Annotated in this window: 44 protein-coding genes, 1 other RNA gene and 2 pseudogenes (1 of these 47 running past the window's edge); 28 read left to right on the top strand and 19 right to left on the bottom strand. The window is 53.6% G+C overall.

Features of this window, described 5'->3' with window-relative positions; translation table 11 throughout:
* The 3 genes from RTU33_RS12815 to RTU33_RS12805 form a co-directional block, all read left to right on the top strand.
* On the top strand, nucleotides 1–61 hold the 3' end of the coding sequence (locus tag RTU33_RS12815; protein ID WP_312627843.1) for a hypothetical protein. It extends 920 nt beyond the left edge of the window; 61 of the gene's 981 nt are visible here — the last part of the coding sequence; its start codon lies beyond the left edge, outside the window; it ends in the stop codon at nucleotides 59–61.
* 1,359 nt (nucleotides 62–1,420) lie between these two features.
* The gene (locus RTU33_RS12810) at nucleotides 1,421–3,616 is read left to right on the top strand and encodes an AAA family ATPase (protein WP_312627841.1); all 2,196 of its coding nucleotides are present in this window, start codon (nucleotides 1,421–1,423) and stop codon (nucleotides 3,614–3,616) included.
* A 425-nt stretch (nucleotides 3,617–4,041) separates the two neighbouring features.
* On the top strand, nucleotides 4,042–4,578 hold the full coding sequence (locus RTU33_RS12805) for a hypothetical protein (protein ID WP_124791568.1): 537 nt from the start codon (nucleotides 4,042–4,044) through the stop codon (nucleotides 4,576–4,578).
* Between the two features lie 561 nt (nucleotides 4,579–5,139).
* Here the strand turns inward: RTU33_RS12805 and RTU33_RS12800 are convergent.
* Complete coding sequence (locus RTU33_RS12800) at nucleotides 5,140–6,369, bottom strand: integrase domain-containing protein (RefSeq protein ID WP_312627840.1); 1,230 nt, start codon at nucleotides 6,367–6,369, stop codon at nucleotides 5,140–5,142.
* Nucleotides 6,370–6,639: 270 nt separating this feature from the next.
* A pseudogene (locus RTU33_RS12795) lies at nucleotides 6,640–6,951 on the bottom strand (tyrosine-type recombinase/integrase); the annotation flags it as partial.
* Between RTU33_RS12795 and RTU33_RS12790 the strand changes: the two are divergent.
* From RTU33_RS12790 to RTU33_RS12740, 11 genes and pseudogenes are all read left to right on the top strand, one after another.
* Nucleotides 6,925–7,224: pseudogene (locus RTU33_RS12790) on the top strand (phage tail protein); the annotation flags it as partial. The pseudogenes RTU33_RS12795 and RTU33_RS12790 overlap by 27 nt on opposite strands.
* 54 nt (nucleotides 7,225–7,278) lie before the next feature.
* Nucleotides 7,279–7,680, top strand: coding sequence for a phage tail assembly chaperone (locus tag RTU33_RS12785; protein ID WP_312627839.1), 402 nt, complete (start codon nucleotides 7,279–7,281; stop codon nucleotides 7,678–7,680).
* A 23-nt stretch (nucleotides 7,681–7,703) separates the two neighbouring features.
* Complete coding sequence (locus tag RTU33_RS12780; protein ID WP_312627837.1) at nucleotides 7,704–7,967, top strand: DUF4035 domain-containing protein; 264 nt, start codon at nucleotides 7,704–7,706, stop codon at nucleotides 7,965–7,967.
* 74 nt (nucleotides 7,968–8,041) lie between these two features.
* Nucleotides 8,042–8,383, top strand: coding sequence for a zinc ribbon domain-containing protein (locus tag RTU33_RS12775; RefSeq protein WP_312627835.1), 342 nt, complete (start codon nucleotides 8,042–8,044; stop codon nucleotides 8,381–8,383).
* Nucleotides 8,384–8,437: 54 nt separating this feature from the next.
* Entirely contained in the window at nucleotides 8,438–11,695 is a 3,258-nt protein-coding gene (locus RTU33_RS12770; protein ID WP_312627833.1) for a phage tail tape measure protein, read from the top strand.
* A 13-nt stretch (nucleotides 11,696–11,708) separates the two neighbouring features.
* Complete coding sequence (locus tag RTU33_RS12765; protein WP_312627831.1) at nucleotides 11,709–12,302, top strand: hypothetical protein; 594 nt, start codon at nucleotides 11,709–11,711, stop codon at nucleotides 12,300–12,302.
* A complete protein-coding gene (locus RTU33_RS12760; RefSeq protein WP_312627829.1) occupies nucleotides 12,302–12,886 on the top strand; it encodes a hypothetical protein in 585 nt (194 codons plus the stop codon). The genes RTU33_RS12765 and RTU33_RS12760 overlap by 1 nt, the downstream gene beginning before the upstream one ends.
* Nucleotides 12,887–12,894: 8 nt before the next feature.
* Nucleotides 12,895–13,293: a DUF6950 family protein gene (locus RTU33_RS12755; protein ID WP_312627828.1), complete on the top strand. Its 399-nt coding sequence runs from the start codon at nucleotides 12,895–12,897 to the stop codon at nucleotides 13,291–13,293.
* On the top strand, nucleotides 13,293–15,965 hold the full coding sequence (locus RTU33_RS12750) for a DUF1983 domain-containing protein (protein ID WP_312627827.1): 2,673 nt from the start codon (nucleotides 13,293–13,295) through the stop codon (nucleotides 15,963–15,965). Before RTU33_RS12755 ends, RTU33_RS12750 begins: the two co-directional genes overlap by 1 nt.
* Entirely contained in the window at nucleotides 15,962–16,981 is a 1,020-nt protein-coding gene (locus RTU33_RS12745) for a DUF6453 family protein (RefSeq protein WP_312627825.1), read from the top strand. Before RTU33_RS12750 ends, RTU33_RS12745 begins: the two co-directional genes overlap by 4 nt.
* Nucleotides 16,982–16,992: 11 nt before the next feature.
* On the top strand, nucleotides 16,993–18,366 hold the full coding sequence (locus RTU33_RS12740; RefSeq protein ID WP_312627823.1) for a pyocin knob domain-containing protein: 1,374 nt from the start codon (nucleotides 16,993–16,995) through the stop codon (nucleotides 18,364–18,366).
* A 57-nt stretch (nucleotides 18,367–18,423) separates the two neighbouring features.
* Here the strand turns inward: RTU33_RS12740 and RTU33_RS12735 are convergent, their stop codons facing one another.
* The 7 genes from RTU33_RS12735 to smpB all read right to left on the bottom strand — a co-directional run bounded on the left by RTU33_RS12735 (nucleotide 18,424) and on the right by smpB (nucleotide 36,906).
* A complete protein-coding gene (locus tag RTU33_RS12735) occupies nucleotides 18,424–18,669 on the bottom strand; it encodes a DinI-like family protein (protein ID WP_312627821.1) in 246 nt (81 codons plus the stop codon).
* A gap of 232 nt (nucleotides 18,670–18,901) precedes the next feature.
* Nucleotides 18,902–19,265, bottom strand: a transfer-messenger RNA (tmRNA) gene (ssrA, locus tag RTU33_RS12730).
* A gap of 70 nt (nucleotides 19,266–19,335) precedes the next feature.
* Entirely contained in the window at nucleotides 19,336–20,499 is a 1,164-nt protein-coding gene (locus RTU33_RS12725; RefSeq protein WP_312627915.1) for an HlyD family type I secretion periplasmic adaptor subunit, read from the bottom strand.
* A gap of 7 nt (nucleotides 20,500–20,506) precedes the next feature.
* Nucleotides 20,507–22,699 carry a type I secretion system permease/ATPase gene (locus tag RTU33_RS12720; RefSeq protein ID WP_312627820.1) on the bottom strand — a complete coding sequence of 731 codons (2,193 nt, stop codon included), beginning with the start codon at nucleotides 22,697–22,699 and terminating at the stop codon, nucleotides 20,507–20,509.
* A complete protein-coding gene (locus RTU33_RS12715; RefSeq protein ID WP_312627819.1) occupies nucleotides 22,696–24,105 on the bottom strand; it encodes a TolC family outer membrane protein in 1,410 nt (469 codons plus the stop codon). Before RTU33_RS12715 ends, RTU33_RS12720 begins: the two co-directional genes overlap by 4 nt.
* Before the next feature lie 74 nt (nucleotides 24,106–24,179).
* On the bottom strand, nucleotides 24,180–35,666 hold the full coding sequence (locus RTU33_RS12710; protein WP_312627818.1) for a BapA/Bap/LapF family large adhesin: 11,487 nt from the start codon (nucleotides 35,664–35,666) through the stop codon (nucleotides 24,180–24,182).
* A 757-nt stretch (nucleotides 35,667–36,423) separates the two neighbouring features.
* A complete protein-coding gene (gene smpB / locus RTU33_RS12705) occupies nucleotides 36,424–36,906 on the bottom strand; it encodes an SsrA-binding protein SmpB (protein ID WP_312627817.1) in 483 nt (160 codons plus the stop codon).
* A 146-nt stretch (nucleotides 36,907–37,052) separates the two neighbouring features.
* Here smpB and RTU33_RS12700 point away from each other — a divergent pair, with 146 nt between their 5' ends.
* Nucleotides 37,053–37,490, top strand: a complete 438-nt coding sequence (locus RTU33_RS12700; protein WP_312627816.1) for a type II toxin-antitoxin system RatA family toxin — start codon at nucleotides 37,053–37,055, stop codon at nucleotides 37,488–37,490.
* Complete coding sequence (locus RTU33_RS12695; RefSeq protein ID WP_312627814.1) at nucleotides 37,480–37,767, top strand: RnfH family protein; 288 nt, start codon at nucleotides 37,480–37,482, stop codon at nucleotides 37,765–37,767. Before RTU33_RS12700 ends, RTU33_RS12695 begins: the two co-directional genes overlap by 11 nt.
* A gap of 112 nt (nucleotides 37,768–37,879) precedes the next feature.
* On the opposite strand, the gene bamE is transcribed toward RTU33_RS12695, so the two are convergent.
* The 3 genes from bamE to nadK form a co-directional block, all read right to left on the bottom strand.
* Nucleotides 37,880–38,218 carry an outer membrane protein assembly factor BamE gene (gene bamE, locus RTU33_RS12690; protein WP_097164679.1) on the bottom strand — a complete coding sequence of 113 codons (339 nt, stop codon included), beginning with the start codon at nucleotides 38,216–38,218 and terminating at the stop codon, nucleotides 37,880–37,882.
* A gap of 147 nt (nucleotides 38,219–38,365) precedes the next feature.
* Nucleotides 38,366–40,027 (bottom strand): DNA repair protein RecN, encoded by a 1,662-nt coding sequence (gene recN / locus RTU33_RS12685; protein WP_312627812.1) that lies wholly within the window; start codon nucleotides 40,025–40,027, stop codon nucleotides 38,366–38,368.
* 85 nt (nucleotides 40,028–40,112) lie between these two features.
* Nucleotides 40,113–40,991: an NAD(+) kinase gene (gene nadK, locus RTU33_RS12680; RefSeq protein WP_312627811.1), complete on the bottom strand. Its 879-nt coding sequence runs from the start codon at nucleotides 40,989–40,991 to the stop codon at nucleotides 40,113–40,115.
* A 122-nt stretch (nucleotides 40,992–41,113) separates the two neighbouring features.
* Here nadK and grpE point away from each other — a divergent pair, with 122 nt between their 5' ends.
* Nucleotides 41,114–41,707 (top strand): nucleotide exchange factor GrpE, encoded by a 594-nt coding sequence (gene grpE / locus RTU33_RS12675; protein WP_312627810.1) that lies wholly within the window; start codon nucleotides 41,114–41,116, stop codon nucleotides 41,705–41,707.
* Between the two features lie 64 nt (nucleotides 41,708–41,771).
* Here the strand turns inward: grpE and RTU33_RS12670 are convergent, their stop codons facing one another.
* Entirely contained in the window at nucleotides 41,772–43,058 is a 1,287-nt protein-coding gene (locus tag RTU33_RS12670; protein WP_312627809.1) for an HlyC/CorC family transporter, read from the bottom strand.
* A gap of 18 nt (nucleotides 43,059–43,076) precedes the next feature.
* Nucleotides 43,077–43,868 (bottom strand): inner membrane protein YpjD, encoded by a 792-nt coding sequence (locus RTU33_RS12665; protein WP_312627808.1) that lies wholly within the window; start codon nucleotides 43,866–43,868, stop codon nucleotides 43,077–43,079.
* Between the two features lie 166 nt (nucleotides 43,869–44,034).
* Here RTU33_RS12665 and ffh point away from each other — a divergent pair, with 166 nt between their 5' ends.
* The 8 genes from ffh to RTU33_RS12625 all read left to right on the top strand — a co-directional run bounded on the left by ffh (nucleotide 44,035) and on the right by RTU33_RS12625 (nucleotide 50,317).
* A complete protein-coding gene (gene ffh / locus RTU33_RS12660; RefSeq protein WP_312627806.1) occupies nucleotides 44,035–45,396 on the top strand; it encodes a signal recognition particle protein in 1,362 nt (453 codons plus the stop codon).
* 115 nt (nucleotides 45,397–45,511) lie between these two features.
* Entirely contained in the window at nucleotides 45,512–45,760 is a 249-nt protein-coding gene (gene rpsP, locus RTU33_RS12655) for a 30S ribosomal protein S16 (protein WP_312627804.1), read from the top strand.
* Nucleotides 45,761–45,778: 18 nt separating this feature from the next.
* Entirely contained in the window at nucleotides 45,779–46,327 is a 549-nt protein-coding gene (rimM, locus tag RTU33_RS12650; RefSeq protein WP_312627913.1) for a ribosome maturation factor RimM, read from the top strand.
* A gap of 44 nt (nucleotides 46,328–46,371) precedes the next feature.
* Nucleotides 46,372–47,139, top strand: a complete 768-nt coding sequence (gene trmD, locus RTU33_RS12645) for a tRNA (guanosine(37)-N1)-methyltransferase TrmD (protein ID WP_312585589.1) — start codon at nucleotides 46,372–46,374, stop codon at nucleotides 47,137–47,139.
* A 40-nt stretch (nucleotides 47,140–47,179) separates the two neighbouring features.
* The gene (gene rplS, locus RTU33_RS12640) at nucleotides 47,180–47,527 is read left to right on the top strand and encodes a 50S ribosomal protein L19 (RefSeq protein ID WP_006178051.1); all 348 of its coding nucleotides are present in this window, start codon (nucleotides 47,180–47,182) and stop codon (nucleotides 47,525–47,527) included.
* Between the two features lie 214 nt (nucleotides 47,528–47,741).
* The gene (locus RTU33_RS12635; RefSeq protein ID WP_312627803.1) at nucleotides 47,742–48,398 is read left to right on the top strand and encodes a class I SAM-dependent methyltransferase; all 657 of its coding nucleotides are present in this window, start codon (nucleotides 47,742–47,744) and stop codon (nucleotides 48,396–48,398) included.
* An 89-nt stretch (nucleotides 48,399–48,487) separates the two neighbouring features.
* Nucleotides 48,488–48,895, top strand: coding sequence for a DUF2946 domain-containing protein (locus RTU33_RS12630; RefSeq protein ID WP_312627802.1), 408 nt, complete (start codon nucleotides 48,488–48,490; stop codon nucleotides 48,893–48,895).
* A 60-nt stretch (nucleotides 48,896–48,955) separates the two neighbouring features.
* The gene (locus tag RTU33_RS12625) at nucleotides 48,956–50,317 is read left to right on the top strand and encodes a PepSY-associated TM helix domain-containing protein (RefSeq protein ID WP_312627801.1); all 1,362 of its coding nucleotides are present in this window, start codon (nucleotides 48,956–48,958) and stop codon (nucleotides 50,315–50,317) included.
* A gap of 6 nt (nucleotides 50,318–50,323) precedes the next feature.
* Here RTU33_RS12625 and RTU33_RS12620 read toward each other — a convergent pair whose 3' ends face one another.
* The 4 genes from RTU33_RS12620 to RTU33_RS12605 all read right to left on the bottom strand — a co-directional run bounded on the left by RTU33_RS12620 (nucleotide 50,324) and on the right by RTU33_RS12605 (nucleotide 53,083).
* Nucleotides 50,324–50,806, bottom strand: coding sequence for an OmpA family protein (locus RTU33_RS12620; RefSeq protein WP_312627912.1), 483 nt, complete (start codon nucleotides 50,804–50,806; stop codon nucleotides 50,324–50,326).
* A 14-nt stretch (nucleotides 50,807–50,820) separates the two neighbouring features.
* Nucleotides 50,821–52,044, bottom strand: coding sequence for a diguanylate cyclase DgcN (dgcN, locus tag RTU33_RS12615; protein ID WP_312627800.1), 1,224 nt, complete (start codon nucleotides 52,042–52,044; stop codon nucleotides 50,821–50,823).
* Nucleotides 52,037–52,531 carry a YfiR family protein gene (locus RTU33_RS12610; RefSeq protein WP_312627911.1) on the bottom strand — a complete coding sequence of 165 codons (495 nt, stop codon included), beginning with the start codon at nucleotides 52,529–52,531 and terminating at the stop codon, nucleotides 52,037–52,039. The genes dgcN and RTU33_RS12610 overlap by 8 nt, the downstream gene beginning before the upstream one ends.
* Nucleotides 52,532–52,711: 180 nt before the next feature.
* A complete protein-coding gene (locus RTU33_RS12605; RefSeq protein WP_312627798.1) occupies nucleotides 52,712–53,083 on the bottom strand; it encodes a DUF2799 domain-containing protein in 372 nt (123 codons plus the stop codon).
* 220 nt (nucleotides 53,084–53,303) lie between these two features.
* On the opposite strand from RTU33_RS12605, the gene aroF reads away from it, so the two are divergent.
* The 3 genes from aroF to RTU33_RS12590 all read left to right on the top strand — a co-directional run bounded on the left by aroF (nucleotide 53,304) and on the right by RTU33_RS12590 (nucleotide 56,444).
* Nucleotides 53,304–54,374 carry a 3-deoxy-7-phosphoheptulonate synthase AroF gene (gene aroF, locus RTU33_RS12600; protein WP_312627797.1) on the top strand — a complete coding sequence of 357 codons (1,071 nt, stop codon included), beginning with the start codon at nucleotides 53,304–53,306 and terminating at the stop codon, nucleotides 54,372–54,374.
* A 9-nt stretch (nucleotides 54,375–54,383) separates the two neighbouring features.
* Complete coding sequence (gene tyrA, locus RTU33_RS12595; protein WP_312627796.1) at nucleotides 54,384–55,505, top strand: bifunctional chorismate mutase/prephenate dehydrogenase; 1,122 nt, start codon at nucleotides 54,384–54,386, stop codon at nucleotides 55,503–55,505.
* Nucleotides 55,506–55,571: 66 nt separating this feature from the next.
* Nucleotides 55,572–56,444, top strand: coding sequence for an SMP-30/gluconolactonase/LRE family protein (locus RTU33_RS12590; RefSeq protein ID WP_312627795.1), 873 nt, complete (start codon nucleotides 55,572–55,574; stop codon nucleotides 56,442–56,444).
* Here the strand turns inward: RTU33_RS12590 and pheA are convergent.
* Nucleotides 56,441–57,601 carry a bifunctional chorismate mutase/prephenate dehydratase gene (gene pheA / locus RTU33_RS12585; RefSeq protein WP_312627794.1) on the bottom strand — a complete coding sequence of 387 codons (1,161 nt, stop codon included), beginning with the start codon at nucleotides 57,599–57,601 and terminating at the stop codon, nucleotides 56,441–56,443. The two genes, RTU33_RS12590 and pheA, sit on opposite strands and share 4 nt — an antisense overlap.
* Nucleotides 57,602–57,671: the final 70 nt, after the last annotated feature.

The following is a 57,671-nucleotide window of genomic DNA, read 5'->3' as shown; positions in this document are numbered from 1 at the left end:
TGGATATATACGCTATGGTGAAACCGATGGCAACGGGGCATTTAGCTCTTATAATGTCTAAAAATTTTCGTAAGTAAAAATGCTTTTCAACGACATTTCAGAACCTTGATAGCTAAAGTAATTTTAATCTTCAAATTTCTGATGAGTATATAGTCAACGACAAAAGGTCTAATATTTACTCATCTCTCATAACAGAGCAGTACTCACAATGTATTACTTGACCGGGTCTACTCCGTGTGTGCATGAAGATTAGGCAGAGAATTTTTCTTTTTCAATCATAGAGCAGAAAAAGCAAGGCAACTCAGAGAAGCGGAGCTTCTCTGAGTTAGCCCTTGCTTTATTATTTTTGTGGGTTATTGAAATGAAACTATTGACATAATTATATGATGCGCTATTAAAGTACAAGGATGAATAGGAGAACATTTATGATTAGTGATGAAGTCTTGAAAGTTATATTTATTTCTGTCGGTGTTATTATGTCTTTAATATGGCCATTTTTGGTATATTATAAAGTAACGGAAAATAATGAAACTATTGATAAAGATTGTGAAAAATAATAAATCCAATTAAAGAGATAATAACGGCTATTCCTAGTTGGATTGATAATCTTGCAGCAAAGTTATTGTATTTCTTTCTGGATATTAGGTTGTCGTATACAATTGTCCCGGTATGTGCTCCACATACTAGGGTGAAAAGAAAAACTCCGAGCACTATAAGCCACCAAGAATATTTATGTGCTGCGATATTAGGGTACGCAATACAAGAAAAGGCAACAATTGAAGATAGAAATGTAATAGGATTCATTTTTTTAGAAGACATGTTTAGCACCTTTTAATATGATTCATATAAATGACTTACACACGTCCCACAAACTTTTCGTCCAATTTCAGCAATTTTTCCCCTCGCTTCCTGCTCAGTAGCACATGTGAAAAGGTTTCCTTTGCTTTCTGTATTATCCATTTTTTTGCATATGGATTTCAAAGAGGAATTACATTTACGAGGTGAAGAATCTTTAGTCATGCTTCCCTCGAAAAGGTGAAGCTCTCCTGAGTCCTTATGTTCTTTTAAAGTGTAAGCTTGCATCTGTATCCCCTTTTAAACGCAATACTGCCTTTCCTTTTGTATCGCATAAAAGATGCCAAAACGCAAGAGTTGTTGTATTATTAGTCAATGAGATAAATCTGTTTTATTGAAAATTATTTCAATGATCATTATTGCTGAAGGATATTATGTTGAGAGACAAGCTTTTACAAGACCAAAAGTTTTCCTCTAAAATGGCATGGTCCCAGCATCCCCATATTATATATGATATATCCCATGCCTCGGTAATTACATAACAACATAGTATTTTTTTTTGTTTTTTGGGAGAGGAATAATAATTACTAATTTTTATTCTTACTAAATTCTTAGAGGTCATTTTATGAGCGTTCTGAAAATAAGGTCAGTAAAAAGTTATAGTGACGAGAAAAATATTGAAATAGATCTAACGAAAAGAATAAACTTAGTATATGGACAGAATGGTTCGGGTAAATCAACAATATCAGGATATTTTTATAAACCTGAGGATGAAGCATATGGTAGTTGCTCTTTTAGTGATACAGATAAATACAGGTATATTGTCTACAATAGCCAGTTCGTAGAGGATTCATTCTATAACAAATCAGAACAACCTGGAATATTCACTTTAAGTCAAGAAAATAAAGAGGTAATGGAGGCTCTAGCTCTTAATGAAAAAGAATTGTCTAAACTAAAAAAAGATATTATCCGTATCGATAGTGATCTCGAAAAAAAAGATAAGATGATACAAAAAGTTGTAAGCGAATACCAAACGAAAGTATGGGATAAAACTTCACATATCAGAAAGAAAGACGGTGGGTTAGGAGATTTAATGGCTGGCTACTTGCAAAAAACAAGCCTCTTCCAGCGTCTTAGTCAACAGGTAGAAATGGAAGAAATAGATACCGCAAATTTAATTTCTGATTATATAAAATTAAAATCAAATAAAAATGTATCTTATCAATCATTGATCATTCCAGCACTTCCATATTTTTCAGATGATCAAGTGGGTATGTTATCTACATCATTGATACCTTCAGGAAATAGTTATCTGTCAATGGTCATTGATAGGCTTGGAAATTCAGATTGGATAAGGACTGGATTATCATATATAGATGATGACCAATGCCCGTTTTGTCAAAAAAATACTATTGATGATTCATTCAGGGAAGAAGTGAGAAAAATATTTGATGATGCTTATGACAAAATGATCTTAAGATTAAAAGAATTGCAATCTTCTTATAAAAAAATGATTGATGAGTTTACTGGTGGCATACAATCTACTGTAATGTCGTCCAGTTATATCACCGATAAGGATGAGTTCAACGAGGGACTTGAACAGGCTAATCTTATCTTTGAGGCTAACTTAAGATTTATACAAGAAAAAATAGATAAGCCATCTTTGAATGTCGAGGTTATAAATGATAATCCGAGTGCTAATATTCTTGTTGAAAAAATGAAGCAATATAATGATGAGATTAATACCATAAACACAAAGGTAGAGAATTATGATAATAGTATAGATGAACTTAAGTCCTGTGTTTGGAAATCTCTACGAAATATCTGTAATGACCTCATTGACTCTCAAAACAAACAAATTAAAGAGCTAAGTTTAGAGAGAGAAGATATTATCTCAAGGAAAGATAAAATCCAAAATGAAATAGAAGTGTTAAATGCATCATCGATAGATCTAAAAAAACAAACTTCCAATATAGATGAAACTGTTGAGAAAATTAATCATACGTTAACTTCGCTCGGAATCTCGCATTTCAAAATTAAAAAAAATGCAGATACAAATTTTTTCCAAATATGTAGGGATAATGGGGTTGTCAGTAATATTTATAGAACTCTTAGTGAAGGTGAGAAAACATTAATTACATTTTTGTATTTTCTTGAGTTATGTGATGGACGGTTAGATGACGATAATGAAAGTAATAAAGAAAAATTAATTGTCATTGATGATCCTATTTCAAGCTTATCGCATGATTATATATATGAAATATCTTCACTCATTCATCATCGTATAGTTAGAAAAATTGAAAATAATAAGTTAGTTGTTCTTACTCATAATTTATTTTTCTTCCAAGAACTAATTAAAGTTGCTCCAAGTAAGAAAGAACACTTTGAAAAAAAATACCAGCTATATAGGGTGATTAAAGATCAGTATAGCGATGTATTAACAATTGGTCGTGATGATATAAAGAATGAATATGAAGCGCTTTGGATGATCTTGAAAGATGTTAAACAAGGTAAAATTAGTTCAGTTGTTTTGCCGAACATCATGAGAAACATCCTTGAATATTATTTCTCATTCTCTTGTAAAATGGAAAAACTTAGCGAAGAACTTGATAAATTAGTTAGTTCTGAAAAAGACATTAATTATAAAACGTTCTATCGTTACATTAACAGGGGATCACATTCAGATTCCATTAATATAAGTTACTTAGGGCAAATATCTGCCAATAAATATTTAGAGATGTTTGAAGGGATATTTAAGAAGACTAAGGATGAACAACATTTCAATAAGATGTTAGGTATTGAGATAGACGAAGTAGCTTAGTTACCACTGAGGCAGCTCTGAATTAGCTGCGGGGTAGGGAGCGCAGATGTTGACACACTGTCTCCCATTGCCCATTGCGGAAGCGGTCGTATTGGCGAACCAACACTACTTTTTCACGTAACATGGCCTTTACTCCATCTCTTCTCAGTAAACTACTGATAGCCTTCACACCCCATGTGCAAAGCAAGCATACTATGGGAGTCTGTCAGCAGGAAAGAGTGCCTCAGTGGCAGGGACATATTAAAGGGTTTTCTTGTAAAATCAATCAACAATTTTTTGATCGCTATTACTTATTTAGCTGAAAATATATTAGAGAAAGCCTCACTTAAAGGTTAAAAAAGTGATTTGGATCATAGTAAAAAAATTTTTATTGAGCTAAGTGTAGTTGTTTTATAACAAACAGATAAATCAATTTGGAGAAAGGTATGTCCCTGAATTTTTTAGATTTAGATGATAAGACAAGACTGCATATGACATTAGAAATTCAGTATGATAAGGAACATAACAATTTTTACTATAGTAATTATTTATCAGAATATGGTAAATCCTTATGGCCTGCATTGTTAGAAGAAGCAGTTAAATACGATGATGCATGGTTGGAGAATGAGATCCGAACCAGAGGACTGCTTGCACAATTTTATACAAAAAGGAAACCGAAAAGCACTGAGTTGATGCAGGCACGAGTGCCAATAACAGCAGCCCAAACCTTAGCTGAAGGAGAATTCAGCAGACTCTATGCAAGGGGATTATGTGCAGCCGTTGTTTCAGAAGGCGGTAGCATTGTGGAAGTATATCGGGCCAGAGCATCTACTAACCCTCGACCAGAATCGGTAGCTATCATTGGTAAGCAATTATCCGCTCAGGCAGTTTTGAATGATTTGCGTTCAAATCCTGGTGTAGATAGTGCCTTAGGTGTTCCTCCAGGTCCGAATTCAGGCATCTCTCTCAAAAGAGTTAAGTAAATAATAAATTAAGGGAGGGGGAAACCTTCCCTTTTTTAAAATTTGTATTATTTAATTAATTATTTTTTTGGGGAGGGGGAACTGCTAACCAATATTGATGGTTTTTTTATTTTTGTTTTAACCTCCTAAGTTTCATGCTTTCAAAAGAAAATAATAATAAAGTTGTGCTGTATATAAAGCCAGAATTTATTAATAATTTTAAATTTAATGCTTCGGGATTCCTACCCAGAAAATGCAAAGCATAAACTAAGTATACTGCTAATGCGGCCGTTCCAATTGTTGGAGCTATATCGCCTTGATCATACGGTTCCAGATTTGCGTTGAACTTAAAAATTAGCCATTCAAATCCCTAGGTTATGAATACTCCTATTGTCATTGCAGCCAGTAATGTTGCAATATTTTCAGCGGTGGGATTTTGTAATGCAGATTTATTTTGAAAAAAATCGCATAGCGATAATCCTAAAAATATAAAATAAAGTGGTCTGGAACTTATTCTTTCGAAAATCTTAAATAGTGTTTCCATATTTTTTACCTCCGTTATGACATAAATGGTGGGACGATTTAGGCGGCAATAGCTTTTAGCTTTTGAGCCTGAACATAGTCACTCCACCACTGCATGAGAACTACTCGTTCTGCGAGATACTCCGCGCGATTATATGCGGCAATTATTTCATCTTTCTTCGAGTGGGCAAGGGCGGCTTCTAAGACATCAGTCCTAAACTGTCCAGACTCCTCAGCAGCCGTTCTAGCGATGGATCGCATACCGTGGGCTACAAGCTCACCTCCGAAGCCCATACGGATTATGGCCGCATTAGCTGTTTGTTCATGCATATGGTTAAGAGGAGCCTTTATGCTTGGAAACACCCATTCACGATGCCCACTTATCGCTTTCATTGACTCCAGGACTCTCAAAGCTTCTTTGCTTAGTGGAACTTTGTGAGGCTTCTTCATTTTCATAAACTCAGCCGGGATGTTCCACATTGAGTTATCGATATCTATATCAGCCCATCTTGTGCGAACAGCTTCACCAGGACGTACCCAGGTCAGTAACTGCCATTCAATCAGCAATCGTGTCTCCAAACGAACAGAGGCATTGTTTAACACCAATAGGAAGCGGGGTAACTCGGAAGGGGGTAATGCAGGCATATTCTGCTTTTTAGGCTTACTGAACCGTTGCCCAAGGTTGTCAGCCGGATTGAATTCGATAAGTTCCTCAGTTGCTGCATAACGGAAAATTTCATTTAATCGGGAAATGATTCGCCGTAAAGTTTCGAGGACTCCTCGTTGCTCAATAGGGTCAAGATGTTGCTTTAAGAGTTTAGGTCGGATCTCATTGATAGGAACATTACCCAAGCCGGGAAAGATATTTCTCTCCAGGCTTCGCCAGATATCTTCTGCATGGTCTTGTGAGATACCTGATGTCTTTACCTTCTCATCTAACCATTTCCTTGCCACGGCTTGGAGAGTGTGTTCAGTAGCATTCTTTAAGGCATTAGCTTTATCGTTGTTATGGATTTGAGGATCAATGCCATTGGCAAGCAAGGAAAGGTATTCATCTCGTAAGGCTCTGGCTCTTGCCAGTGTAAGGTGAGGATATGTTCCTAAGCTCACCTTAGTTCGCTTTTTGGTCACCGGCACTGCATACCTGAAATACCAATTCTTCTTCCCTCCTTTCGAGAGGGGGGCGATTCGTAGGATCAAACCATCCCCGTCGAACAAGTTGATTTCTTTGGCGGCTGGCTTGGTGCTTTTGATTTCAGTGTCAGTGAGCTTCTTAGCGATTTTTGCCATTTTGGGACCCTCGATTTTAGGACCCTTCGTTGTGGGTCCCATTCAGGGTGCCATAAGTGATAGTTCTCAGCAATTCTCACTAGACTACAATAGACGTAAAAAAGCCCGCAAGGCTGGTTCCATGCGGGCTTAGTAGACTTTACTGAACTTCAGTACATCATTATTTGGTGGAGCTGGCGGGAGTTGAACCCGTGTCCGAAATTTTGTAACTAACTGATTTGTAATGGATAATAACTTGCCTTGATTTCTACGGCTCCTTTACGGCTCCTTTCAGTTCCTGCCACTGACCAGTTTTGGTTTTCTCTCCGTGTTGCCGTCATACTCCTTCAGATAGCGACCATAATGCCGGAAGAGCATCTCCGGTCCCTTATGGCCCATTTGCGCCGCCAGCCAGAAAAGGTTTACGCCGCGGCTGATCAAGCGTGTGGCGAACGTGTGCCGGGTCTGATAGGGATTGCGATACCTGATACCGGCTTTCCGAAGCGTTGGCACCCAGGCCTTTTTCCTGATGGCATCCGCGCTGGCCCATGGCTTGCTTGTCTTTGGATCCTCAAAGACACAACCGTCCTTCATGAAACTGAACAGGAGCAAACCAACGGCCTGGCAGCGCCGGCAGAGATGTCGATTACTCGTAACTGGGTTGGCGATGAAGCGGCACAGGAAGCACTCCAGACCGCTTACGAAAATGACGAACTGCGTGCGCTGCGCGTGATCTTCCCGTCCGGCAACGGCTTCTATGTGCTGGTGGAGGTACGCCAGAGTTCATGGTCTGCTGCAACCTCTTCCGTTGTTGGCGCGACCTATTCTCTGCGTGTACGCGGCAAACCTAAACGCATCTACGCGTCTGGTTCCTGAGCGGCTTCGGCCGCTTTTTTTATCCCTCCGACCATGTAACAAGAGAAAAATGAAATGGCGCAAAAAACATCACAGAATTCACTACGCAACGTGGCGCTTACTGCATCGAAAGCCTATCGCACCAAAGCCGGCATTACCGTCCCTGAATGGGATGACGTAAAGGTAACCCTGCGTGAACCGTCCGGCGATGCGTGGGTGAAATTCCGGGAAATCGTTAACCCGCAGCTAGCCGATGGCGAAGAGGCTCCGCAGCTCACAGAGGCGCAGAAGTTCCTGCGCAACAAAGAGGCTGACGTAGTTCTGTTTATTGACGTTCTCCTGGATGAAAACGGTGAGCGTGTATTCAGCGATGAAGATCAGGAGCAGGTATCTAAGATTTATGGACCTGTTCACGCGCGCCTGCTGGCTCAGGCTCTTGGTCTCGGAATGAGCCAGGAAGAAGCGGGAAAGCCGTAAAACAGCCGCTGACCTTCTTCCTGATGTCACTCGCGCTCCGTCTGGGGCGAACCTTGCAGGAGCTGCGTCAGACCATCACTGCCAGTGAGCTGAAGATGTGGATCGAGTACGACTGCATCAGCCCGTTAGGTGACTGGCGTGGCGACGTCCAGGCCGCACAGGTTTCAGTTGCGATGCTGAATTCTCAGGGCGGGAAATTCACCATTAACGATGTGATGCTGAAATGGGGTGAGCAGGAAGAAGACAGGGAGATCAGCGAGCTGGAGGAATGGATGTCTGCTTTATAATGCGTTATTAAATAGTGACATTATTCGTTCCAATTATTAGGATTGCCCTTGATACTTTAAATTTGGGGGCAGTCATGGAATTTTTGCTGGTAGCTATAGTAATTGGTGTCATCCCTGCGTTAATAGCACAAAGTAAAGGGCGGTCATTTTTTGCTTGGTGGGTATACGGAGCATTGTTATTTATTATTGCGCTGGTGCATTCAATTCTTATAAAGAAAGATCCGCACTTTGAAGAAAAAACCATGCTGGATGACGGCATGAAAAAATGCCCGTTTTGCGCAGAGCTAATCAAGAATGAGGCAGTGAAATGTAAACACTGTAGCAGTGATCTCACATCTTCTTCAGAAGGCAGTCATTCGGTGAAAACCGAAGAAGAATATCTTGAAGAAGCTAGAAAAAATGCTGGTCTGTCATAGATAAGTTTAATAAAGATAAACCTCGCTGTTGCGAGGTTTTTTTATGGGTGAAATATGGCAACGCTCCGTGAATTGATCATAAAAATTTCTGCCAATTCCTCTTCTTTCCAGACCGAGATCGCCCGTGCGTCTCGTATGGGAACAGATTACTACCGCACTATGGAACAGGGCGGGAAAAAAGCGGCGGCTGCCCAGCGTGAGACCCAGCGTTCATTGGCAGAACTGAATTCTCAGCTCGCAACAGTACGTTCTTCTGCTGCCGGACTTGCCGGGGCATGGGCTGGAGCATTTGCCACACATCAGCTGATCGCGTTCGCCGACACGTGGAACCAACTGAATGGACGTCTTCGCCTGGCGTCCTCTTCCAGCGAGGATTACGTGCAATCCCAGCATGTGCTGATGGAGATCAGCCAGCGCACCGGAACATCCCTCGAGGCAAACAGCAACCTTTATAGCCGAATTGCCCAGTCCCTGCGTGATGCAGGCTACGCTTCTGCAGACGTTGCAAAAGTTACCGAAACCGTTGCAACCTCACTGAAGTTGTCTGGCGCCAGTACCGAAGAGACGAGTTCTGTTATCACCCAGCTTAGCCAGGCGCTTGGCTCTGGCGTTTTGCGAGGTGAAGAATTCAACGCCATTATGGAGAACGGCGGCCGCCTGGCGAAACTGTTGGCTGATGGGTTGGGTACCACAGTTGGTGGACTGCGTAATATGGCCAACAACGGTGAGTTGACGACTAACAAAATTGTCCCGCTGCTGACCAACGTTGAGGTCCTGCGCAAAGAATTTGAACAACTACCCGCTTCAGTCAGCGGTTCAGCACAGAAAGTTCAGAACGCCTTTCTCGCCTGGGTCGGCGGTGCGGACGATGCCGTCGGCGCATCCTCCACACTTTCCGGCGTGCTGGATGGCCTGGCAAATAACATCGATGATGTTGCCAATGCGGCTGGACTGCTGGTTGGCGTCGGCCTGGCCCGTTATTTTGGCAATATGGTTGGCAGTGTTGCGCAATCTACCCGCGCAGTGTTGTCCAACACGGCCGCAGAGATTGAGCTGGCGCAGGCGCAGGTTCGTGGTGCACAGGTAAGTGTTGCTGCTGGTCGGCAAGCACTTTACAGGGCGCAGCAGGCCCGTGCAGCAGCAACCAGTATCGAGGCGCAGATTGTTGCCGAACGCAACTTGGCTGCCGCCCAGGCATCGCTGAATAATGCTCTTGCCGGAAGGGCTTCAGCTGTAAATAACCTTACCAATACGGCCTCGGTGATGTCCCGTCTTGGTAGCGGTGTGTTGGGTATTCTCGGTGGATGGCCCGGCGTTATTATCGGCGCTGGTGCCGCAATGTACGGCCTGTATCAGCATACCCAGCAGGTACATAAAGAAGCGGTTGGATTTGCCAATAATCTGGATGAGATAAACGGTAAGTTGCAGCAGATGTCGGTGCTTGGGCTGCGTTCCACTGCAGCTGATGCCCGTACATCGTTACAGGCTCAAAAGCAGGACCTGGCCGATCTCGATTCGCAAATAGCGAAAGTGAAGGATAGTCAAGCTGGACTGGCAATGATTCAGGAGAAATATAACAAATCTCCCAAGTTAACCTACCTGAACACTTTCATGGATCAGGCTGATATAACCGAGAAAAACATTGCTCTAACAGATCGGTTATCACAGCTTGAGTTTGAAAGAGAAAAGGTTGCTGCAAGAGTCGTCGCTACTCAAAAACTTGTAAATGATGCGAGCGATCTCGCTACTCAAAGAGCTATACAGCAAGCTGGCGCGATTTCCATACTGAATGGCGCATATAAACTTCTCAATCAAACTATGGCAGTTGTTCCTACAGCTGAACCAAAGTTTGTAAGTCCAGTTGTTCCAGTTTCGAATGCTACGCCTCAGCAGCAAACCGCTCTGGAGCGTTCACGCCGCGATAATGAACTGGCCAGCCTCAGCGGTTTAGAGAAACTCCATCAGCAGCATGTTTACGAAGCTGAAGACCTGAAGCTGACCGGGGCGCTTTACACCCAGTACATCTACAACAAGGACCAGGCGGCCAAAAAGGATGCAGCAGCAGCTGACGCAAAAAAAACCTCCACCGCCGCCTCTAAGGAACAAAGTAAGGCCGAACGTGAAGCGGCCAGCACAGCCGAGCAGTATTCCCGCAAAATTGCCGATCTCAGTGTGGCCATCGATGTTCAAAAAGTCCGTGCATCCGAAGGGGAGAAGGCCGCAGATCTGTATGCGGCGTCCCATCAGGCTGGCACAAAATGGACGGACGAGCAGCGTAAGTCGATTCAGGCTTCATCTGCTGAACTGGCAAAATGGACGCAACGAGCTGATGAAAATGTTCGTAAGCAGCGCGAGCAGGCTGATGCTCTCAAGGATCTGACTGAAGCGGCCAGAAAGTTTCGTGATGATGCGACCCTGACAACGCAAACGGCGGGGATGAGTGATCGGCAACGTCAGCGTTTTGAAGAAGAGCAGCAGATTAATCGCGTTTTCTCAAAAACTGACGGTGGTACTGAGGCTATGGCCCAGCGTGCAGCTGCACTGGATGCGCTGAATGAAAAGTACAAAGCCATGGCGGCTTCTGGTGCCGACTGGATTTCCGGGCTGTCGAGAGGGTTCAACAACTGGTTTGATACCGCTTCCGATTATGCATCCCAGTCAGCTGATTTGGTAAATAACTCCATGACAGGCCTGGTAAGCAATATCTCCGATGAGCTGGCGAGGAATAAGGTTGACTGGGAAGACTGGTCAAAATCAGTACTTGCTTCCATGCAAAAAATTATTCTCAACGCCATGCTGGTGGACTCGCTGAAATCAGCCGGTGGGGGTGGGCTATTTGGCTCTATTGGCAGCCTGATGGGCGCTGGCGCGACCGGTTCAGGAGGGAGTACACCCTCAGGTGCTTATACCGGTTCTGCTGCAGGCGTTAAGTTTGCTAAGGGTGGAATATTCGATTCCCCAAATCTTAGCCATTTCAGCAATTCGATAGTCTCCAGCCCGACGATGTTTAAGTTTGCCAAAGGCGATGGTTTGATGGGTGAAGCAGGACCAGAAGCGGTTATGCCCTTAACACGTACACCTAACGGAACGCTTGGCGTGCGGATGGTGGGCACCACAGCGCCATCAGGAGGAAATGGGGATATCAATATTACCCAACATTTCAATATTTCCGGGAACGGTGATGCAGCACTTAAACAGGCAATGCAGGAGGCGGCGCGACAGGGAGCTGCGGATGGTGCCAAAAAGGCCCGTCAGGACATGCTGAGTGATTTCCAGACCAACGGTCAGGGGCGGAGAATGTTGGGTGTTTAACTGAGGAGTAATTATGGCTGCGCTTGAATGGCCTGCTGATGTATGCCCGGCGTCGCTTACGTGGCGGCCGGAAAGTAATACCAAAACCTTTCGGTCGCCTTTTAACGGCGCGTCGCAAACTGTCAGATTCCCCGGCACTCGTTGGCTCTGCTCCCTGACCTTCAGCAACCTTTCCGATGAAAAATCCCGCCGAATTGATGCGCTGGTGGCGGAACTCGATGGTGAATACGGCAGGGTTAAGATTCGTGACTGGGGAAGGGCGGGCAGAGCACCAGCGGGTAATCCCGTGGTTTCCGATGCCAACCAAACCGGGGCTGAATTACACAGCAAGGGGTGGACGCCCGGAGCACTGGTGCTTCATACGGGGGATTATCTTACGGTGAATGACGAGCTGAAGATGGTTACCGCGGATGTCACCGCCGCCCCAAACGGAACAGCCATTATCCCAATAGCCCCGATCCTGCGTAGTTCGCCAGCGGCCAATGCGAAAATTGAGGTGGCGAAGCCCTACGGCATTTTCAAACTGAAGGATAACCAGCAGGGAACAGGAAACCGTGTTCCCGGCGTTTTCACCAGTTACACCCTGGAGTTTGAGGAGGCGTTTTAATGCTGTATTCCCCTTTTTCCGATCAGATGGTCGACATTCTTTCGCGCGACAGGGTGACGGCGGTCATCGCCGCAAATATCCAGTTTGAGTCCGGCACCGTGTACGTTCATTCGGGCACTGGCACGCTGGTGCTTGGCGGTTACGTTTATTACGGAATGGGCCGCCTCGGTTCCGTTGATGATGCCAGTGAAACCAATACAACCAGCCCGACGCAGCTGAAACTTACCCTTTCCGGGCTGGACATGTCGCTGTTTGCCACCACGCTGAACGAGCGTTGTGTGGGGCGGCAGGCTGAAATTTATCTGGTGGCGCTCGATGATAACGGCGTGGCGCTGGTTGCTGACCTTATCTTTAAGGGCAAGGTGACCAGTACCGGCGCGACGATCGGGGATACCAACGCCATTCAGTACACCGTCAGCAATATCTTTGAGGACTGGCAGAGGCCATTTCCGGATCGTTTTACCGATGAGTCGCAGCGCGCGGCGTACCAGGACGATCGGATATTCCGATACGTTGCGCAGATGTCCGAACGGTCTATTTTCTGGGGCAGCAAAAAAGACGCACCCGGCTTTACCTATTCGTAAGGAACACCATGAAACACCCAGACTGGCATAACAGATTAATCGCCGTGATAAGGGCCGCTGAAAAGCGGCCTTTTTTATGGGGCGAGCATGACTGCTGCCTGTTCGCTGCTGACTGTGCGCAGGCCATGACCGGGGAAAACTTTGCTGATAGCTGGCGGGGTACTTACCATTCTGCCGCAGGCGCGAAAAAGGCGCTTCTGCGTGGCGGTGGCTCGCTGGAAAAGGTGCTGGCGAAATATCTCACTGAGGTTCCGGTCAAGCTGGCGCAGCGCGGAGATATTGCTGTTGTGGAGAATGCGGGCTCCCGCTGCGCGGGTGTCATTTACGGCGGCGCGGTCTGGGTGCCGGGTAATACCGGACTGGTATGCCTGAGAATTAAGCCGCTCAGCGTATGGAGGGTTCGCTAATGCCTGCTGCTATCCCGATTGTTGCCACCGTGGCCGCCGGTGCTGCAGCATCATATCAGGCCTATACCGTTGCGATGGCGATCACTATCGCCGCTCAGGTCGCCACACAGATGCTCACCAAAAAGCCGTCGCTGGGAGCATACCGCGATACGTCTGAACGCAAGCAAGTGCTGCGTGCGGCGGCCAGCGCCAAAACGGTTTGCTATGGCCGCACCATCTCCGCAGGTACGTTGTTTTTTGCCGAGGAGCAGGCGGGCGATCAGACTGACGGCGAATGGCTGCATATGGCGATCACCCTGGCAGGGCATCCGCTGTCGAATACGGGTGCGGTGTACCTCTCCGATGAGGAGATCGGCACCTACGGCGAGAATGCCACATATGAGGTGCACACTGACCGGCAGACTGCTGATCCGTTCATGCTGGCTAATGCGCCGTCATGGAAACCCGACATGATAGGCCGGGGACTGACCTGGCTGAGGCTGTCCCTGAAGTTCAATGCGGAAAAGTTTCCATCCGGAATTCCTGGGGTCAAGGTCGAGAAGTACGGCCGCGCAGTCTACGACCCGCGCACCGGCCAGACGGCTTACAGCAACAACCTCGCGCTGTGCGTGCTGGATTATTACCGCGTGTACCTGAAAGTTCCGGATTCCGATATTAACTGGGATCAGTTTCAGGAAGCCGCAAACATCTGTGATGAAGTCGTGACCAACGGCGACGGCAGCACAGACAGACGCTATACCCTCAACGGAGAATTTGATCTCAGTGAGAATAAAGCCAGCATTCTGGACGCAATGCTGGCGGCCTGCGCGGGTCAGCCCACTTATATCGCCGGGAAGCATGGGATTCTGGTCGGTGCTTATTATGGTCCGGCTACGATGGAAATCACCGAAAGCCAGATCGCCGGTGATATCGAAATCATGCCGGAGGTTGCCCAGTCCGAGCGCGTCAACACTATCAAGGGAACGTTTGTCGATCCCCTGCAAAATTTTACTGAGGTCGATTTCCCGTCAGTCTCCGTTGCGGAATGGGTGACCGAGGACGGGGTTGAAATTTCTCAGGATATGAAGCTTCGCTTTGTGACCTCTGAATTTCAGGCCCAGCGTCTGGCCTCCATAAAACTGAACCGCACCCGCATTTCCAGAACAATGAACGTGGTGCTGAATCTGAGCGGGTACCGCTATCGTCCGGGAATGTATGTCACCGTTAACCTCCCTACAATCGGGATAACCGGCGTAGAAATGTGCGTCACGGACTGGAAATTTGGCATACAGAATGGCGTTCAACTGACACTAAAACAGGAAACCGCCGATGTGTGGGGGGATGCAATCGGCAAGCCTATTGACCGGCCACCGTTCACCGATCTCCCGCCGGGCGGCGTGGCCCAGCCGCAGAACCTGCAGTACACCGTTGAAGAAATCGGTCAGGTTGTTCAGGGCGTACTGTCCTGGCAGAACATTGGGCAGTATGCCTACAACAAGGTGTTGATCCGCCGTGATGGTGAGATGGTGATGTCCGTGCAGGTGCCGGGCTCTTTTGTCAGGCTGACAGGGCTCCTGCGCGATACATACACCGCCCACGTTATCGCCGTTAACCTGATGGGGGCGCAGTCACCCGAGGGTTATCTGGAGTTCAGTATTGAGGCACCGCCGCCCCCGTCGACTGTTGATGTTGAGCAGGGGTATTTTGCCATCACACTGAAGCCGCGGATGGCCGAAATAACCAGCGTTTCGACGCAGTGGGATTTCTGGACATCCGGTGAAACACCGCTGCCGGACACCGGTACAGCAACGGTAGAGGCATCCGCCACCCGGGCCGGTATGGGGACCACCTGGACCAGTAACGAACTGCAGATTGACCATACCTACTACTGGTATGTCCGGACAATCAACGCGTTCGGCACATCGTCTTTTGTTGAGGTTGCCGCGGTCTGCACGACCGACACCGGCGATTTGCTGGACCAGATTGCAAATGAGATTGAAGGGTCGGAAACATTCAAGAACCTGAATAATCAGATCGACATCAACACCGACGCAATTATCGAAAATGCCATAGCCAACGATGCGGACGTGCAGCGCCGCCGGAAGCAGGACGGGAAATTTGTTTCTGAAATCCTGCGAATTGACACGACGATAATCGAAAACGATCACGCCTATGCGGAGGCGTTTGAGCAACTGACGGTTCAGGCCGACCAGAACAGCGCCGCAGTACAGCAGGTATCCAGTGCTTACGCCGACCTGAGCGGAAAGTTGTCTGCGCAGTGGGGCGCAAAAGTGCAGGTGGACAGCAACGGTCAGAGTTACGTCGCTGGCATGCAGTTAGGAGTTGAGGGTAACGGCGGCGCCGTTCAGAGCTATTTCCTCGTCAGCGCTAATACCATGGGGTTCTATAACCCCGGGAACGGCTCCATGAAGCTGGCTATGGCTATTAAAAACGGCCAGGTGTTCCTCAATGAGGCCCTGATTGATTACGCCTCTATCACTCTGGCGAAAATTGGCAGCTGGTACTCAGCTAACTATGTCGCCGGACAGACCGGTACGCGCATGGGCGCTGATGGCTCGTTTGAGATGAACGGCGCGATCAGCGGCAGCGGGCGCCTGCGCATTACCAATAACCTGATTGTCGTGTACGACGGGGCAGGGAACGTGAAGATTAAGTTGGGGTATCTGAAATGAGTGATTTTGGTTTACAGGTATTCTCGCCGTCCGGGAAGGCGCTGAACGTTTCTGATGCGGCACCGTTGCAGTTTATTCGGAAAATAACTGACAGCGAGGTGGACCTGGGCAGTAGCGGATCGACTACGTTCGATTTTTCCTCCCAGGTTCCCGCCGGTGTACAGCTTATGGTCTGGACTGATATTGCCGCGCTGGTTCTGGATTCCCCTACTTATCTTACCTATAACACCGTTCCCATAAATATCACCGTTAACGACAGGAAGGTGACGATTTCGGTACCTTCATTTGGGGCAGGGGCATGGGGGGCTCCACCAGAGCGACGGCCATCTGGTTACTGGGTATTTGCAGTCTATCAGCAGCCGGTTACTGCGGACGGATGGGGGCTTTATGTTGATGAGGGCGGGGCTTTTCCTGCTGTCGTTAATTCATCCGCCAGCCTGTTTATGACAGGAGCCTACACGATTACGTTTACGGGAACATACCAGCTCAATTGCTCTGCAAATGCGATGGTGTTTTGCAACTGCAGCGATGATTCGGTGGGGCTCATATTTGACCAGGCTTCGAAGCAAATCAAGGGGTATAAGCCAGCGGGTGCTGACTGGGGAACTCAGGGTGGCTTCAGCGTTACGCTGAAAATCTGTGTCTTCGACATCAAAACGCCGACCGTACCTGACTGGGGCCTGATGATTTATGGGGCGGATGGACAAGTGAGTTTTACGTCCAGTGAATTGCCGCTGATCATCCGTCAGCAAATCCCTCTCCCGTCAGCGGTCGGTAACTGGAGCAATTTTAGCTCACCAGGAAACATTCCAATGATCCCCCTCTCAGGAATGGGCTCTAAAACGACCCGGCAATCAGATATCTGGCGAGTGAATCCGGCGCTGAATAGTACGCACGTTGGCTATGGGCCCGGCGCAAGGCTGGTCCACGTAGGCGATAACATATTGCCCGATCTCGAAGTCATCCCCCTCAAAGGCAAAACAATCCCGGTTATCTGGGGCTCAGATTATTTTTAACAGGTGAAACTATGGGCTGGTACAAAACAGGCACAATCGCTATTTCAGGCGCGACAGTCACCGGAACGGGGACTAACTGGACAGACAACAAGCAAGGGATAGGCCCGGGTCAGGCATTGTTAATTCCGGCGGCCGGTACTGTCAAAATGTACGAAATTCTGCGCGTGGACAGTGCAACTACTTTAACGCTGACAAGCGATGCGGGGACTGTCTCAGCGGGGCAGGCTTACGCGATCATGAGCTTTTACAGCGACAGCGTGCCGGATTTTGCCCGACGTCTGGCTGCGCAACTGAGCTACTACCAGACTCAGATGGATGGCTGGCAGCAAATTATGACCGGTACCGGCAGTATTAATATTACTGCTCCGGATGGCACGTCGGTAACGATCAGCAGTTTTAAAAAGCTGACTGACGACATGAATAACAAGGCTGATCTTGATGGCGGGGCGGTAGCAATAGTCCAGGGCGGTACCGGCGCTACAACGAAGGAAGTCGCTCGCACAAACCTCGGTTTGGGAAGTAGCGCGGTCAAAGACACAGGCACCGCCCAGGGTAATGTCATGGTGGTTGGTACGGATATGGGGACGCCTGTCGGAGAAAAGTATAAATTTTTCCAGATCGGAAGTGAAATTGAAGTATCGACAACCAGCATGGATACAATCAATGGTGCAGGGCTGTATAACAAACTTATTCCAAGTTCATCTGCAAACAACTCCCCAATAGTCTCGACCAATTATTGGTATGTATTGAATGTGGGCAGGTCAAACATGGGGGCGTTTACCCAATTTGCGCTTCCGTATGCTACTCAAACACACCCTGGCAGAATGTTCTTCCGTGGCTTCAATACCAATGCCTTTTCTCCCTGGGCAGAGTTCTATACGACAATGAATACGACGAAAGCCAGTGACGGAACGTTAAAAGCCGCATCTCCAGTTGCCCGAATCGTAACAAGCCAGGAAGTGTGCCAGCGTGCCGATATAGCTGAGGATGGTTTTGTATGGTGCGGCAGCGGCACAGCGAATGCTGAGGCTGAAGGTATCAACATTTCCCGCCTTGATGTCGGCGTGTACGTTCTTACGGGTTCAGCTGGACTGGCATCAGAAGGCTGGCAACTTCTGCCGCCAATGGACCCGGGCGGCATGGGCGAGCTTGGCGTTGTCGAAGCGGAGCAAACAGAAAGTGGTGGGCTGACAATCCGCCTGTTCAAGCGAAAGTACATGCTGAGTGATGACGGCGAAATAGTGAAAACGAAAGGTGAGCCGATCGACGTGCCTGAAAATAGTTGGATCGATGTGCGTCTTGATATGCCGGAAGACAGCATCTGGAATCGGAAGCAGAGAGAAGCAACTGAGGGCGTAGATTTGCTTGAGGGCTCTGGAAGCTGAAAAGTTGCCGCAGCCAGGTCCTATGCAAGAACGGGCTGCGGCGTATTGCCCTGGCGATCAATCGTCACCAGCTAACCACATGTCAGCTTCTTCAAACATCTCCTGTACAGCGGCACTGATCCGCTCCTTCTCGTGCTTGCTGGCGTCAGTATTGATTGCTGGCAACGACATCATCGGCTTAACGCGAACGTCAGCATCAGGAAAGATACGATGAATCCGCTTCGCCAACTCACCGAGAATAATATCGTTCGCACCTTTCAAACCTTCAAAATTACGCTTGTCGTAAACCAGTTCCACAAACATTACAGGCTCCTTCTTACTGTTTGGATATACAGTAATTTAATGCATACATTTACAGTGTCAAGGTTGTAATGAAAGGCATAAAAAAAGCCCGCAAAGCGGGCTTCTTCATCGCTCAGGAGCCACGGCTCCTTTACGTATACTTTTTTGTCCCGCTACCGTCTGGTCGGTGTCCTGCCGGGACTGCTAACTTCCTGTTTTTGCTGGTGCTGTCCTTGCACTGTCCTGTTTGAAGTGGTGGAGCTGGCGGGAGTTGAACCCGCGTCCGAAATTCCTACATCCTCGGTACTACATGCTTAGTCAGTCTTTACATTCGCCTGGCACCTGCGGATTGACACGCCACTACCAGACTAGCCTGATTAGTTTTAACGCTTCAACCCCAGGCAGGGCTTCCACGCGATCTCTTTTGGGTTTGACCTCTCTTTGATCCCCGTCTTAAGAGCGGAAGCTAGGGAGAGAGGGCTCAGAGCAGGTTATTAAGCTGCTAAAGCGTAGTTTTCGTCGTTTGCGACTATTTTTTTGCGGCTTTTAACGAGGCAAACCGCCCCTCGGCATGCACCTTGGGTTTCGCGAATCCCGTCGAATCCAGAATCAGCCCCAATGTGTTCCAGCCAGTATAACAGACCTGGCCGGGGAAATACCACCGCTATAAGGCGCAGAAACGCTCACTTAACGCTCACGCAGCGCTTCTTTCGCACGGTTGAACGGCTTAATCAGGTAATCCATGATCGTTTTTTCACCGGTTTTGATATCGACGCTGGCGACCATCCCCGGCGAGATGTTGAATTTGCGTCCGCGCTTGTTCAGCAGATAGTCCTGGTGCGTGCGGATAAACACCCGGTAATAGACGATTTCTGGCTTCACTTTGTCCTGAATGGTGTCTGGCGAGATGGTTTCCACTTCCCCTTCCAGGCCGCCGTAAATCGCGTAATCGTAGGCGGTGATTTTCACCAGCGCCCGCTGGCCCGGGTGAATAAAGGCGATATCACGTGGCGAAAGGCGCGCTTCAATCAGCAGATGATCGTCCACGGGCACGATCTCCATCATTTCCCCGTTTGGTGGAATCACGCCGCCGATGGTCGTCACCTGGATGTTTTTGACGATGCCGCGCATCGGTGAGCGCACGGTCATGCGGGTTACGGAGTCCTCGCGGCCTTTAATTATTGCCGAAAGCATATCCACTTCTGCGTTCGCCTTGGAGAGTTCCTCGCGGGCCTGCACGTAATACTGCGAGCGCAGGTCGGTGATTTTCAGGCCAAGGTCGCTCTTTTCCCGCTGTAGGCGCAGCACTTCCACGTGGCTCGCCGCTCCGCTTTTTTGCAGCCGTTCGGTGATGGCGAGCTCTTTATTAACGGAGTCCAGGGCGTCCTGAAGGTCGGCCTGCGAATCGGTGAGCTGTGCGCGGCGGGATTTATACAGCCGCGTTTCTGATGCGATCAGATCTGGCCAGGCCTTCAGTGAATCGGGAAATTTAAGCGGCAGATCGTTCACTTCGGCATTCAGCCGCACGCTGGAAGCGAGCGAAGCGCGGTACTTGGCCGCGCTCTCCCCGACGTTCGATTCGGAGCGGGTGGGGTCGAGTTTCGCCACCACTTCGCCAGCCTCCACTTTATCGCCTTCGTGCACGTTGAGTTCGGTAAGGATCCCGCCGTCAAGGGACTGCAACACCTGCTCGCGGGAGCTTGGGATGACTTTCCCGGTGCCGGTGGAAACTTCATCTAATGTGCCAAACCAGGCCCAGACGCCAAGCAGTAAAAAGAGGGCGGTTGAAAGCAGGACAATTTTGCTGGCGCCGGAAAATTCGTTCTCCCGGCGGATGTCCAGGTCATCCATGGCGATATCATGCTGACTGGTTTTCATTATTCCACCCCCGTCCGTTCGCCGCGTTTTGCCCTGGTGCGCGGCTGCTGTTCATCGCCTGTGCTTTCGGGGCGTCCATCACCAGCTGTCCCTCTTTGAGGACCACCACGCGGTCAACCAGCTCCAGTACCGGCACGCGGTGGGTCGCGACAATCAGCGTGCGGTTGCCGAGCCAGTTGCCGAGGCGCTGAATAAATTCCCGCTCGGTGTGCTCGTCAAGCGAAGCGCTCGGCTCGTCGAGCAGCACGATGTTCGGCGAGCGCAGCAGCATGCGCGCCAGCAAAATTGCCTGACGCTGTCCGCCGGAGAGACCGTTGCCACCTTCCATAATCGGATGATCCAGCCCTTTCGGCAGGCGCTTCACAAAGCTGTCGGCTCCGCAGATCTCCAGCACTTCAAAGATGGCTTCATCGTTGGCGTGCGGTGCGCCGAGGGTTAAGTTTTCGCGCAGGGTGCCGAAAAAGAGCCTCGCGTTCTGGCTGAGAAAACCGATGTTGCGGCGCAGATCGGCCATGTCGATTTGCCCGATGCTGAGGTTATCGAGGCGTAAATCTCCGTTCACCAGATCCACGCCGCCCGCCAGTGCCTGCAGCATGGTGGATTTCCCCGCGCCGTTGCGGCCGAGTAGCGCGACGCGTTCGCCGGGTAAAATTTCCAGGCGCGAAATGCGCAGCGGCACGCGCTGGTCTTCCGCGTGGTAACGGAAGTGCGCATTCTCAAAGACGTAGTGGCCGTGGAAAATCTCCTGATGCACCAGCGTCTCGTCGCGCTGGGTTTCCGTTGGCAGCTGCATGATGCTGTCGAGGCCCGTTTTAGCGGCTTTCACCTGCTGCCAGCGGGCAAGCACGCCGCACAGTCCGGCCATCGGCGCAATCATGCGCGATGCCAGCATGGAGGCGGCGACAACGGAACCGGTCGTCAAATCGCCTTCAATGACCAGCGGCGCGCCAAACAGAATCACGGCGGCGTACACCAGGCTCTGCACCGACATTCCCCAGCCGATCAGCCCCTGGGTGACTTTGCGCGTGCGCAGGCCGGATTCGCCGGTGATGCGGATGTAGCTGTTCCACTGTTGCAGGAAACGGTTCTCCGCCTGCATCAGCTTGATGTCTTCCAGCCCCTGTACGCTCTCGACCAGTACGGCATTGCGCAGGGTGGATTCGTGCGCGGACTGGTTGGCCAGCACCGCGAGCTTTTTCTGCAGCAGCAGGCCCGGCAGCACCATCATAATCGCCGCCACCGGGGCTATCCACGACAGCTGCGGGGCGATGATCCCAAGGACGATCACGAACAGGAAAAAGAAGGGCAGATCGACCAGCGTCGAAAGCGTGGATGAGGTGATCATTTCCCGGATCTGCTCCAGTTCGCGCAACTGAGAAATAAAGCTCCCGGTGGAGCGGGGCACGGCGCTGTTGCGCAGGCGCAGCGCGTGGCTGAACACGCGGTCTGAGATACGCATGTCAGCGCGCTTCCCGAGCACGTCCATAATGTGCGTTCGCGCCTCGCGCAGCAGAAAGCCAAAGATCACCGAGAGCAGCACGCCCGTTGCCAGCACGTAGAGCGTCGGATAGGACTGTGCCGGGATCACCCGATCGTAAACCTGCATGGAAAAAACGATCCCGGCGAGCGACAGCACGTTGACCAGAAACGCGGCAAACATCACCGGGATGTAGGGCCTGAGATCCTGGATAACCAGATCCTTCAGCCAGTCCGGGCGGAAGCGGGAAACATAAGTGTCGACGCGGCTGTCCTTCAGTGCCGAAAGCGGGCGCAGGGCGGCGACGTATTTCACCGACGACAGCAGATCGCTTGCCATTACGCGGTTGCTCTCGCTGTCGCCGTCAATCATAAACACGTCGACCGCATCATCGCCGTTGAAGTGCTCAATCACCGCCAGCTGTCCGTCGTCCAGCTCGGCAACCACCGGCAGCCGCCACTGGCTGAAGGCGTGTTCTGTCAGGGTGAGCAGGTGGAAAGACAGCCCGGCCTGGCGCGCAAGCTGCGTCAGCGCGGGCGTGTGAGTTTTGCCCTTGAACCACGGGGCGTTCGCCTGAATGGCGCCCGGCGAACAGGCCACGCGATAGTGGGCGGCAACGTGGCCAATGGCCAGCGCCCAGTTGCTGAGGGCGTGGTCGCTTATCAATTCTTCAACGGGAGGAGCGGCGCGGGTCATGGCTGGATCTCCACGGACTGAATGCTGCGGTTATTTAAGCCAAAAGCCTGGCGCAATGTGCCGGTATTATAGAGGCAGTCAAGCTGAAGCTGATGGAGCTGGCTCTGGGTCGAGAGTTCTGAAAAGCGCGCCTGGTAAACTTCCTGTTCGGCGTTTAACACATCGAGAAGCGGGCGTGAGCCGAGGTCGAGATACTGCTGCTGATAGAGTTCGCGGGTGCGTTCGCTAAGCTGCTGCTGGCGACGCAGAATTTGCAGAGAGGTTGCCAGATTCATCGACTGGCTACGCGCTTGCAGCAGCTTCTGGCGCACGTCCAGCCGAGTGCGCTGAATGGTCGACTGCGCTGATTCCACCGCATGGCTTGCGGCATCGCGCCGGGCGGTGAGCCCGCCGCCCTGATAAATCGGCATTTCGACCTTCAGAAACGTTGAATACTGGGTTTTATCCAGCACCTCGTGGCTCGGGTATTTATCGTTGAGGTAGTGCTGAACCGACGGCTCAAGTGATATCGTCGGCGTCATCTGCGCATTGGCGTACTCAAGATTGGCCTGCGCGGCGTTGGCCTGCGCCCAGGCCGCCAGCACGGCGGGCACCAGCCTGTCATCCGGTTTTGCAACCATGCAGCTTTGTTCGAGCTTTGGCGGAAATTCAGGGCTGATGCCGTTGAGAGAGTTCCAGCCGAGCATCGTCATTAACGTTGCCTGGGCGCTGTCGAGGCTCGCCTGATACTGCACCAGCTGTGAACGTGCCGATTCGATGCGGGCGTTGGTCTGCACTACGTCCGACAGCGAACTGGCGCCTTCGTCGTTGCGCTGCTGCGTCAGTTTACCGATGCCGTCCAGCGCGTTGAGCTGCGCGGTGGCGGCCTCCACCATCTCCTGCCAGGTTTGTACCTGTACCATGGCGACGGCGGTATCCCGGGCCACGGTATCAATGCTCACCAGCACGTTGGCCTGCTCCTGCGCCGCACCCGCTGTTTCGGCTTTCACCTGGCTTGAAACCTTGCCGAAGTCATACAGCATTTGTGACAGTGAAAGCACCAGCGACGGGCTGTAACCGTGGTCGGTGTAGGTGTTGCTGTAGCCGTTGTTCATGCCCGCGGTAACCTGCGGGTAGTATTTCGATTTCGCGACGTCAATCTGACTGTTTTGCGATTGCAGCTTACCAATCGCTTCACGGATAGCCGGGTGCCAGTTTACGGCGCGGCTGACGGCGTTGTTCAGCGTCAGCACGCCGGGCGCGGCGCTGCTTAAGGGAAGTTCGGCGGCGGAGCCATCTAGCGACGGTAAACCGTGCTCGCTGGCGAGTCCTTCAGAACTGATGGATTGTGGCTCATCTTCGGCATACACCTGAATGGAACAGAGGTGGAATGCCAGCAATACTGCGACAGGCGCTCTTCTTCCCATATTGTATCCCTTTCAAAAATCACAGCGTTTTTCTGTTTTGCCCCGGGCTCCGTAGCGCCCGGGGCTGTTATCGACTAGCCGGTAATAATGTGGTTTTGCTGCACCAGCTCCTCGTAAGTGGTATGGACGTTATTGAGCGTCACCAGGGTGGTTGGCGTAAAGGCACCGCCGGTTCCATCGCGGTCAATGGCAATCACCGTATCGTTGCCGCTGGTGCTGACCTTCACGAAGTTGGTCAGCGTCGAGGCCTGGTGATCCCAGCCGGTCAGCAGCTCGCGCAGGTCGATTTTGTCGCCCTGAGCCAGGTTGAAGTTGGTCCAGTTATCGTTGTTGTTACCCCCCGTCGCATCGTTACCCAGCAGGTGATAAATCAGCGTGTCGCCATAGGCCGACCCGGTGATGACGTCGTGCTGGTTAGAGCTTGCGATCTGTGGATTCATGTTGATGGTCAGGGTGGCGGTGTCCGTGTGCCCGTTCTGATCGTTGAGCGTGTAGCTGAAGGTCTCCTTGCTGGTCATAGAGGCGACGGTGACCCCGGCTTTCAGCGCATAGGTGTAAGAGCCGTCGAGATTCATGGTCAGCGTGCCGTAGTGCCCCTGAATGGTGGCGGTGCTGGTGCTACTGGTCGGGTTAAGCGTCGCCGTGCTGCCACCATAGCCGTTCACCGTCAGGGTTGTGTGTACCGTCGAGAGCTGATCCAGTGCCCCGGCGGCATCCGTACCGTCAAATATGTTGCCGTGGACGTTGCTGCTGTTGGTGTCGAAGATGTCCAGGTGATACGTCGTGCCGGTGAGGGTCGGCGTGATGGTGATGGTGCCAGCGGACAGCGCCCCGATGCTGCCGTTGACCGTCAGCGTGTAGGTCCCTGCCAGTAGCTCTTTACCGGTTAAGGCAAAGTCGATCCCCGTGCCTAACAGCAGCGAACCGGTGAAGTTGCCGTTGGCGATGGAGGTACCGTTCAGCGTCAGTGCCCAGGTGACGTTCAGCCCGCCGAGCGCCAGCAGCGAGGCGACATCAAAGTGCAGCACTGCGCCTTTCAGCACGCTGTTTGGGTCCACCACAAAGGTGCCGCTGCCGCTCTTCGAGGTGCTGCTGAGCAGGGCTGCGTTCCAGCTCACGCCACCGACGGTGGTGGACGGCAGAGCGACGCTGTCCTGAACGGTGGTGACGCTCATCACCGTGCTGACGTCATCAATCGCATTCAGCGCCTGCGGCGTTGGCGTGATGTTCAGCGAGGCGCTGTCCGTGTCGCCGTTCGGGGCCTTCACGGTATAGACGAAGCTGTCCGGCGTACTGATGCTGTCGGCACCGACGCCGCTTTTCAGGGTGTAGGTGTAGTTGCCTTTTGCATCAATGGTCAGCGTGCCGTACAGCCCGTTGACGGTGGTGGTACCGGTGGCTGAAATCGCCACGCCGTTCACCTCGGTGATGACAGCTGAGGCTGGCGCTATGTCGTTGGTCAGCACGTTGCCGGTGGTGCTGGCGCTGATGCTGTCCACGGCGTAGGTGTGATCCTGTAAAATATTGAGCGTGTAACCGGTCAGCGCGGTAACACCGCTGGCCGTGTTGAGCAGGAAGATGTAATCACCGCCCGGCAGGGTCAGCGTCAGCTGGCTCGAAGAGCCCCCCAGCAGCGGTGCGTTCAGCCAGCCTTTCTGCACCTTGTACTGCTCATACTGCTGCGTCACGTTGTTGAAGCGGTAGATATAGAGGTCAAAGGTTGAAGCCAGCGCCACGCCGCCGACGGAGGATTGCAGGGTCACCGTGCGGGTGCTGCCGTCCTGGACGTCAAACTTGATCGGGTTGCTCATGTTCGCGAGCACGTCGAGGCTCAGTACGTTGCCGAGCCCTACGCCGACGACGGTGAAGCCCGACTGCGAAGACGCGCCGTTGTTGATGGCGGTGACGTCGGTGTCAAACACCAGCGTCGCGCTGTTGTCCGTCGCCACCACGCTGCTGGCGGCAGGCTGTGGGCCCAGGTTGACCACCAGTTGGGCGGAGTCGCTGACGCCGTTGTGGGTAATGGTGTAAGTGAAGCTCTCCTTGTGGCCGAGCACCGCCGCCGAGGTGTTATTCAGCGTATAGGTGTAACTGCCGTCCTGATTGATATGCAGCGTGCCGTACAGTCCGGTAATGTCCGCGCCGCCTGCACCCACGGTGACGACCTGGCCGCTGGCGTTGGTCACCTGAGTGATGACGGTACCGGCTGGGGCGTTATCCTGTCCGCCGCTGGTATCGATATCGGTAATGACGTTACCGGTGTGGGAGGTTGGCCCACTGACGGTCCCCGCGCTGGTTTTCTGCACGTCCACTTCAAGGCTGGTGTACGACCCGGTCGCCAGCAGGCTGCTGTTCCAGGTCACTACCCGATACTGCCCGCCGGTCAGCCCGGTGAGGCTCAGCGATACGCCGCTGCCATTGAGGGTCAGGAGGTCGGCAAACGCCGGATTTGACGAGTCGACAAAGGTTTGCCATGAGCCGCTGGCGGTGTCGTATTTCTGCACCAGGATCTCCTGGGTGGAGAGCAGCGACAGCACGATCCCGGTGGCGGCGGCGTCGATGGTGACATCGCCGGATCCGCCGTCGGCAATGCTGAAGGTCACCTGGGCCGTATCATCGCCCAACACCGATGCGACATTGCCCAGCGCCCCCACCAGCAGCACGCCGTAATCCGTCAGATGCTCGGTGCTGGTGGTGGCGGTGGAGGTCAGCGCCAGGCTGGTGACGTTGTCGTTCGCCGACAGCGGCAGAACGGGCGCGGTGACCTGGCCTTGCCCTGAGGTATTCCCCGCGACGTCCGTCGCGGTGGCCGTCAACAGCTGCCCCTCAATCTGGCGCACCGGCAGGGTCAGGGACCAGTGGCCGTCGCTGCCCGCGGTGGTCGTCAGCGTTCCTCCCCCGCCCGGCAGGGTGATGGTGACGGTGCTGTTGGCTTCGGCCTGGCCGCTTAGCGTACTGCCATCCGTGCTGATGCTGATCGACGGCGCGCCTGGCGCCAGCGTATCGACAATCACGCTGAACGATGCGGAAGGGCTCCCCGTACCGTTGGCGTTAGTGGCCGTGGCGGTGAAAGCGTGCAGGCCTTCGGTCACGTTGCCGCCCGGTGTGAAGGTCCAGACGCCGCTGGCATTGGCGGTGGTGGTGCCCAGTAGGGTGCCATTGTTGTAAATCGAGATCGTGGCGTTTGCCTGCGCGGTTCCGCTCAGGGTTGGGGTGGCATCATTGGTGAGCTGGCCATTGGTCAGGTTGCCGGTATACAGGCCCTGATTATCCAGCACGCTGGTGATGGCTGGCGCATCCGGTACGCGGGTGTCCGGCGCGGTAAAGCCCACGGAAGCGCCCACGTTGCCCGCTCTGTCCTGAGCGAAGGCCAGCAGCCCCTGACCGGTGGTCTGGGCAGGGGAAATGTTGACGGTGAAGGCTCCGGTTCCGTCGGCGGTGGCGGTACCCAGTACGGTGCCGGTGCTGCTGGTGATAGTGACCGTACTGTTGGCTTCTGCGCTACCGGTGACGCGGGTCCCGGTGCCGTTTACCGCCAGGCCCGTTACGATACCCGGTGCAACCGTATCCACAATGATGGCCGCAGCCGTTGAGGTGGCGCTCAGGTTGCCCGCCGCATCCGTTGCGGTCACGGTGAAGCTGTGGTTCCCCTGCGTAAGGGCGACGGTTGGCGTCCAGCTCCAGCTTCCCGAGCCGTTTGCGGTGACGGTGGCGACCAGCGTGCTGCCGTCGTAAATCTTCACGGTGCTGTTAGCTTCGGCGGTACCGTTCAGGGTTGGCAGATTGTCGTTGGTAAACTGGCCGTTGCCGACGGCCCCCACGATATTCGGAATATCATCCATGATGGTGGTAATCGCCGGTGTAACCGGTGCGGTGGCATCCACCACCACGGTGAAGCCCGCCGTTGGGGCGCTGACGTTGCCTGCGGCGTCGGTAGCGGTGACGGTCAGGGTGTGCGACCCGTCCGCCAGCGCGGTGCCTGGGGTGAAGTTCCAGACGCCACCCGTTGCCACCGTGGTGCCGAGCAGCGTTGACCCGTCATAGATGCTGACGGTGCTGCCGCTTTCCGCCGTGCCGTTCAGTACCGGCGTGCCGTCGTTGGTCAACTGGCCGTTGGCCAGCGGACCGACCACGCCACCTGCTGCATCATCGGTGACCGCAAGTAGCACGGGCGCATTTGGCGTTGCCGTATCGACGGTGATGGCGAACGGCAGGGACGAGCCGCTGACGTTGCCCGCCGCATCGGTGGATTTAGCGGTCAATGAATGTGCGCCATCGACAAGAGGCGATGTGGTGACAATCCACGTCCCGAGGGCATCCGCGACCGCCGTACCGACGAGGGTTGAGCCATCATAAATGTTGACCGTTGCGCCTACTTCCGCCGTCCCGGTCAGGGTCGGGGTATTATCGTTAGTGCTGCCGCCGACCACAATTGGCCCGACGCCCGGAGCAACATCATCGGCAAGCGATGTGATCACCGGAGCCAGCGGCGCGAGGGAGTCAACCACGAAGCTGACGCTGCCTGAGGTGCCGCTCAGGTTGCCCGCCGCATCCGTGGCCGTTGCGGTCAGAACGTGGCTCCCCTGAGGCAGGTCAACGGTTGGGGTGTAGCTCCATGCGCCGCTGCCGTTGGCGGTGACCGTCGCCAGCAGAGTGCCGTTGTCATAAATTTTTACGGTGGCGTTGGCTTCGCTGGTGCCGCTGATGGTCGGGCGCAGATCGTCCGTGGTCGCACCGTTGCCCAGATTCCCTGTAACCGTTCCCTGATCGTCAAAGACGGTAGCGATAACCGGCGCATTCGGCGCGGTGATATCGACGGTAAAGGAGCGAACGTCCGAGGCCGGGCCGGTATTTCCCGCTGCATCGGTCGCCGTGGCAGTAATGTTCCAGGTGCCCGCCGTTAACGCTGTACCCGGCGTGAAGGTCCAGACCCCGAGCGCGTTTGCCGTTGTTGTACCAAGCAGCGTTGAACCGTTGTAAAGCGTGATGGTCGCACCCCCTTCGGCCGTACCGCTGAGGGTCGGATGCGTTTCGTTGGTCACGCCGCCGTTAGCGACCACGCCAATGACCGGCGTGGTGTTGTCGGCGACAGAACTGATGACCGGCGCAGCCGGTGGTACAGCATCCACGTTAACGGTGAAGCCGCCGGTAAGGCCGCTGATGTTGCCTGCCGGATCTTTCTGGCTAATTGTCAGTACATGAGAGCCGTTGCCCAGCGCCGAGGTGGTGACGCTCCAGTTGCCTGTACCATCAACGAGGGTGCTGCCTACTGCCACGCCGTCAGAGTAAACGGTGACCGTTGCGCCCGCTTCACCGCGGCCGTTGAGCGTTGGCGTGGTGTCATTGGTCAACTGCCCGTTAACCAGCGGTCCGACGTTGCCCGGATTATCGTCCACAACCGAGCTCAGCGTTGGCACCAGCGGCGCAACGGTGTCGATCACGATCGGGTAGCCGACCGAAGGCAGGCTGGTATTCCCGGCCGGATCGGTGGCGGTCACGGTCAGGGTGTGGCTGCCGTTGGCGAGCGTTGTTCCCACCGGGAAGGTAAAGGTCCAACTGCCGGAGCCATTTACCGTCGTGGTGCCGAGCAGGGTGGAGCCGTCATAGACGTTGATGGTGCTGCCAATTTCCCCCGAGCCGCTCAGCAGCGGCTGGGTGTCATTGGTCGACAGCCCTGGGTTTATCACGACGTTCGGGGTCACGTTGTCGTTGGTGACCGCAGTGATGGTCGGCATCTCTGGCGCGACGGTGTCAATGTTCAGGGTAAAGCCACCAGACACGAGCCCGGTGTTACCCGCCACGTCGGTAGCCTGGGCGGTAAAGGTATGCGTGATATTGCTGAGGTCAGCGGAGGGCGTGTAGCTCCAGTTGCCGTTGATATCCGCTTTTACCGTGCCGGACAGAGTACCGTTGTCGAAAATGGTGACGGTGGCATTTGGCTCACTGGTCCCGTTAAGCGTTGGTCGGGCGTCATTGGTCAGGCTGCCTGAAATCAGTGCGCCCAGGTTACCGGGTACGTCGTCCGTTGCTGAGACGATAATCGGTAGGTCCGGTGCCGTTAAATCTACCGTAATGGTTGCCGCTGCTGATGGGCCGCTTGATCCGTTCCCGTTCTCAGCTACGGCGGTAAAACTATAGCTTCCTTCAATCAGCGGTGGTGCAATGGTGAACTGCCACTGACCGCTGCCGTTGGCGGTTGTGGTGCCGACTTCAGTGCCGTTAACCAGAATGTGAATGGTGGTGTTGGCACCGGCGGTACCGTTCAGGGTCGGTGTGGTATCGTCTGTTCTGCCACCGTTGATGACGGCTCCCATCACGGTGCCCGCATTATCATCCACCAGGGTGATTACCGGCGCATCTGGCAGGTTGCTTAGATTGATTGCGATGGTATGCAGAGGATCGCTTTGGTTACCAGCCTGATCCTGTGCAATCACCGTCAGGCTTTGTCCGGCTGTTTGCGGTGGTATCAACGACACGGTGAAGGTTCCGCCCGCAGAGGCGGTTGTCTGGCCGATCACCGTTCCGTTGATGTCCTTGATGAAAATTTCTGCGTTGGCTTCAGCGGTCCCGGTGAGCGTAGCGCCATCCAGCGATTTTACGGTGACAACCGGAATCGGCGGTGGTGTGACGTCGACGGTGAAGGTGATGGGGGCACCCGGCAGCGTTTCATTGCCAGCGGCGTCCTTCGCGGTGAACGTCAGGCTGTGCGTCGTTTCCGTCAGGCCGCTGGTGGTGAATGTCCAGGTACCTCCCGTTACGAGCGCCGTGCCGATTTTCGTCCCTCCGTCATAAATAATGACCGTCGAGCCGTCTTCTCCGGTACCGTTGATGGTCAGGGTTTGATCGTCGGTGACCATTCCGTCAACGATATTGCCGGTAATCAGACCCTTATCATCGAGAATCTCCGTCACGGAAGGTGGCGTCAGGGAGGTTTCAACCGTGAAGGTAAAGTCAGTCGAGCTGCCGCTGACGTTACCTGCGCTGTCCGTTGCTTTCGCTGTAAAGGTATAGGTGCCGTCCGTCAGGCTGGTGGTCAGCGGTAACGACCAGTTGCCCAGACCGTCGGCGACGACGGTGCCGACCACGTTGCTACCGTTATAAATGGTGACGGTGTTGTTCGGATCTGCGGTGCCATGAAGGACCGGTTTGTTGTCGTCGGTGATCCCGCCAGTGAGTACGGGATCCAAAATCGCACCCACATCATCTTCCGCGTAGCCGATAACCGGTGCGTCGGGCAGTGTCGTATCGATGGTAATGGTGACCGTCGGCGAGTGCAGGCTGGTATTCCCGGCGATATCAGTTTCCGTCGTTGAGATCGCGTAGGTGGTGCCGTCAGTCAGCGGCGTGGACGGCGTAAAGCTCCAGGTTCCACCTTCGCCGACCGTTGCCGTGCCGATGTTGGTTATACCGTTATAAATCGTGATGGTGCTGCCCACCTCGCCGGTGCCGCTGAAGGTTGGGGTGGTGTCGTTGGTTGAGCCGCCGTTCAGCACGTTGCCGACGACCGGCAGCTGGTTGTCAGTGACCAGCGGCGCCTCTGGCGCAAGCGGGGCGGTGATGTCAATAATCACCGAGAATCCTCCGGAGACCGGCCCGGTGTTACCCGCAGCATCGGTCGCGGTGGCGGTGATCACATGCAGGCCTGGAAGCAGCGGTACGGGAGGGAGGTAGCTCCACTGACCTGAGCCGTTAGCGGTCACTGTGGCTAAAAACGCACCGTTGTTATACAGCGTTACGCTGGCATTCGCCTCTGCGGTTCCGCTAAGCAACGGCTCCGTTTCATTGGTGGTGCTACCGTTGGGTAACACGACGGTACCGTCATCCACGGTTGCTGAGAGAATCGACGGGGCATCTGGCGCGGTGGCATCAACCTTCAGCGTGAAGTCGATGTTGGCGCTGACGTTCCCGGCATCATCGGTGGCGTTGGCGCTCAGCAGGTGCGAGCCGTCGCCCAGCGGGACGGGCGGCGTGAATTCCCAGTGTCCGCTGCCGTCAACGGTCGTCTGGCCGATCTCTTTGCCGTTGTCATAGAAGGTAATGACTGAGCCGATATCACCGCTGCCGCTCAGGTGCGGCAAGGTTTCACTGGTGAGCTGACCCGGCGTCAGCGGAACGTTGCCTGCGGTAGTGACATCATCAATGCCCGGCACGGCGGGCGGCGTGGTGTCGAGAGTGAATGTCCATGCGCCGGAGGTCGTCGAGGTGTTGCCGAAATCATCGCTGGCGTTGACGGTCAGCGAATGATTCGGCCCGGTGAGCGCGGTGGTGAAGGTATAGCTCCAGGTGCCGGAAACATCGACAACGATGCTGGTGACCAGCACGTTGTTGTCAAACAGATGCACGGTTGAGCCCGGCTGCGCGGTACCGCTGACCGTCGGCGTGCTGTCGTTGGTCAATCCCCCGTTGCTGATAGCACCAAGGATCCCCGGCGCATCGTCATTGACCAGGGTGATGGCCGGAAGCTGAGGAGCAACGGTGTCCACGAGGATATTCCACGGCGCAGAGGTGCTGACGTTGCCTGCGGCATCCGTGGAGGTCACCGTAAACTGATGGGTGCCTTCTGAAAGCGCTGAACCAGGCGTAAAGCTCCAGTTTCCGCTGGCGTCTATCGTGGCGGTTCCCAGCAGATTACCGTTTTCGTAGACCTTAACGGTCGATCCAATTTCCGCCGTGCCTGAGAGCGTTGGCCGGTTATCGTTGGTGGTATTCCCGTTGAGGATAGTGCCAATTATGCCCGTTACGTCGTCCTGTACGTCGAGGATCAGCGGCAGATCCGGGGCGGTAATGTCCGGCGCCGTGGCGAAGCCCGGCAGGCTGGTGTTGCCCGCCAGATCGGTCGCGGTGGCGGAGAGGATCTCACCGTTATCCTGGGCTGGCGTCAGCGTGATGGTGAACAGCCCGTCGGTTGCTCCGGCCTTTCCGGTGCCGATTATGGCGCCGAGCGGATCTTTCACCGTGATTGTGCTGCCGGGTTCTGCATGTCCGGTCAGCACGGTACCGGTGCCATTGACGTGCAGGTTGTCCGGGATATTCGGTGGCGTGATGTCCGGGGCGACCACGCTGGCGGCAGGCCCGGTGTTATGTGCGGCATCCGTGGCGGTAGCGAGCAGCCCCTGACCGTTGAGCTGCGGGGTGTTCAGCGGGGCGATAAAGTTGCCAGCTCCGTTGGTCAGGCCGGTGCCCAGCACGTTGCCGCTACCATCGGTGATGGTGACTGTGCTGCCCGGTTCGGCCTGACCGCTGACGCTCAGACCATCTGCCGCCACGGTGAGCCCGGTCGGCGCGCCCGGCGGGGTAGTATCCGGGGCAACTACGTTTTCAGTAATGCCGACGTTGGCGGCTTTATCCGTCACGCTTACGCTGAGCGTTTCACCGTTTTTCTGCGGCGTGCTCAGGGTGATGGAAATATTACCGTTCTGATCGGCAGTACCCGTACCGATTTGTGCGCCGTGGCTGTCTTTCACCACCACGGTACTGCCGGCTTCGGTGGTGCCGGTCAGGGTCTGGCCCTGGTTGACAACGGCCAGGCCAGTCAGCACCGGTGGGAGGGTATCGACGTCAATGGTGAACGAGGCAGACGGTGCGCTCTCACCAACGCCGTTGTTGGCGGTGGCGGTAAACACATGATCGCCGTCGGGGAGCGGCAGCAGTGGCGTAAAGCTCCAGTTGCCGTTGCTGTCGGCCATGACGGGTGGCAGCAGCGGCGTACCGTTATCGCTAATGGTGATAGTCGCGTTGGGCTCCGCGGTCCCGGTAAGGGTTGGCGTGTTGTCGTTAGTGTCGCCACCTGCGGAGACGTTGCCCTGCACAGGGTCAACGTTGTCATTGATGGTGACAATCACCGGCTGGCTTGGGAAGCCGGAGTCGGAGGCATCGAAATCTGTAGGCTGCCCCACGTTGCCCGCGGCATCCTGAATGCGGGCTTCCAGCTGCTCGCCGTGGGTTTTGGCCGGGTTGAGGGTGACGCTGAACTCGCCGTTGCTGCCGACAACCGTCGTGCCCAGCAGGACATTGTTGCCGTCATAAATGGACACCGTGCTTCCGGCCTCTGCCGTCCCGGTCACGGTGGCACCGTCCAGCGAAACAGTGGAGATGTGTGCCGGAGCCGGTGGCGTTACGTCGACGGTAAATGTCGGCGCTGTAGTACTGGCGCTGACGTTGCCCGCTTTGTCCGTCTGGGTGATGGTTATCGTGTGCGAGGTTTCAGACAGGGCCTGCGATGGTGTAAAGCTCCAGTTGCCGTTGCTGTCGACCGTGGTGGTGCCAAGCAGCGTCTGACCGTCATATATCTTCACGGTATCGCCCGCTTCACCTTTGCCGGTGAAGGTCGGTTTGGCATCATCGGTGACAGCACCGTTGTTCAGCGCCCCGGTGATAGAGCCGATGTCGTCAATGACGGCGATGAGCTGCGGCGCGTCCGGCGCAACGGTATCGACAGTAATATTAAAGTGCGAAGACTCGATAGTGCTGCCTTTGATGTTAATGGCGATTGCGGTAAACGAGTGCGCCCCGTCGATAAGCGGGGTGGTAACGGTGTAGCTCCAGGTACCGTCGTTGCCGACCACAACGCTGCCCAACAGGTGTCCATCTCCAAATATGCGTACCGTGCTGCCTGCGGTGCCTGTGCCTTTCAGCGTAGGGGTATTGTCGTTGGTAAACTGATTGTTGCCGAAGCTGGTGGGGGTCGAACCGTGATCGTTCACGGCGCTGAGGATCGCGGGGACTTCTGGCAGATCGACATTAGGTGCAGTCACTTCCGCAGAAGGGCCGGTGTTGCCCGCTTTATCCGTGGCGTTGACGGTCAGGTGCTCGCCGCTGAGCTGAGGCGTGTTAAGCGTGATGCTAAAGTTGCCGCTGCTGTCAGCGGTCCCGGTTCCGATGACCGTACCGTCAGGGCCTTTGACTTCTATCGTGCTTCCGGGCTCGGCCTTACCGGTCAGCGTTTTGCCGTCCTGGGAAACTGTGAGGTTCGTTGGCGCCGTAGGCGGCGTGGTGTCCGGATCGCCGTTTCCGTTTCCGTTGCCGTTATTTCCGTTTCCATTGTTACCATTTCCATTGTTTCCGTTGCCGTTCCCATTTCCGTTGTTGCCGTTATCCCCATCCCCGGAGTTATGGCTGGAACCGCCACCACCGCCACCACCGCCACCACCTCCGCCAGCGGCGATACCGATACCGGCGGCTACAGCGACTCCGCCGAGCACCCATGGCCAAATCGCCCCGCCTTCGGAGTGGCCTTCCGCCACCATGAAGGCATCGAGATTATCGATTTGCTGGAAGTGGAAATTGCTTGCGGTGTCCTGAACCCACCATAACGCGCCGTGGTCGTCCTCAAGCACCAGCTGGTTGGCACCCTGAGGGTATTCAGCGTAAAAATTGTGGATGGTGAAGGTTTCGCCCGAATGGAGCCTGATAACCATATCCTGGCGGGAACGGGTGATGGAGGCGATATCCGAGCGCTCAAGCTGAAGCTTCACAACGGACGGTGCAGTGAGGGTGACTTCAGGGGCAGTCACATTGCTGGTGACGCCAGTCAGTTCGGAAATGACGGAAACAGGACGCATGGTTATCACTCCATTCAGAGAAGAGGGTGTTACCGTGTTTGCAGACAGGTGAAATGCCTCACGATAAAACATATTCCTGCCGTTAATGCCTTAAATTAGCTGATCCTTATCTTAAATTTGGTGCGAGCAAATCCGTTGCCTGAATAAGCATTAAATTAAAATGGTCGTAGCAGGTTTATGTATAAATTGTCCTGAGGCGAAAACCCCTGTTTTTTATCGGCTTAATTTTGCTGAGTGCTGATCATGATATAGACAGAAACGAAAGAATTCGCAAATTAAGCAGAAGTTAACTGCTATGAAGTAAAAGTGAATGTTGGCGACTTTTGTGCGGTGGTCATCTGATCTGTTATAAAAAAACAGAGGGGAGAGAAAGGGAGTAATTCATGTTATAGATATGATATTAAAGGAGTAAATATTTATTATGAAAAGTGCATCTGGCGAGTGCAGTGATTAAATTATTACGCTGGCTAATGATTTTCGTGGACATCTGGGGTGACAAATATCTCATTTTCCATCCAATTATTCCTTCCTTATGCGATCGCTGTCCGTTTGTGGCATATCCCTGGAAGATATTTTTAAATAAGCCTGTATGTTATTACATGATATATTCTGGATAATAAAAAAGATAACATGCCTGAAATGTTAATATCGGCGAGTGGTTGCTATAGCAGTAATTTAAAAAAAGGCGAGCTATGGGGAAAGAAAAATATTGCCCCGCCAGGATTACTCAACGTGCGGGGCAGGGGGCCTGGCTGGATTAACGCCCGGCGTTCTTCATTATGCGGGCTTTATCGCGCGCCCACTCCTGATTTTTCAGGTCGGAGCGTTTGTCGTGCTGTTTCTTACCTTTCGCCACGCCAATCTTCACCTTACACCAGGCATTCTTCCAGTAAAGGGAAAGGGCCAGTACGGTGTAACCGTCGCGGTTGATTTGCCCATACAGGGTATCCAGCTCGCGCTGGTTCAACAGCAACTTACGGGTGCGCGTAGGGTCGCAGACATAGTGGCTTGAGGCGACGGCCAAAGGCGTGAAGTTTGCGCCGAACAGAAACGCTTCGCCATCCCGCAGGATAACGTAGCTATCGCCAATGTTGGCTTTACCGGCGCGCAGGGATTTTACCTCCCAGCCTTGCAGGGCGAGACCCGCTTCGTACTCATCTTCGATAAAATATTCGTGGCGGGCGCGTTTATTCAGCGCGATAGTGGCTGATCCAGGTTTGTTCGCTTTTTTCTTAGTCATGGTGTCCTGAAGTCATCTTTTCTGTACATGGCCTCAATCTTCCCGCGAGGCGTAATGGGCTATCTTAGCACGAGTTGCGGCGCAGCGTTTTTTTTAGCGCGGGATAAATGATATTATTTGCGCCATCACAGTGAGTGGAAATTGCCATGCCTCAGATTAGTCGTACTGCGCTTGTGCCCTACAGCGCGGAACAGATGTACCAGCTCGTGAATGATGTAGATGCTTACCCGGATTTCTTGCCCGGCTGCACGGGCAGTCGCGTGCTGGAAGCCGGACCGTCGCAAATGACCGCAGCGGTGGATGTGTCAAAAGCGGGGATCAGCAAAACCTTCACGACCCGTAACACCCTGACCAGCAACCAGAGCATCCTGATGCATCTGGTGGACGGCCCGTTCAAAAAACTGATCGGCGGCTGGAAGTTTATCCCGCTGAGCCAGGATGCCTGTAAAATTGAATTTCATCTCGACTTTGAGTTTACCAATAAGTTGATTGAGATGGCGTTTGGTCGCATTTTCAAGGAGCTGGCATCGAACATGGTGCAGGCATTTACGCTTCGCGCCAAAGAGGTCTACAGTGTCGGCTAACATCTCGGTCGAAGTGGTTTATGCCCTGCCTGAAAAACAGTACCTGCAAAGAGTATCCCTGACTGAAGGTGCTACCGTCGAGCAGGCGATTGCGGCCAGCGGTATCACGAAGTTGCGCCCGGAAATCGATCTGACCAGCAATAAGGTCGGCATCTGGAGCCGGGCGGTGAAACTGCAGGATGAGGTGCACGAAGGCGATCGGGTTGAAATTTATCGTCCGCTGATTGCCGATCCGAAAGCGCTGCGCCGCCAGCGGGCGGAGAAAGCCGGAAAGTAATTCATATTGCCCGGTGACGCTTTGTTGGCACGGGCCAGGGTGGGGAGGTAAGCCTCGAACTCTCTGACCAAATAAAAAAGCGCTCAATGAGCGCTTTTTTTGTCTGCCGGGCTTAGTTGGTCAGCGCCGGTTTGTTGTCGATGTTGGTCAGCACACCGCTGCTGTTGAAGGTCAGGGTCAGCGTCTGCTGAGTCACTTTCTCATGACCCGGCTCCTGACGGAAAACGTAGAACCAGGTGTTGGTCCCGAACGGATCGGACATCATCGGCGTGCCCAGAGCATAGGCAACCTGCTGTTGTGTCATGCCGACACGAATTTTTGCGACGTCGTTTGGTGCCAGATAGTTACCCTGGTTGATGTCAGGACGGTAAACCACTCGCTCCAGAGTGGAACAGCCTGCGGTCAACATCAGAAGAACCGCTGCGGCAGCAGTCAGCATTTTACAGCGCATAGTGATTTCATTCCTTTTCGGGCCCGAGCAGTTCACGGCTCAATTGTAATTTGTCGATGATAATAGACCTTTGCCCGGTTGGGAACCTTCTACTTCAGGTCTATCGGCATTTTGCTGTTCACTATGACCCTGTGAAAATCAAAAAGTTTATGCTGCCAGCAACTCTTTGGCGTTTGCCAGCGTGTTGCGGGTGACTTCGCTGCCGCCCAGCAGTCGGGCGAGCTCCTGTAAACGAGCGCGTTTATCGAGCGGCTGCATGTGTGTTTCTGTCATTTCACCGTCGGTTTCTTTACTGACGTAGAAGTGATGATGCCCACAGCCCGCGACCTGCGGCAGATGGGTAACGCACATAACCTGGGTGGATTCGCCTAACTGGCGCAGCAGCTTACCAACAACGGCGGCGGTCGGACCGCTGATGCCGACGTCCACTTCATCGAAAATCAGCGCCGGCGTTTCCATTTTCCGGGCGGTGATCACCTGAATGGAAAGCGCAATACGGGAGAGCTCCCCGCCAGAGGCCACTTTTGCAATTGGCTGCAGAGGCTGACCCGGGTTGGTGGTGACACGAAACTCAATACGATCGGCACCTTCGGCGGTCAGATGGTTCTCTTCAAAGGCAACGTCGATGGTGAATTGACCGTGCGGCATGGAGAGTGAATGCATACTTTCAGTAATTAACGCTGCCAGCTCGGTTGCCGTTGCCTGGCGTAAGGCGTGCAGCTGCTGAGCGGTTTCCAACGCCTGCTGGTGGTGTTTCTGCACCGCCAGCGCCAACGTTTCCTGCGAATCGGCCTGATCGTCCAGCAGCTGCTGTTCATCAAGCAGGGACTGATAAAAGGCAGGCAGTTCTTCTGGCGTGACGCTGTGCTTACGGGCAAGCGACATCTGGCGTGAAATACGCTGCTCCAGCTCGAACAGCCGATTGGGGTCAAGATCCAGGCGGTCGCAGTAGTGACGCAGCTCGTCGCTGGCTTCACCGATCTGGATAGCGGCTTCTTCCAGCATCTCCAGCACGCTGGAGAGCCTGCCGTCCATGCTTACCAGTTCGGTAACCAGCTGACGCGTGCTGTAGAGCTGACTTTGCAGGTTGGCGTCTTCACCGTCGGCCAGCAACGCCAGCGCATGCTGGCTGGTGCTGATCAGCTGACCGCTGTTGGCGAGGCGTTTGTATTCTTCATCAATCTGCTCAAACTCACCGGCAACTGGCTGAAACTCATTGAGTTCTTTCAGCTGATACTGCAGAAGCTCCGCTCGCGCGGCACGCTCCTGGCTTTGCTGCTGATGCTGGGCCAAATCGCGACAGCTCTGGTGCCACTGGCGGTAGCGATCGGCCATTTGCTGCGTCAGTAAGGACTCACTGGCATAGCCATCAAGCAGGGATTTTTGATGTTCAGGTTTCACCAACAGCTGGTGCGCGTGCTGGCCGTGGATCTGAATCAGCAGCTGGCCCAACTCTCGCAGCTGAGAGAGCGGCACGGCGGTACCGTTAATAAAGCCCCGGGAGCGCCCGTCGCTGCTGATAACGCGACGAAGTAAACACTCACGGCCATCTTCCAGCTGGTTGGCTTCAAGCCAGCGCTGCGCGGCGGGGGTATCTTTCAGGGCAAAGCGGGCGCAGAGATCGGCACGGGTAGCGCCCCGGCGTACCATATCGCCTTCGGCACGCCCGCCCAGGCACAACCCGAGCGCATCAATTGCAATGGATTTACCGGCCCCGGTTTCCCCGGTGATGGCCGTCATTCCGCTCTGAAAATCGATTTCAAGTTCGCGAACGATGGCGAAATTGCTGATGGTCAGTTGTGCCAGCATAGTTGTCTTCCTGTATGAAAAACCATAACTGTGTTTACATACAGTATAAACTGGTTTTTTATACAGTAAAGAGGCTGGCGCGAAATCAGAACAATTTTTTTGACCAGCCGAGCTTGGAGCTCAACGTATTGAAATAGTTGTAGTCTTTCGGGTGTATGAGGTTGAGATGATAGTCACAGCGGCGAATCAGCACGTCTTCACCTTCCTGAATCGGCAGGGCAATCTGGCTGTCACAGCTGATTTCGAGATCGGTACGCGGGTGGGCGAAGCGCAGGCGAATGGTGCTGCTGCTGTTAATCACCAGCGGGCGCGCAGAAAGGGTGTGTGGGAACATTGGCACTAAGGTTATGGCATCCAGAGAAGGCGTCAGAATAGGGCCGCCGGCAGAGAGAGAGTAGGCGGTTGAACCCGTTGGCGTGGAGATAATCAGCCCGTCGGAACGCTGGGAAAAGGCGAAGACTTCGTCGATATAAACTTCAAATTCAATCATGTGCGCCACTTTCCCCGGGTGGAGCACGACTTCATTTATCGCGGTACTGATGCGTTTCTGGCAGGATTTCTGGCACACCTGCGCCTCCAGCAGGAAACGCTTCTCGGTGATGTAGCGCCCTTCAAGCACGTCAGCCAGCTGCTGGTGAGCGTTGTCCGGGTCGAGGTCGGTCAGAAAGCCCAGGTTGCCACGGTTAATGCCTATCACTTTGATGTCGTAGCGGGCAAGGGTGCGTGCGGCACCAAGCATATTGCCATCGCCGCCGACGACCACGGCCAGATCGGCCTGTTGACCAATTTCGGCCAGCGTCCCGGTGGCAACGTCTTTTAGTTTCAGCTCGTGGGCAATCTGTTGTTCAACAATGACTTCGTAGCCTTTCGTGGACAGCCAGCGGTACAGCATTTCATGTGTGGTGAGTGCGGTAGGGTGGCGGGGATGCCCGACAATACCGATACACTTGAAATGATTGTTCATTTTCTGGAGGTCCTTGTGGCAAATGAATGATGACAATGTGCCTGCTTCCCTTGAATCCCGCAGCACGATCCCCATAATAAGCGAAGTCAGCGAGATGAATACGAAAAAACGCGGAGAAATTCATGAGTAGTAAAGAACAGAAAACGCCTGAGGGGCAAGCCCCGGAAGAAATTATCAAGGACCAGCACGATGAAGTAGAGGCCGTTGAGCCTGAAACTTCGGCTGAGCAGGTGGATCCGCGCGATGAAGCCATTGCGAATCTGGAAGCTCAACTGGTCGAAGCGCAGAACCGTGAGCGCGATGGCGTGCTGCGTGTGAAGGCCGAGATGGAAAACCTGCGTCGCCGTACCGAGCAGGACGTTGAAAAGGCACACAAGTTTGCCCTTGAGAAGTTCGTGAACGACCTGCTGCCGGTGATCGATAGTCTCGATCGTGCGCTGGAAGTGGCTGATAAAGCTAACCCGGATATGGCGCCGATGGTGGAAGGGATTGAACTGACGCTGAAGTCCATGCTCGACGTAGTGCGTAAGTACGGCGTGGAAGTGGTTGGCGATACCAACGTGCCAATGGATCCAAACGTCCATCAGGCCATTGCGATGGTTGAGTCTGACGATGTTGCTGCAGGCAACGTACTGATGGTGATGCAGAAAGGCTATACCCTGAACGGGCGTACCATTCGTGCGGCGATGGTTTCCGTCGCAAAAGCGAAAGCCTAATCAGGCATCGGTAGTGCCGGGAGGAGGCTGAACGCCTTGCCCGGCCTACATTCTTTATGGCGCGTTATTCCGCCACGCTCTCCCGAATCGGCTTCACCGGCACCACTTTCACCTGCTTAATCATATTGTCCTGTACGTCGAGAATATCGATGTCGTACTGGTTGATTCGCACGCGCGTGCCAATCGCCGGGATCTCTTCCAGCGCTTCCAGAATCACGCCGTTCATCGTGCGAGCTTCATCTTCCGGGAAGCGCCAGTTAAAGGCTTTATTCAGTTCGCGCACGTTGGCGGTGCCGTCAATAATCACCGAGCCGTCGTTCTGTGGGGTGACTTCTTCGGCAAGCGATGGCGACATCGACGTGGTGAAATCGCCGACGATCTCTTCCAGAATATCTTCGACCGTCACTAGCCCCTGAATATCGCCGTACTCGTCCACCACCAGACCCACTTTCTTTTTATTACGCTGGAATTTCACCAGTTGAGTGCTGAGCGGCGTGCCTTCCGGGACGTAGTAAATTTCATCGGCGGCGCGCAGCATCACTTCTTTAGTGAACTCTTTTTTCTCCGTCATCAGACGATAGGCTTCGCGCACGCGCAGCATGCTGATGGTGTCATCCAGCGAGTCGCGGTACAGCACGATGCGGCCGTGCGGGGAGTGAGTCAACTGACGGACGATAGATTTCCAGTCGTCGTTGATGTCGATGCCGACGATTTCGTTGCGTGGCACCATGATGTCGTTGACGCTGACTTTTTCCAGATCCAGCACCGACAGCAGCATGTCCTGATTACGGCGGGAAATCTGCGAGCGCGATTCGTTGACGATGGTACGCAGTTCGTCTTTGCTGAGCGCGCCGCTGATGGAGATGTCCGTTTTGATGCCCATCATGCGCATCAGAATGCGGGTGATGGTGTTGAGCAACCACACCAGCGGCATCATCAGAATCTGCAGCGGAGCAAGCAAAAAGCTGCTTGGATAGGCGACCTTTTCCGGATAGAGCGCGGCGATAGTTTTCGGCAGGACTTCCGCGAATATCAGTACCACGAAGGTCAGGATCCCGGTGGCAATCGCCACGCCCGCATCGCCGTATAAGCGCATCCCGACAACGGTGCCGAGCGCCGAAGCGAGAATATTAACGAGGTTGTTGCCAATCAGCACCAGGCTAATCAGACGGTCAGGCTGACGCAGCAGTTTTTCGACACGTCTGGCGGCGCTGTTGCCCTGTTTCGCTTTATGACGTAAGCGGTAGCGGTTGAGGGTCATCATCCCGGTTTCTGAACCGGAGAAGTAGGCAGAGATAATAACCATGACGACAATCGTAATGATAAGCGCCGTGGTTGAGATATGTTCCAACGGAGATTCCTTTAAGTCTTAGCTCGCGAACTGCTGCAGGACGCGGCTGCCAAAATAGGCAAGCGTCAGAAGTCCTGCGCCCGCCACGTTAAACCAGACCACGCGACGTCCGCGCCAGCCTTCATGATAGTGACCCCATAGCAACACGATATAGACAAACCACGCGATAATGGAAAGGACCGCTTTGTCTATATTTTCGACGCTGAACAGGTTGTGCAGATAAAACAGGCCGGTACACAGGGTCAGGGTCAGGAGGACGACGCCCACCTGAGTGATGTGAAACATTTTACGCTCAATGCTCATCAGCGGTGGCATTTCGCTGCTGAAGGCGAGCTTTTTATTCTTAAGCTGATAGTCAATCCACGCCAGCTGCAGGGCGTAAAGTGCGGCGATGATAAGCGTTGCGTAGGCAAACAGCGACAGCCCAATATGCACCATCATGCCCGGCGTAGTTTCCAGGTGGGTGATGAATTCGTTCGGCATAAAGGTGGCGAAGGCCAGGTTAATTAGCGCAAAGGCATACACGATTGGCAGCAGCAGCCAGCCGCGGTTGCGCGAGGCGACGATCGTCATCACCGTACAAATCATCAGGCTGACAAGCGAACCGACGTTCAGCAGGCTCAGGTTTTGCCCGCTGTCGCCGCCCGGCAGGATGCGAGCTTCCAGCGCAAAGGCGTGGCAAATCAGGGCGATAACTGCTGACAACATCGCCATGCGCCGCCATCCGCTGTTTTTTTGCAGCAGGCCAGGAATGATCAGCGCGAGGCTGATGGAGTAGGCAACAAGCGCGAGCAGGGCAAAAACAGGCATAGATGATGTCGACATTGGCGTGTGATGAAAGAGAAGCAGTATAGCGTTACGTGACGCAGGCTCCAACCGTTGCATCACAACTCGTGCGGTGTCGTGTTATACTGCCGCAAAATTCTGTGTATGTGTCGCTGTGGCGACCAAACGTTTCCACCCCAGGCGAGAGACAATGTTTGATAATTTAACCGATCGTTTGTCGCAGACGCTGCGAAACATCAGCGGACGCGGACGCCTTACTGAAGACAACATCAAAGATACCCTGCGCGAAGTGCGCATGGCGCTGCTCGAAGCCGACGTGGCGCTGCCCGTCGTACGTGAGTTTATCAATCGCGTTAAAGAGAGCGCGGTTGGTCAGGATGTGAATAAAAGCCTGACCCCGGGTCAGGAGTTCGTCAAAATCGTGCGTAACGAACTCGTTTCGGCGATGGGCGAAGAGAACCAGGTGCTGAACCTGGCCGCGCAGCCGCCTGCTGTCGTGCTGATGGCGGGCCTGCAGGGTGCCGGTAAAACCACGAGCGTGGGTAAACTCGGTAAGTTCCTGCGCGAGAAACATAAGAAGAAAGTGCTGGTGGTGTCTGCCGACGTTTATCGCCCGGCGGCGATCAAACAGCTGGAAACCCTGGCGCAGCAGGTTGGCGTCGATTTCTTCCCGTCAGACGTGGCGCAGAAGCCGGTTGATATCGTCAACGCGGCGCTGAAAGAAGCGAAGCTAAAATTCTACGACGTGCTGCTGGTGGATACCGCCGGTCGTCTGCACGTTGACGAAGCGATGATGGACGAAATCAAGCAGGTCCATGCCGCGATCAATCCGGTAGAAACCCTGTTTGTCGTCGATGCAATGACCGGTCAGGATGCCGCGAATACGGCGAAGGCCTTCAATGAAGCCCTTCCGCTGACCGGCGTGGTGCTGACCAAAGTGGACGGCGACGCCCGTGGCGGTGCAGCGCTGTCAATTCGTCACATTACCGGCAAGCCGATCAAATTCCTCGGCGTCGGTGAAAAAACCGAAGCGCTGGAGCCGTTCCACCCGGATCGTATCGCCTCCCGTATTCTCGGCATGGGTGACGTGCTGTCGCTCATCGAAGATATTGAAAGCAAGGTTGACCGCGCGCAGGCCGAGAAGCTGGCAAACAAGCTCAAGAAGGGCGATGGCTTTGATCTGACCGACTTCCTTGAGCAGCTGCGCCAGATGAAAAACATGGGCGGCATGGCAAGCCTGATGGGCAAGCTGCCGGGCATGGGTCAGATCCCGGACAACGTCAAAGCGCAGATGGATGACAAAGTGCTGGTGCGTATGGAAGCGATCATCAACTCAATGACCTTCAAAGAGCGCAGCAACCCGGAAATCATCAAAGGCTCTCGCAAGCGCCGCATCGCTGCCGGCTGCGGCATGCAGGTGCAGGACGTTAACCGTCTTCTTAAACAGTTCGACGACATGCAGCGCATGATGAAGAAAATGAAGAAGGGCGGAATGGCCAAGATGATGCGCGGCATGAAAGGCATGATGCCACCCGGTTTTCCTGGGCGCTAAATCGCTTTAGAGATTGCTTTTTGCGCCGAAATGAGTAAAATTTTCGGGCTTTTAATATAACACCGGGCTCCGTCCCTCGATGGGGCCCGGTGTTTTATTCACACAAGAGGATGTTATGGTAACTATTCGTTTAGCACGTCACGGCGCGAAAAAGCGTCCGTTCTACCAGGTTGTCGTTGCTGACAGCCGTAATGCACGCAACGGTCGCTTCATCGAGCGCGTTGGTTTCTTCAACCCAATCGCTAGCGAAAAAGAAGAAGGCACTCGCCTGGATCTGGATCGTATCGCTCACTGGGTTGGCCAGGGCGCTACCGTTTCCGATCGCGTTGCAGCGCTGATCAAAGCCGCTAACAAAGCAGCTTAATCTGTCACGGTGGTCATGATGAGCAAGCAACTCGCCGCAAAAGCGCCTGCTGAACCGATTGTGGTCGGCAAAATGGGCTCTTGCTACGGTATTCGTGGTTGGCTCAGAGTGTTTTCCTCCACCGAAGACGCCGAAAGCATTTTTGACTATCAGCCCTGGTTTATCCAGAAGGCGGGTCAGTGGCAAGAAGTCGAGCTGGAAAGCTGGCGTCACCACAATCAGGATCTGATCATCAAGCTGAAAGGCGTTGACGATCGGGATGCGGCGAATCTGCTGACCAATTGCGAAATTGTCGTGGATTCCTCACAGCTGCCTGCGCTTGACGACGGTACCTACTACTGGAAAGACCTGATGGGCTGCCAGGTAGTGACCACTGAAGGCTACAGTCTCGGTAAAGTCATTGACATGATGGAAACCGGGTCCAATGACGTTCTCGTCATTAAGGCAAACCTGAAAGATGCGTTTGGCATCAAGGAGCGGTTGGTTCCGTTCCTCGATGGGCAGGTTATCAAGAAAGTCGATCTCACTACTCAAACTATTGAAGTAGATTGGGATCCTGGTTTTTAAAACCTCCGGATTACCGGTAAAAGACGACGTGATGGAGATGGGCTGTGTTTATTGGTGTTGTTAGCCTTTTTCCAGAGATGTTTCGTGCGATTACCGACTACGGGGTAACTGGCCGGGCAGTAAAAAATGGCCTGCTGAGCATTCAGAGCTGGAGTCCTCGAGATTTCGCTCATGACCGGCACCGTACCGTGGACGATCGTCCTTACGGCGGCGGACCGGGAATGTTAATGATGGTGCAACCCTTGCGGGATGCCATTCATGCAGCAAAAGCCGCGGCAGGTGAAGGCGCGAAGGTGATTTATCTTTCACCTCAGGGACGCAAGCTTGATCAAGCGGGCGTCAGCGAACTGGCTACCAGTGAGAAGTTGATTCTGGTGTGCGGTCGCTACGAAGGGATAGATGAGCGCGTAATTCAGACCGAGATTGACGAAGAGTGGTCTATCGGCGATTACGTTCTCAGCGGTGGTGAGTTACCGGCAATGACGCTGATTGACTCCGTCTCCCGGTTTATACCGGGCGTTCTGGGCCATGAAGCATCAGCAACGGAAGATTCCTTTGCTGACGGGTTGCTGGACTGCCCACACTATACTCGCCCTGAAGTGTTGGAAGGGATGGATGTTCCGGCAGTGTTACTGTCAGGCAACCATGCCGAGATACGTCGCTGGCGTCTGAAGCAGTCGCTGGGCCGGACCTGGCTGAGAAGACCTGAACTTCTGGAAAACCTGGCTCTGACTGAAGAGCAAGCAAGGTTGCTGGCCGCGTTCCAACAGGAACATGCGCTAGAGCAACATAAACATGATGGTGAGGCGTAAGCCCCCAAATATCAGTTTACCCAGGATAAGAGATTAAATTATGAGCAACATTATTAAGCAAATTGAACAAGAGCAGATGAAGCAGGACGTACCTTCCTTCCGTCCGGGTGATACCGTGGAAGTGAAAGTATGGGTTGTTGAAGGTTCCAAAAAACGTCTGCAGGCATTTGAGGGCGTGGTTATCGCTATTCGTAACCGCGGTCTGCACTCTGCATTCACTGTTCGCAAAATTTCCAACGGCGAAGGCGTTGAGCGTGTCTTCCAGACTCACTCTCCAGTTGTTGACAGCATTGCTGTTAAACGCCGTGGTGCCGTTCGTAAAGCTAAACTGTACTACCTGCGTGAGCGTACTGGTAAGTCTGCTCGTATCAAAGAGCGTCTTAACTAAGATTCGCTTAAGCGACATCCAAGTTAAAAAGGGCTGGCCGAAAGGCTGGCCCTTTTTTATGCTCGCAAAGCATGGCTTGTCCTGCCGTTGACGAGCTGATTCATGGACTGCAACAACCAGCGTAGAAATCAGAATAAGTTAAGTTCACAACTCCTTGTCAATCATAGGGATTATTGATTTAATTCACTTTTAAAATTATTACGTGGTGAAATCAATGAATGGAAGCACAGACAAAGGTGCCCGTGTTTATACCCCAGTAACCCTCAAGCTCTATGACTGGTGGGTGTTGAGTGTTTCCAACCAGTTTGCCTGGAAATGCCCAACGGAAGAGCATTTAGTCCCGCATTTCTTGCGTAACCTCAGCAAGAAGCACATGGACATCGGCGTCGGCACTGGATTTTACCTGACCCATGCTCCAAAGGACTGCGCTATCTCCCTGATGGATCTGAACAAAACCAGCCTGGATACAGCATCCGCAAGAGCTGGCGATGCAAGGATCGATCGCAGGATCAATCATGACGTTTTTGCCCCGTATGATGCATCCTGCCACAATCAGTTCGACTCTGTGTCTATGTTTTACTTACTTCACTGTCTGCCTGGGACAATGTCGGATAAAGGCATTGTTATCCGGAATGCTGCTCATGCCTTGACTGACAACGGTGTACTTTATGGTGCCACCATTCTTGGGGATGGCGTTGAACACAACGCTTTTGGCCGCAAACTGATGGGGATTTATAACCGCAAAGGGATTTTCTCCAACAGCAATGACTCGGAAGCGGGGTTAAGAGAAATACTCTCGGCATATTTTGCGGACGTCAGTATCAGCGTTGAAGGCACCGTCGCGCTCTTTTCAGCCACACGGAAAAAGTAGCTGGTGCTGCATCAGATACGTCATTTGCGTCACAATGGTTTAACCGTTATGGCGTTAATCAATTACAATGTCTCCGCTCAGGGGGACAGATGGCACAGCACGTAATTCAACGTAATCGCAGCAAACGCACCGCGGCCTGGTTCGCGCTGTTTGCTATGGCGTTGATTCTTGTTGCTCCGCTTATCTCGGTTTCCCTGCAAAAAGACCCGATGAGCGCGATGCCGGGCATGATGCATCATGATATGTCGGTGATGAGCGAGCATCATGAAGATCCAGGTGCGATACCTGCTCCTGCTGACCATGCCGAGGCTTGCGGTTACTGCGTCCTGCTGGCGCACGTACCGGGGCTGATGCTCGCGCTTCTGGCGCTGGTATGTGCTCTGCTATTGCGTATTCGCCAGCGACCGCCGCGGCCCGGCGTTTATATCTGGCACTTCTTCCCATGGTTGACTCCCCACCCGCGCGCGCCGCCGCGTTGTTCTGCTTTTACCTGCTAATCACATAAAAGAATGGGCGCATTGCGCCACGTTCTCGATTTGCTTTTAAAAAGGAAAAGTATGACAACCTGCACCCTTCGCGCGGCATGGATCACTCTGCTGCGCCGTCTTCATTTTGCCGTTGGCCTGTTTGTCGGGCCGTTTATCTTCGTGGCGGCACTGACCGGCACGCTCTATGTCGCGACGCCGCAGCTGGAAAGTCTCCTCTGGCATGATGCCCTTACCGCGGAAAAAAGCGGGCAAGCGCATTCCCTGGCGGAACAAATCCGCGTTGCGCAAGCGACCCTCGATCGGCCCTTAGCGCTTTATGCCGTACGACCTTCACTCACGCCAGGTGAGACAACGCGCGTGATGTTCAGCGATCCCACCCTTGGGGAATCGGAAAGCCGGGCGCTGTTTATCGATCCCGTAACGCTTGCCGTGAAGGGCGATATGACGGTCTATGGAACCAGTGGGATTTTGCCGCTGCGCCAGTGGATTGATTATGCTCATCGTTCTCTGTTATTGGGCAACATAGGGCGTCTCTACAGCGAGCTTGCGGCATCCTGGATGTGGTTCGCCGCGTGTGGCGGGATTGCGCTATGGTTTTTCACTCGTCCGAAAAGGCGGCTTAATAATCGCGTGCAGAATAACCGTCGCCTGCACGTGACGCTTGGCTGGCTCCTGCTGGGGGGAATGCTGCTCTTCTCCGCGACGGGGCTGACCTGGTCGCAATGGGCCGGCGGGAACGTGGATAAGCTTCGTGCTGCCTTAAACTGGATGACGCCGCAGGTGAATACGCAGCTCAACGGGCAGGCCATGACCAGGGATCCGCATGCTGAACATCATGCAGGGATGAATATGCCAATGATGATGCCACTGGATTTGACGAAGTTTGATGCCGTTCTCCGTCTGGCTCAGCGTAACGGAATTGTGGCAAGCAGACTCGAAATCAGGCCCGCCAAAAGTCAGGATAAGGCCTGGACCGTGACGGAAATCGATCGCGGATGGCCGACTCAGGTGGATGCTGTCGCGATCGATGCGGCAAAGATGCAGATTGTCGATCGCACCCGTTTTGCAGACTTCCCGTTAATGGCTAAGCTGACGCGCTGGGGCGTGGATTTCCATATGGGTTTGCTGTTTGGCGTGGTGAACCAGATCCTGCTGATCGCGTTTGGTACGGCGCTATGCGTGATGATTATCGTGGGCTATCGTCTTTGGTGGGTCCGCCGCCCTCTGCCAGCGACTTATAATCCGCTAATGACGCTGACGCAAAGCTGGTGCGATCTGGCCGGGCGAGGACGAGTCGCGGTCATCGTGCTGGCGATTTTGCTCGGCGTTGCGATGCCCGTTCTGGGCGTGAGTCTGTTGCTGTTTGTCGCTGTGGACGTGCTGCGCTGGCGGATGGCAAGCGCAGCAGCTGTAGCAGAGTCCGTAGAGTAAGGCGGATCAGGGCTCGCTGATGACCACCGTCACACGGCGATTTTCGGCGCGGCCCTGTGAGGTTTTGTTGCTTGCGACAGGATATTTCTTCCCAAGCCCGCGAGTAGTGAGGTTGGCGCGTGGAATATGCGCGCCTTCCGCCCAGGCGTCTGCCACGCGATCGGCGCGCTTAAGCGACAGCGCTTCGTTATAGCCATCTTCGCCATAATTATCCGTGTGCCCGTCCATGCGGGCATGCGTCAACCCGGTAGCGGCAAGGCGTGAAGCCATGGTCTGGATCTGCTGGCGGCTCTCAGGTTTGAGTTGATAATCGTTGGTGTCGAACAGGATTTTGTCTGAAAGCCCTAAAGACCAGTCGCCGTCGCTTTCACTGAACCCCCAGTGCTTCATTTCCGTAATCTGTTCCTGAGAGAATTTTCCCTGTGGCGCCTGGCAGCCGCTTAAAAGAAAGGCGGCAAGCAGGGCGGGAGCGGCAAAGCGCTTAAGCATAGTGAATTCCTTATTCATGACGACAGTGTCCTCGTACGCTGATTCTTCATCAGGTACATTTTTTTATCAGCCTGCTCCAGCAGCGTTTCCACGCTGCTATGTTCAGCAGTCAGGGCATAACCAATACTCAGTGAAAAAGGGGTCATATGACCGTTATGCATGCTCATAGCCGGGGTAAAGCGCTGTGCCAGCTCGCCGCACAGCCGCTGAACCTGGAGCTCATCGCTGATATTGCTGAGCAGAATGGCGAATTCATCTCCCCCCAGACGGAAGGCGTGATGGGCCTTGCCGCTGAATTCAACCAGACGCAGGGCCGTTTCAATCAGGACGTAATCCCCGGCAGTATGACCCCAGGTATCGTTGATGTATTTGAAGTCATCCCCATCCATAAACAGCAGGGCAGAGCCGGATTTGGCGGCAGGGTCGGCCATCAGGGCATTAATATGAGTGCGGAAGGACGCGCGATTGGGCAGGCCGGTCAGCGGATCGTGCATCGCCGTTTGCAGAAGCTGATCGTTTTTTGCCTGCAGCGAGTGCTGCCACTGTGCCATTTCATCCAGCAGGCTGTTGAAGTCCTGAGCAAAACGATGAAACTCTTCAATACGCTCTTCCGGTACGCGACGGGAAAAATTGCGGTTGGTACGCACGTCATGCGCCACATCAGCAATATTTTGTAGCGCGTTCACAACATCGGCATGAAGATGACGCGAAATCACCATTGCTGCTGCCGTTGCCAGCAAGATACAGGTGGTCAGGACGGCAAGCGACGTCCAGATGAAATGGCTTATCAGGCTGTCGCGGGCGGTAAGTCTGATTTGCCCAATAACATCGCCATTGTGTATTACCGGTTGGGTAGTCGGGCTTGGGAACAGCCAGTGGCTGATCATCAGGTTAAAGCGCTCGCTGCTGGCTTCACTTTCATAGGTCCAGTGGGCAAAAAGCTGGTCGCGCTTATCGAACACGTCGGCCCGGGCAAACTGGCCCTGTTTGCCCAGCGATGCCAGCGTATCCGTGGCGGCTGTTTCATCACGAAACACCAATGCAGCTTCAATCGTGTGACTCAGCGTGGCACCGGTCAGCTCGAGGTTCTTCTGTGCATATTGCTTCAGCGAAACCACGGAAACAACGCACAGCATCAGCCAGGCCAGCGTCATCGTAATCACGATGCTGGTCATATTGATTCGCCGTAAAGTTCTTTTAAACGTCGGGCGCTGCGCGGCGGAGAAATCCTTATTCATGTTCTTTATTCCGGGCAAGCATTAATACGTCAGGATTGACCCTGACGCCACTTCTTGAAAGTGCATCAAGATTGACGGAAAACGTGACTCTCTGGGGACGGATTTGCAGGCAAAAGGCGCTGCCAATCGCACAGTCTGGATTCTGTTCTGAAAGGGTGAGCAAAGGGTGTGATGCAAACTGACGAACGATCGCCTGCTGGCTTTCGGGGGATTCGAGTCCAAAATAGAGGGCATCACAGCGGGAGGCTAATGCTTCCTGTTCATTCTGTACCGTAACCGGGTTATAAGGCCTGGTCTCTGCATCGCCTTTTTGCAGGGCGGAAACATAAGCAGAACTTGAGAAAATACAGAGGGTTGGCTTGTCATTGAGCGCCGGCCAGCGCGTGTAGCTAACAATCCCCGAGACGATTTCGCGGACAGCACTATCCTGCCCGGCAGGTGCTGCAAATACCGGCGTCACGGGGGACAGAAATACCAGTGCCAGCATTGGCTGGCATAAAACACATCGCCACCGGGTGCTCACGAAAGGTTGCCACGCATCCAGAGTTAAAACATTCATGTAAGTTATATGAAGACTAACATTATTCATACAACCAGTCATTAGCGCCCTTAATACATTCCGGAAGAAACGCTGGCTATATTATTTTCAGGCTAATTAAGATAACGATTAATTCAGCCTGTTGGATTGCGCACCTTCATTCATCCCTTTTTGCCAGGCTTCCCGCAGCGCGGTGGCATCGGGTCTGGAATCGCAGCCTTCGGGAAATATTTTGCCGGAAACGCCCCAGCCAAAAAGCAGGTGCGTCTGGCAGATATCTTCCAGGCCAATGGCATAACCTTTCAGATAGATGTGGCGATCGACTTTGGGATCGTTAAGGTCGTTAGCCAGCTGTGCTTCGCTGCGGGCGGTGATGCCGCTTCGCCCGTCGTCGATACCTTCGCCGTACCAGTCCGTGGCGCTTTTTGGCAGATCCGCGTAGGGATCAAGCTGGCATCCGTTTAGTAAAAGCAGTAATAGCGCGCACAGAATGGGTTTCATGAGCATCTCCTGAACAGGTATTTTCAGCATAGCCTGTTCGATGCCTATCGCGAGTGGAATGTTTTGTTTACAATAAAAAGCAAGATAAATGCGAGAAATGGCCTGATGTAAATTTATATTTACGAATTATGGATTGAAATCTTTACCGTGTGTGGTAATGTAGACACATCCTCAATGAGGAAACCAAACTATCGCAAACGAGCTATACAGGATCGCCATCATGCAAAAAGACGCGCTGAACAACGTACATATCGCCGACGAACACGTTCTGATCACCCCTGAAGTGCTGAAAGCGGAATTCCCGCTGAATGCCGCTCAGGAGGCCCAGATTGCTGAATCCCGTCAGACCATTTCCAATATCATCGCCGGTCGCGATCCGCGCCTGCTGGTGGTATGCGGGCCGTGCTCCATTCACGATCCGGAAGCTGCGATTGAATACGCTCGTCGTTTTAAAGCCCTTGCCGCAGAGGTCAGCGATAGCCTCTACCTGGTGATGCGCGTCTATTTTGAAAAACCACGTACTACCGTGGGGTGGAAAGGTCTGATTAACGATCCGCATATGGATGGCTCGTTTGATGTTGAAGGCGGTCTGAAAATTGCGCGTCGCCTGCTGGTGGAGCTGGTTAACATGGGGCTGCCGCTGGCAACCGAAGCGCTGGATCCTAACAGCCCGCAGTACCTTGGCGATCTGTTCAGCTGGTCTGCAATCGGTGCTCGTACCACCGAATCGCAGACGCACCGAGAAATGGCTTCTGGTCTTTCCATGCCGGTTGGCTTCAAAAACGGAACCGATGGCAGCCTGGCAACGGCAATCAACGCCATGCGCGCCGCTGCGATGCCGCACCGTTTCGTCGGCATCAACCAGGCCGGGCAGGTTTGCCTGTTGCAGACTCAGGGGAACCCTGACGGCCATGTGATCCTGCGCGGCGGCAAAGCGCCAAACTACAGCCCGGCAGATGTCGCACAGTGCGAAAAAGAGATGGAACAGGCGGGACTGAAACCAGCGCTGATGGTAGATTGCAGCCATGGTAACTCCAACAAAGACTACCGCCGTCAGCCCGCGGTGGCAGAATCCGTGGTTGCGCAGATTAAAGACGGCAACCGTTCCATTATCGGCCTGATGATTGAAAGTAACATTCATGAAGGTAATCAGTCTTCCGAACAGCCTCGCTGCGATATGAAGTACGGCGTTTCGGTGACGGATGCTTGCATCAGCTGGGAGACGACGGATGCGCTGCTGCGTGAGCTCGATAAAGATCTGCGTGGCCAGCTGGCGGCTCGTCTGGCGTAAGAGGAATTTATGGTTGCTGAACTGACCGCGCTACGCGATCAAATAGATGAAGTCGATAAGGCGCTGCTGGATCTGCTGGCGCGCCGTCTGGAGCTTGTGGCCGAAGTCGGCGAGGTGAAAAGTCAATATGGCTTGCCGATTTATGTCCCTGAGCGTGAGGCATCCATGCTGGCGTCTCGCCGCGAAGAGGCGGCCGCGCTGGGTGTGCCACCGGATCTTATCGAAGATGTCCTGCGTCGGGTGATGCGCGAGTCCTACTCAAGCGAAAACGACAAAGGCTTCAAAACGCTTTGCCCGCAGCTGCGTCCTGTAGTCATTGTCGGCGGGGGGGGGCAAATGGGGCGTCTGTTCGAGAAGATGCTCATGCTGTCAGGCTATCAGGTGCGAATCCTCGAGAAAGAGGACTGGGCGCGTGCAGAAGAGCTGGTGGCCGATGCGGGTATGGTTATCGTCAGCGTGCCAATCCACGCGACGGCACAGATCATTGAGAAGCTGCCAGCGCTTCCGGACGACTGCATTCTGGTTGACCTGGCCTCGGTGAAAGCCGTGCCGTTACAGGCGATGCTGGCGGCACACAATGGCCCGGTGCTCGGGCTGCACCCGATGTTCGGTCCGGATAGCGGAAGCCTGGCGAAGCAGGTTGTGGTGTACTGCGACGGTCGTCAGCCGGAAGCCTATCAGTGGTTCCTGGAGCAGATTCAGGTTTGGGGCGCGCGGCTGCATCGCATCAGCGCGGTGGAGCATGACCAGAATATGGCGTTTATCCAGGCGCTGCGCCATTTCGCCACGTTTGCCTATGGTTTGCATCTGGCTGAAGAGAACGTCCAGCTGGAACAGCTTCTGGCGCTCTCATCGCCGATTTACCGGCTGGAGCTGGCGATGGTCGGGCGTCTGTTTGCCCAGGATCCGCAGCTGTATGCTGACATTATCATGTCTTCGCCAAGCAATATTCAGCTTATCAAGCGGTACTACACACGCTTTGGGGAGGCGATTGGTCTGCTGGAGCAGGGCGATAAACAGGCCTTTATCGACAGCTTCCGTAAAGTGGAACACTGGTTTGGTGATTACGCACAGCGCTTCCAGAGCGAAAGCCGGACGCTGTTACGCCAGGCAAACGACAGTCGACAGTAAAAAAGTGTTTTATACTCGAAAGCCAGAGGGGAAACCCGCTGGCTTTTTTTTCACAGGGAAATCACCATGCCGCAGCCTGAAGTGTTGTTCGATTACGCCGGCCATTTGCCGGAATGTCCGACCTGGAGCGAAGCCGAACAGGCGCTTTACTGGGCCGATATCCTCGAATGTGAAATCCACCGCTACGATCTGGCAAGCGGTGAGCATCAGGTATTGCAGTTTCCGGAAGAGGTCGGCTGTTTTTCACTGCGCGAAAGAGGCGGATTTATCGTCGCGCTGCGTAGCGCCATTTGGCTCAGTGATAAACATGGTCTGCTGGTGCGTAAAATTTGCGATAACCCCAGTAATGCTGAGCTGGCAAGGTTTAATGACGGTGGCACCGATCGCGATGGGCGGTTTTACGCAGGGACGTTCTGGGGGCCGGGCGACTATAACGGTGCATTGCTGGTTCGCGTAGACAACCATCTCAGACCGAAAGTGATTCAATGCGATATTCACGGTGCTAATGGTCTGGCGTTCAGTGTGGACAAAAAGTGGATGTATACGTCTGACACGCCCAACGCTGTCATTTACCGCACGCCGTTGGATGAGCAAGGCGAACCTGGCGTGCGCGATATTTTCCGTCAGTTTCAATCGGCTGAGGGTATTCCTGATGGTGCAGCTATCGATGAAGAAGGCTGCTACTGGAGCGCGATGTTTGATGGCTGGCGGGTGGCAAGATTTTCGCCGGAGGGGGAACAGCTGGCCGAATATCGTTTACCGGTGCGCTGCCCGACGATGGTCTGCTTCGGCGGGCCTGAGATGAAAACGTTGTTTATCACCACGACCCGGGAAAACATGAGCGCTGAGGAGATAAGACAATATCCCCTTTCCGGTGCAATCTTCACCCTGCCGGTTGAGGTGGCAGGAATGAAGAAATTACCGTTTATCGAGGCCTAATCCGGGTCGACCGGCACCACGTTCTCACTCGGATAGCAGCCCAACACTTTCATGGAGCGGGTGATCTCGCCCAGCTCCTTCAGCGCCTTCTGCATGGCTTCTGACTCCAGGTTTGCCTGAACGTCCAGATAAAACATCTCTTCCCACGGGTTGCCGTAGATCGGACGTGACTCAAGCTTAGTCATGATCAGATTATGATTACGTAATACCAACAGCGCCTCTACCAGGGCACCGGCCTGTTGCCCGGTTGCCATTAGCAGCGTGGTTTTTGCCGGTACCTGATCGGAGACGTTGATGGCTTTACGGGCCAGAACGACAAAGCGGGTGATGTTCTGCGTCTGGTTTGCCAGGTTGCGTTCCAGCACCTGTAAACCATACAAACCGCCGCCTGCTTCACTGCCCAGTGCCGCCACGTGCGGTGAATTGGCCTCTGCCACTTTTTCCATCGCCGCAGACGTGCTTTCGGTGTACTCGATTTTCCAGTGCGGATAACGGTTCAGGAACTGGCTGCACTGCTGGAACGGCTGCGGGTGGCTGTAGACAGTTTCAATCTTATCAAGGTCAGTCGAGCCGGACACCAGTACGCAATGATCGATAGGGATCGTCATTTCACCGACGATAGAAAGGCTGGTGTGCTGCAACAAATCGTAGACGTCATTGATGGCGCCAGAGCTGGTGTTTTCGATAGGCACCACGGCGTAATCGGCCTGTCCGGTTTCCACCTGGTTGAAGATGTCGGCGAATTTAGCGCAGCCACTTTCAATAAATTGCTCAAAATGGCGGGCGGCATACTGGCGCGCCGCGAGGTGTGAATAAGAGCCTTTTGGCCCCAGGAACGCGACGCGGGCAGAGTGTGGGTTAATTTTGTTAAGATGCTGCTGGAGCAGCGCCTGCTGTGTCAGGACTGAATCTTCAATAATCAGCTGGAACAGGCGGGTGATGTAGTGCGCATCCAGGTGGTGCGTTTTACCGAGTGTAATCAGGCGTTCGAGCAGGTCGCGCTCGCGGTCAATATCGCGTACCGGGCGATGAGACAGCAGTTTTGCTTTGCCTACTTCTACCGCCAGCCCCCGGCGCTCGGCCAGCAGAGAAAGCAGCTTTTCATCCAGCGCGCTAATCTTATCGCGCAGAGCCAGTAACGGGTTTTCCGCAGTCATAATGTCGCCTTTCTTGTTATCAATAAAAAAGGCCCCCCGGTGTGGGAGGCCTCATTGTTCGTCTTCGCAT

Origin of the sequence: Scandinavium sp. (assembly GCF_032012665.1) — a bacterium.
In the GTDB taxonomy this organism is placed as follows: domain Bacteria; phylum Pseudomonadota; class Gammaproteobacteria; order Enterobacterales; family Enterobacteriaceae; genus Scandinavium.
Note: the sequence above shows the minus strand (reverse complement) of the source record. Positions and strands in the feature narration are given on the sequence as shown.

Excerpts from the sequence above, each read along its gene's own strand:
- RTU33_RS12810 (WP_312627841.1), top strand. The coding sequence starts at position 1,421 with ATGAGCGTTCTGAAAATAAGGTCAGTAAAAAGTTATAGTGACGAGAAA.
- RTU33_RS12755 (WP_312627828.1), top strand. The coding sequence starts at position 12,895 with ATGAAACACCCAGACTGGCATAACAGATTAATCGCCGTGATAAGGGCC.
- RTU33_RS12610 (WP_312627911.1), bottom strand. The coding sequence starts at position 52,531 with ATGCTGGCACTGGTATTTCTGTCCCCCGTGACGCCGGTATTTGCAGCA.
- aroF (WP_312627797.1), top strand. The coding sequence starts at position 53,304 with ATGCAAAAAGACGCGCTGAACAACGTACATATCGCCGACGAACACGTT.
- nadK (WP_312627811.1), bottom strand. The coding sequence starts at position 40,991 with ATGAACAATCATTTCAAGTGTATCGGTATTGTCGGGCATCCCCGCCAC.
- RTU33_RS12720 (WP_312627820.1), bottom strand. The coding sequence starts at position 22,699 with ATGACCCGCGCCGCTCCTCCCGTTGAAGAATTGATAAGCGACCACGCC.
- rplS (WP_006178051.1), top strand. The coding sequence starts at position 47,180 with ATGAGCAACATTATTAAGCAAATTGAACAAGAGCAGATGAAGCAGGAC.
- RTU33_RS12805 (WP_124791568.1), top strand. The coding sequence starts at position 4,042 with ATGTCCCTGAATTTTTTAGATTTAGATGATAAGACAAGACTGCATATG.
- RTU33_RS12760 (WP_312627829.1), top strand. The coding sequence starts at position 12,302 with ATGCTGTATTCCCCTTTTTCCGATCAGATGGTCGACATTCTTTCGCGC.
- RTU33_RS12775 (WP_312627835.1), top strand. The coding sequence starts at position 8,042 with ATGGAATTTTTGCTGGTAGCTATAGTAATTGGTGTCATCCCTGCGTTA.
- RTU33_RS12605 (WP_312627798.1), bottom strand. The coding sequence starts at position 53,083 with ATGAAACCCATTCTGTGCGCGCTATTACTGCTTTTACTAAACGGATGC.
- RTU33_RS12765 (WP_312627831.1), top strand. The coding sequence starts at position 11,709 with ATGGCTGCGCTTGAATGGCCTGCTGATGTATGCCCGGCGTCGCTTACG.
- rimM (WP_312627913.1), top strand. The coding sequence starts at position 45,779 with ATGAGCAAGCAACTCGCCGCAAAAGCGCCTGCTGAACCGATTGTGGTC.
- RTU33_RS12635 (WP_312627803.1), top strand. The coding sequence starts at position 47,742 with ATGAATGGAAGCACAGACAAAGGTGCCCGTGTTTATACCCCAGTAACC.
- RTU33_RS12700 (WP_312627816.1), top strand. The coding sequence starts at position 37,053 with ATGCCTCAGATTAGTCGTACTGCGCTTGTGCCCTACAGCGCGGAACAG.
- RTU33_RS12745 (WP_312627825.1), top strand. The coding sequence starts at position 15,962 with ATGAGTGATTTTGGTTTACAGGTATTCTCGCCGTCCGGGAAGGCGCTG.
- bamE (WP_097164679.1), bottom strand. The coding sequence starts at position 38,218 with ATGCGCTGTAAAATGCTGACTGCTGCCGCAGCGGTTCTTCTGATGTTG.
- grpE (WP_312627810.1), top strand. The coding sequence starts at position 41,114 with ATGAGTAGTAAAGAACAGAAAACGCCTGAGGGGCAAGCCCCGGAAGAA.
- RTU33_RS12715 (WP_312627819.1), bottom strand. The coding sequence starts at position 24,105 with ATGGGAAGAAGAGCGCCTGTCGCAGTATTGCTGGCATTCCACCTCTGT.
- ffh (WP_312627806.1), top strand. The coding sequence starts at position 44,035 with ATGTTTGATAATTTAACCGATCGTTTGTCGCAGACGCTGCGAAACATC.
- smpB (WP_312627817.1), bottom strand. The coding sequence starts at position 36,906 with ATGACTAAGAAAAAAGCGAACAAACCTGGATCAGCCACTATCGCGCTG.
- RTU33_RS12665 (WP_312627808.1), bottom strand. The coding sequence starts at position 43,868 with ATGCCTGTTTTTGCCCTGCTCGCGCTTGTTGCCTACTCCATCAGCCTC.
- tyrA (WP_312627796.1), top strand. The coding sequence starts at position 54,384 with ATGGTTGCTGAACTGACCGCGCTACGCGATCAAATAGATGAAGTCGAT.
- dgcN (WP_312627800.1), bottom strand. The coding sequence starts at position 52,044 with ATGAATAAGGATTTCTCCGCCGCGCAGCGCCCGACGTTTAAAAGAACT.
- RTU33_RS12620 (WP_312627912.1), bottom strand. The coding sequence starts at position 50,806 with ATGCTTAAGCGCTTTGCCGCTCCCGCCCTGCTTGCCGCCTTTCTTTTA.
- rpsP (WP_312627804.1), top strand. The coding sequence starts at position 45,512 with ATGGTAACTATTCGTTTAGCACGTCACGGCGCGAAAAAGCGTCCGTTC.
- RTU33_RS12770 (WP_312627833.1), top strand. The coding sequence starts at position 8,438 with ATGGCAACGCTCCGTGAATTGATCATAAAAATTTCTGCCAATTCCTCT.
- RTU33_RS12750 (WP_312627827.1), top strand. The coding sequence starts at position 13,293 with ATGCCTGCTGCTATCCCGATTGTTGCCACCGTGGCCGCCGGTGCTGCA.
- RTU33_RS12785 (WP_312627839.1), top strand. The coding sequence starts at position 7,279 with ATGGCGCAAAAAACATCACAGAATTCACTACGCAACGTGGCGCTTACT.
- RTU33_RS12625 (WP_312627801.1), top strand. The coding sequence starts at position 48,956 with ATGACAACCTGCACCCTTCGCGCGGCATGGATCACTCTGCTGCGCCGT.
- pheA (WP_312627794.1), bottom strand. The coding sequence starts at position 57,601 with ATGACTGCGGAAAACCCGTTACTGGCTCTGCGCGATAAGATTAGCGCG.
- RTU33_RS12735 (WP_312627821.1), bottom strand. The coding sequence starts at position 18,669 with ATGTTTGTGGAACTGGTTTACGACAAGCGTAATTTTGAAGGTTTGAAA.
- RTU33_RS12710 (WP_312627818.1), bottom strand. The coding sequence starts at position 35,666 with ATGCGTCCTGTTTCCGTCATTTCCGAACTGACTGGCGTCACCAGCAAT.
- recN (WP_312627812.1), bottom strand. The coding sequence starts at position 40,027 with ATGCTGGCACAACTGACCATCAGCAATTTCGCCATCGTTCGCGAACTT.
- RTU33_RS12725 (WP_312627915.1), bottom strand. The coding sequence starts at position 20,499 with ATGGATGACCTGGACATCCGCCGGGAGAACGAATTTTCCGGCGCCAGC.
- RTU33_RS12740 (WP_312627823.1), top strand. The coding sequence starts at position 16,993 with ATGGGCTGGTACAAAACAGGCACAATCGCTATTTCAGGCGCGACAGTC.
- RTU33_RS12800 (WP_312627840.1), bottom strand. The coding sequence starts at position 6,369 with ATGGCAAAAATCGCTAAGAAGCTCACTGACACTGAAATCAAAAGCACC.
- RTU33_RS12630 (WP_312627802.1), top strand. The coding sequence starts at position 48,488 with ATGGCACAGCACGTAATTCAACGTAATCGCAGCAAACGCACCGCGGCC.
- RTU33_RS12590 (WP_312627795.1), top strand. The coding sequence starts at position 55,572 with ATGCCGCAGCCTGAAGTGTTGTTCGATTACGCCGGCCATTTGCCGGAA.
- RTU33_RS12780 (WP_312627837.1), top strand. The coding sequence starts at position 7,704 with ATGTCACTCGCGCTCCGTCTGGGGCGAACCTTGCAGGAGCTGCGTCAG.